The organism is Campylobacter sp. MIT 12-5580 (genome assembly GCF_005406235.1).
GTDB lineage: Bacteria > Campylobacterota > Campylobacteria > Campylobacterales > Campylobacteraceae > Campylobacter_D.
Genome location: NZ_NXLK01000009.1, coordinates 1 through 57,671 on the forward strand (window position 1 = coordinate 1; position 57,671 = coordinate 57,671).

The 57,671-nt window shown below is 34.8% G+C and carries 52 protein-coding genes (1 of these 52 running past the window's edge); 30 read left to right on the plus strand and 22 right to left on the minus strand.

Features of this window, described 5'->3' with window-relative positions; translation table 11 throughout:
* Positions 1-102: 102 nt before the first annotated feature.
* Positions 103-1,293, minus strand: coding sequence for a M20 family metallopeptidase (locus CQA38_RS08010; RefSeq protein WP_137633483.1), 1,191 nt, complete (start codon positions 1,291-1,293; stop codon positions 103-105).
* A 9-nt stretch (positions 1,294-1,302) separates the two neighbouring features.
* Positions 1,303-2,160 carry a polyphosphate kinase 2 gene (ppk2, locus tag CQA38_RS08015; protein ID WP_137633536.1) on the minus strand — a complete coding sequence of 286 codons (858 nt, stop codon included), beginning with the start codon at positions 2,158-2,160 and terminating at the stop codon, positions 1,303-1,305.
* 166 nt (positions 2,161-2,326) lie between these two features.
* On the opposite strand from ppk2, the gene CQA38_RS08020 reads away from it, so the two are divergent.
* Positions 2,327-4,006 (plus strand): protein-disulfide reductase DsbD, encoded by a 1,680-nt coding sequence (locus tag CQA38_RS08020; RefSeq protein WP_137633484.1) that lies wholly within the window; start codon positions 2,327-2,329, stop codon positions 4,004-4,006.
* A gap of 130 nt (positions 4,007-4,136) precedes the next feature.
* Positions 4,137-5,519: a sodium-dependent transporter gene (locus CQA38_RS08025; RefSeq protein ID WP_137633485.1), complete on the plus strand. Its 1,383-nt coding sequence runs from the start codon at positions 4,137-4,139 to the stop codon at positions 5,517-5,519.
* On the opposite strand, the gene CQA38_RS08030 is transcribed toward CQA38_RS08025, so the two are convergent.
* The 7 genes from CQA38_RS08030 to CQA38_RS08060 all read right to left on the minus strand — a co-directional run bounded on the left by CQA38_RS08030 (position 5,516) and on the right by CQA38_RS08060 (position 12,745).
* On the minus strand, positions 5,516-6,031 hold the full coding sequence (locus tag CQA38_RS08030) for a DNA-deoxyinosine glycosylase (protein ID WP_137633486.1): 516 nt from the start codon (positions 6,029-6,031) through the stop codon (positions 5,516-5,518). The two genes, CQA38_RS08025 and CQA38_RS08030, sit on opposite strands and share 4 nt — an antisense overlap.
* Before the next feature lie 51 nt (positions 6,032-6,082).
* Positions 6,083-7,951 (minus strand): molecular chaperone DnaK, encoded by a 1,869-nt coding sequence (gene dnaK, locus CQA38_RS08035; protein ID WP_137633487.1) that lies wholly within the window; start codon positions 7,949-7,951, stop codon positions 6,083-6,085.
* Positions 7,952-8,006: 55 nt separating this feature from the next.
* Positions 8,007-8,531, minus strand: a complete 525-nt coding sequence (gene grpE, locus CQA38_RS08040) for a nucleotide exchange factor GrpE (RefSeq protein ID WP_137633488.1) — start codon at positions 8,529-8,531, stop codon at positions 8,007-8,009.
* Between the two features lie 393 nt (positions 8,532-8,924).
* A complete protein-coding gene (locus tag CQA38_RS08045) occupies positions 8,925-9,143 on the minus strand; it encodes a hypothetical protein (protein ID WP_137633489.1) in 219 nt (72 codons plus the stop codon).
* A gap of 9 nt (positions 9,144-9,152) precedes the next feature.
* On the minus strand, positions 9,153-10,184 hold the full coding sequence (locus CQA38_RS08050; RefSeq protein WP_137633490.1) for a 3'-to-5' oligoribonuclease B: 1,032 nt from the start codon (positions 10,182-10,184) through the stop codon (positions 9,153-9,155).
* A gap of 8 nt (positions 10,185-10,192) precedes the next feature.
* A complete protein-coding gene (flhA, locus tag CQA38_RS08055) occupies positions 10,193-12,343 on the minus strand; it encodes a flagellar biosynthesis protein FlhA (protein ID WP_137633491.1) in 2,151 nt (716 codons plus the stop codon).
* Positions 12,344-12,745, minus strand: coding sequence for an Rrf2 family transcriptional regulator (locus CQA38_RS08060; RefSeq protein WP_137633492.1), 402 nt, complete (start codon positions 12,743-12,745; stop codon positions 12,344-12,346).
* A gap of 245 nt (positions 12,746-12,990) precedes the next feature.
* Here CQA38_RS08060 and CQA38_RS08065 point away from each other — a divergent pair, with 245 nt between their 5' ends.
* The 15 genes from CQA38_RS08065 to mscL all read left to right on the plus strand — a co-directional run bounded on the left by CQA38_RS08065 (position 12,991) and on the right by mscL (position 27,850).
* Entirely contained in the window at positions 12,991-13,584 is a 594-nt protein-coding gene (locus CQA38_RS08065) for a sel1 repeat family protein (protein ID WP_137633493.1), read from the plus strand.
* Positions 13,584-14,123, plus strand: coding sequence for a tetratricopeptide repeat protein (locus CQA38_RS08070; protein WP_212741823.1), 540 nt, complete (start codon positions 13,584-13,586; stop codon positions 14,121-14,123). The genes CQA38_RS08065 and CQA38_RS08070 overlap by 1 nt, the downstream gene beginning before the upstream one ends.
* A gap of 17 nt (positions 14,124-14,140) precedes the next feature.
* Positions 14,141-14,791 carry a tetratricopeptide repeat protein gene (locus tag CQA38_RS08075; RefSeq protein ID WP_137633494.1) on the plus strand — a complete coding sequence of 217 codons (651 nt, stop codon included), beginning with the start codon at positions 14,141-14,143 and terminating at the stop codon, positions 14,789-14,791.
* A 127-nt stretch (positions 14,792-14,918) separates the two neighbouring features.
* Complete coding sequence (gene rpsO / locus CQA38_RS08080) at positions 14,919-15,191, plus strand: 30S ribosomal protein S15 (RefSeq protein WP_137633495.1); 273 nt, start codon at positions 14,919-14,921, stop codon at positions 15,189-15,191.
* 377 nt (positions 15,192-15,568) lie between these two features.
* Complete coding sequence (locus CQA38_RS08085; RefSeq protein WP_137633496.1) at positions 15,569-16,684, plus strand: ABC transporter substrate-binding protein; 1,116 nt, start codon at positions 15,569-15,571, stop codon at positions 16,682-16,684.
* A gap of 15 nt (positions 16,685-16,699) precedes the next feature.
* Positions 16,700-17,809, plus strand: coding sequence for an ABC transporter substrate-binding protein (locus CQA38_RS08090; RefSeq protein WP_137633497.1), 1,110 nt, complete (start codon positions 16,700-16,702; stop codon positions 17,807-17,809).
* Positions 17,810-17,888: 79 nt separating this feature from the next.
* A complete protein-coding gene (locus tag CQA38_RS08095; RefSeq protein ID WP_137633498.1) occupies positions 17,889-18,785 on the plus strand; it encodes a branched-chain amino acid ABC transporter permease in 897 nt (298 codons plus the stop codon).
* A 3-nt stretch (positions 18,786-18,788) separates the two neighbouring features.
* A complete protein-coding gene (locus tag CQA38_RS08100; protein ID WP_137633499.1) occupies positions 18,789-19,820 on the plus strand; it encodes a branched-chain amino acid ABC transporter permease in 1,032 nt (343 codons plus the stop codon).
* On the plus strand, positions 19,817-20,590 hold the full coding sequence (locus tag CQA38_RS08105; RefSeq protein WP_137633500.1) for an ABC transporter ATP-binding protein: 774 nt from the start codon (positions 19,817-19,819) through the stop codon (positions 20,588-20,590). Before CQA38_RS08100 ends, CQA38_RS08105 begins: the two co-directional genes overlap by 4 nt.
* A 1-nt stretch (position 20,591) precedes the next feature.
* A complete protein-coding gene (locus tag CQA38_RS08110; RefSeq protein WP_137633501.1) occupies positions 20,592-21,287 on the plus strand; it encodes an ABC transporter ATP-binding protein in 696 nt (231 codons plus the stop codon).
* A 35-nt stretch (positions 21,288-21,322) separates the two neighbouring features.
* Positions 21,323-24,568 (plus strand): cytochrome c biogenesis protein CcsA, encoded by a 3,246-nt coding sequence (gene ccsA / locus CQA38_RS08115; protein ID WP_137633502.1) that lies wholly within the window; start codon positions 21,323-21,325, stop codon positions 24,566-24,568.
* A 16-nt stretch (positions 24,569-24,584) separates the two neighbouring features.
* The gene (locus tag CQA38_RS08120; protein ID WP_137633503.1) at positions 24,585-25,028 is read left to right on the plus strand and encodes a hypothetical protein; all 444 of its coding nucleotides are present in this window, start codon (positions 24,585-24,587) and stop codon (positions 25,026-25,028) included.
* Positions 25,029-25,043: 15 nt separating this feature from the next.
* Positions 25,044-26,336, plus strand: a complete 1,293-nt coding sequence (locus CQA38_RS08125) for a sigma-54 dependent transcriptional regulator (protein ID WP_137633504.1) — start codon at positions 25,044-25,046, stop codon at positions 26,334-26,336.
* Positions 26,337-27,371 carry an aspartate-semialdehyde dehydrogenase gene (locus CQA38_RS08130; RefSeq protein WP_137633505.1) on the plus strand — a complete coding sequence of 345 codons (1,035 nt, stop codon included), beginning with the start codon at positions 26,337-26,339 and terminating at the stop codon, positions 27,369-27,371.
* A 23-nt stretch (positions 27,372-27,394) separates the two neighbouring features.
* Positions 27,395-27,850, plus strand: coding sequence for a large conductance mechanosensitive channel protein MscL (mscL, locus tag CQA38_RS08135; protein ID WP_137633506.1), 456 nt, complete (start codon positions 27,395-27,397; stop codon positions 27,848-27,850).
* Here mscL and CQA38_RS08140 read toward each other — a convergent pair.
* Positions 27,847-28,728 (minus strand): lipid A biosynthesis lauroyl acyltransferase, encoded by an 882-nt coding sequence (locus CQA38_RS08140; protein WP_137633507.1) that lies wholly within the window; start codon positions 28,726-28,728, stop codon positions 27,847-27,849. The genes mscL and CQA38_RS08140 overlap by 4 nt on opposite strands.
* Complete coding sequence (gene waaC / locus CQA38_RS08145; RefSeq protein ID WP_137633508.1) at positions 28,725-29,741, minus strand: lipopolysaccharide heptosyltransferase I; 1,017 nt, start codon at positions 29,739-29,741, stop codon at positions 28,725-28,727. The genes CQA38_RS08140 and waaC overlap by 4 nt, the downstream gene beginning before the upstream one ends.
* A gap of 64 nt (positions 29,742-29,805) precedes the next feature.
* On the opposite strand from waaC, the gene CQA38_RS08150 reads away from it, so the two are divergent.
* The 5 genes from CQA38_RS08150 (at position 29,806) to lpxB (ending at position 37,737) form a co-directional block, all read left to right on the plus strand.
* Positions 29,806-30,597, plus strand: a complete 792-nt coding sequence (locus tag CQA38_RS08150) for a 3'-5' exonuclease (protein WP_137633509.1) — start codon at positions 29,806-29,808, stop codon at positions 30,595-30,597.
* A gap of 89 nt (positions 30,598-30,686) precedes the next feature.
* Positions 30,687-33,053: an N-6 DNA methylase gene (locus tag CQA38_RS09335; RefSeq protein ID WP_212741824.1), complete on the plus strand. Its 2,367-nt coding sequence runs from the start codon at positions 30,687-30,689 to the stop codon at positions 33,051-33,053.
* The gene (locus CQA38_RS08165) at positions 33,053-35,122 is read left to right on the plus strand and encodes a restriction endonuclease subunit S (protein ID WP_137633510.1); all 2,070 of its coding nucleotides are present in this window, start codon (positions 33,053-33,055) and stop codon (positions 35,120-35,122) included. The genes CQA38_RS09335 and CQA38_RS08165 overlap by 1 nt, the downstream gene beginning before the upstream one ends.
* A complete protein-coding gene (locus tag CQA38_RS08170) occupies positions 35,123-36,628 on the plus strand; it encodes a hypothetical protein (RefSeq protein WP_137633511.1) in 1,506 nt (501 codons plus the stop codon).
* On the plus strand, positions 36,628-37,737 hold the full coding sequence (gene lpxB / locus CQA38_RS08175) for a lipid-A-disaccharide synthase (protein ID WP_137633512.1): 1,110 nt from the start codon (positions 36,628-36,630) through the stop codon (positions 37,735-37,737). Before CQA38_RS08170 ends, lpxB begins: the two co-directional genes overlap by 1 nt.
* A gap of 148 nt (positions 37,738-37,885) precedes the next feature.
* On the opposite strand, the gene CQA38_RS08180 is transcribed toward lpxB, so the two are convergent.
* The 9 genes from CQA38_RS08180 to CQA38_RS08215 all read right to left on the minus strand — a co-directional run bounded on the left by CQA38_RS08180 (position 37,886) and on the right by CQA38_RS08215 (position 47,493).
* The gene (locus CQA38_RS08180) at positions 37,886-38,920 is read right to left on the minus strand and encodes a hypothetical protein (protein WP_137633513.1); all 1,035 of its coding nucleotides are present in this window, start codon (positions 38,918-38,920) and stop codon (positions 37,886-37,888) included.
* A 69-nt stretch (positions 38,921-38,989) separates the two neighbouring features.
* Positions 38,990-39,874 (minus strand): WYL domain-containing protein, encoded by an 885-nt coding sequence (locus CQA38_RS08185; RefSeq protein ID WP_137633514.1) that lies wholly within the window; start codon positions 39,872-39,874, stop codon positions 38,990-38,992.
* A 76-nt stretch (positions 39,875-39,950) separates the two neighbouring features.
* Entirely contained in the window at positions 39,951-41,867 is a 1,917-nt protein-coding gene (locus CQA38_RS08190) for a dynamin family protein (RefSeq protein WP_137633515.1), read from the minus strand.
* Entirely contained in the window at positions 41,860-44,109 is a 2,250-nt protein-coding gene (locus CQA38_RS08195; protein WP_137633516.1) for a dynamin family protein, read from the minus strand. Before CQA38_RS08195 ends, CQA38_RS08190 begins: the two co-directional genes overlap by 8 nt.
* Positions 44,110-44,120: 11 nt before the next feature.
* Positions 44,121-45,740: a dynamin family protein gene (locus CQA38_RS08200; protein ID WP_170999494.1), complete on the minus strand. Its 1,620-nt coding sequence runs from the start codon at positions 45,738-45,740 to the stop codon at positions 44,121-44,123.
* A 241-nt stretch (positions 45,741-45,981) separates the two neighbouring features.
* A complete protein-coding gene (locus CQA38_RS09240; protein ID WP_170999495.1) occupies positions 45,982-46,143 on the minus strand; it encodes a hypothetical protein in 162 nt (53 codons plus the stop codon).
* Positions 46,137-46,679 carry a hypothetical protein gene (locus CQA38_RS08205; protein ID WP_137633518.1) on the minus strand — a complete coding sequence of 181 codons (543 nt, stop codon included), beginning with the start codon at positions 46,677-46,679 and terminating at the stop codon, positions 46,137-46,139. Before CQA38_RS08205 ends, CQA38_RS09240 begins: the two co-directional genes overlap by 7 nt.
* Before the next feature lie 3 nt (positions 46,680-46,682).
* Positions 46,683-47,168: a hypothetical protein gene (locus CQA38_RS08210; RefSeq protein ID WP_137633519.1), complete on the minus strand. Its 486-nt coding sequence runs from the start codon at positions 47,166-47,168 to the stop codon at positions 46,683-46,685.
* Positions 47,161-47,493, minus strand: coding sequence for a hypothetical protein (locus tag CQA38_RS08215; protein ID WP_137633520.1), 333 nt, complete (start codon positions 47,491-47,493; stop codon positions 47,161-47,163). The genes CQA38_RS08210 and CQA38_RS08215 overlap by 8 nt, the downstream gene beginning before the upstream one ends.
* Positions 47,494-47,652: 159 nt before the next feature.
* Between CQA38_RS08215 and greA the strand changes: the two genes are divergently transcribed.
* From greA to CQA38_RS08250, 7 genes are read left to right on the plus strand one after another with little or no spacing between them, the layout of a single operon-like run.
* Positions 47,653-48,138, plus strand: coding sequence for a transcription elongation factor GreA (gene greA, locus CQA38_RS08220; protein WP_137633521.1), 486 nt, complete (start codon positions 47,653-47,655; stop codon positions 48,136-48,138).
* Between the two features lie 4 nt (positions 48,139-48,142).
* Positions 48,143-48,964 (plus strand): metallophosphoesterase, encoded by an 822-nt coding sequence (locus CQA38_RS08225; RefSeq protein WP_349290127.1) that lies wholly within the window; start codon positions 48,143-48,145, stop codon positions 48,962-48,964.
* A 2-nt stretch (positions 48,965-48,966) separates the two neighbouring features.
* Entirely contained in the window at positions 48,967-49,923 is a 957-nt protein-coding gene (locus CQA38_RS08230; RefSeq protein WP_137633522.1) for a chemotaxis protein, read from the plus strand.
* Positions 49,924-49,926: 3 nt separating this feature from the next.
* Positions 49,927-52,215, plus strand: a complete 2,289-nt coding sequence (locus CQA38_RS08235) for a chemotaxis protein CheW (RefSeq protein ID WP_137633523.1) — start codon at positions 49,927-49,929, stop codon at positions 52,213-52,215.
* 3 nt (positions 52,216-52,218) lie between these two features.
* On the plus strand, positions 52,219-52,737 hold the full coding sequence (locus CQA38_RS08240) for a chemotaxis protein CheW (RefSeq protein ID WP_034903305.1): 519 nt from the start codon (positions 52,219-52,221) through the stop codon (positions 52,735-52,737).
* A complete protein-coding gene (gene serB / locus CQA38_RS08245; RefSeq protein ID WP_137633524.1) occupies positions 52,737-53,363 on the plus strand; it encodes a phosphoserine phosphatase SerB in 627 nt (208 codons plus the stop codon). The genes CQA38_RS08240 and serB overlap by 1 nt, the downstream gene beginning before the upstream one ends.
* 12 nt (positions 53,364-53,375) lie before the next feature.
* Positions 53,376-54,356 (plus strand): transaldolase, encoded by a 981-nt coding sequence (locus CQA38_RS08250; RefSeq protein ID WP_137633525.1) that lies wholly within the window; start codon positions 53,376-53,378, stop codon positions 54,354-54,356.
* A gap of 140 nt (positions 54,357-54,496) precedes the next feature.
* Here CQA38_RS08250 and metA read toward each other — a convergent pair whose 3' ends face one another.
* Complete coding sequence (gene metA, locus CQA38_RS08255; protein WP_137633526.1) at positions 54,497-55,393, minus strand: homoserine O-succinyltransferase; 897 nt, start codon at positions 55,391-55,393, stop codon at positions 54,497-54,499.
* A 1-nt stretch (position 55,394) separates the two neighbouring features.
* On the minus strand, positions 55,395-56,690 hold the full coding sequence (locus CQA38_RS08260; RefSeq protein ID WP_137633527.1) for an O-acetylhomoserine aminocarboxypropyltransferase/cysteine synthase family protein: 1,296 nt from the start codon (positions 56,688-56,690) through the stop codon (positions 55,395-55,397).
* Between the two features lie 312 nt (positions 56,691-57,002).
* On the opposite strand from CQA38_RS08260, the gene CQA38_RS08265 reads away from it, so the two are divergent.
* Positions 57,003-57,671 carry the 5' portion of a hypothetical protein gene (locus CQA38_RS08265; RefSeq protein ID WP_137633528.1) on the plus strand. The gene runs 486 nt beyond the window's last position, so 669 of the gene's 1,155 nt are visible here — the first part of the coding sequence; its start codon is at positions 57,003-57,005; its stop codon lies off the right edge, out of view.

Sequence of the window (57,671 nt, forward strand, 5' to 3'; positions counted from 1 at the left end):
TCCTTACCTTGTTTAAGCTTTGTGTTTTAAGGCTTTATTTAACTTAACTTTTACTCTTTCACGCAAGCCTTGTTTGATTGTTTATGATGATGGGGCTTGAATTTATGAATTTAAAAACTCCAAAGCCATCATCGCCTCACCTTGCATAAGCACCTTTAAATTTTCACTTTCCCAAGCAAAATTTGGGCTGTGGTGCAATACAGGTTTGTTTTTATCCTTAGCTATGCCTACAAAAACATAAGCTCCTTTTCTAGCACGCGTTAAAAAAGCAAAGTCCTCAGCTCCCATATCAGCTTCAGCCTTTGTGATGATATTTTTTTCGCCTAAGACTTGCAAGAAAGCTTTTTGAGCGATTTTTGCACCAAATTCATCATTAATCAAAGGCGGATATTCTCTGTGATAATCAAGCTCATACTCCCCACCAAATTCCAAAGCCACAGCCTTAGCCACATCTTCAATGCCTTTTTGCAAGATCGCTTGACTTTCATCATCTAAAAAACGCACCGTGCCTTTTAAAAAGGCTTCTTGAGCGATGATATTATAAGAACTTCCAGCTTGCACGCTTCCAACGCTAATCACTCCAGCACTTACCGGCTTTAAACGCCTTGAAACAATGCTTTGAATATTAGTAACAAAACGAGCCGCCATTAAAACCGCGTCTATAGTCGTATGCGGATGAGCTCCATGCCCGCCTCTGCCTATAAATTTAAGATCAAAGCTATCTACCCCAGCCATCATCGCCCCAGTGATGATTTGGGCTGTGTTTTCTTGCATTAAACCCCACAAATGACAACCAAACACAGCATCAACATATGGATTTTCAAGCACGCCCTCTTCTATCATAGGCTTTGCACCACCATAATTTTCCTCAGCTGGCTGAAACATAAATTTCACACAACCGCTAAATTCATCTTTAAGCTCATTTAAGATAAGTGCTGTGCCTAAAAGTCCAGCAGTATGCCCATCATGTCCGCAAGCGTGCATCTTACCAGCTATCTTTGAAGCAAAGCTTACCCCACTTTCTTCATGCACTGGCAAAGCGTCCATATCACCTCTTAAAAGCACGCATTTTGGTTTTTCATCGCTTTTTTTTGTGCCATAAATTTCAGCCAAAACTCCAGTTTTTGCTATGCCTTTTTTATATGATATACCCGCATTTTCAAGCACTTCACAGACTTTTTGCGAGGTTTGAAACTCCTCAAAGCTAAGCTCTGGGAATTGATGAAAATGTTCTCTTAAATTTGCGATTTGTGGGTAGTATTTTTCGCTGAGTTTTTGCACTTTTAAAAGCATATATTTTCCTTATTTTTGATCAAGTTTTTCAAATTTTTCATCACTTCTGTTAAGATTAGCTTCCATTTTGCGAATTTCATCTTCTCCGCTTCGCACCAAGTCTTGATCTACAGGCTTTATATCCTTGCTTTTGCCGGTATAATCAACTTTATTGAGTATGGTTCTAAAGACATTTAACCTTGCTTTTTTCTTATTGTCTGAACCTATGATAGTCCAAGGGCTTTTTGGTGTGTTTGAAGCAAGAAGCATTGAGTATTTTGCGACGGTGTATTTATCCCAAAGTTGCTGGGATTTTTCATCTACTGAAGAGAGTTTATACTGCTTTAAAGGGTCTTTTCTGCGACTATCAAAACGTTTTTTTTGCTCTTCTTTAGACACTGAAAAATAAAATTTAAACATAATAATACCACTATTAACAAGCATTTCCTCAAATAAAGGCACTTCTCTTAAAAAATGCTTATGCTCAGCTGGGGTGCAAAAACCCATTACCGGCTCAACTCCAGCTCTATTATACCAGCTTCTATCAAAAATCACGATCTCTCCAGCTGCTGGCAAATGTGAAACATAACGTTGAAAATACCACTGCGTCCTTTCTACATCACTTGGCTTTTCAAGAGCAACGACTCTACAACCTCTTGGATTTAAATGTTCTGTAAGACGCTTGATCGAGCCTCCTTTACCTGCTGCGTCGCGTCCTTCTGTGAGAATTAAAACCTTTAAGCCTTTATCTTTAACGAAATTTTGAAATTTCAAAAGCTCAATTTGCAAGGCTTTAAGCTCCTTTTCGTATTTAAGGGTGCTTTTTTTAACCTTTATGCTTACATACTCATCTTTTGTATCATCTTGAACTTTTTGATCTTTTGGCATATCAAGTTTTTTTGAGGACTTTAGCTCATCTTTTTGTGCCAAGTGTTTAGCATTTTTTGACTGGGGTTTTGGTGATGTCATAGGCAAATCTCCTTGAAAAATATTCTTTTAAATTTACCATAACAAACTATAATTAAAAATAAAACAAGATATAAATGAGAACTTAATGCGTATTTTTCTGATATTTTTCCTTTTTTTAAATCTAAGCTGGGCTGAATTTTTACAACCAAATGAAGCATTTAAACTCCGTTCTTATGCTGATGAGGTAGGGGTTTATTTTGATTTTGATATCGCTGATACGATTTATTTGTATCAAAAAGAACTTAAAATCAAACTTGATGATAAAGACATCACTGCTTTGCTTAACCTGCCTGCAAGTGTTGAAAAAAACAACGAACAAAGATATTATGCGAATGTAGAGCTTTTTATCCCACAAATTTTACTCAAAAAAGAGCTTACTAACAAAAATGAGGCTTTACTAGAACTTTCATACCAAGGCTGTTCTGAAGCTGGCTTTTGCTACCGCCCTTTAAAAAAAAGTTTTACACTAAAGCAAGATCAAGGCAGCTATAAGCTTAGCGAACTTACAGATACAAAAAAGATGAAAAAGCACAATGAATTTAACAAAGATGGCTTTTTTCTTACTTTGTTAAGCTTTTTTGGATATGGACTTTTACTTTCTCTTACTCCTTGCACCCTGCCCATGATCCCTATACTTTCATCGCTCATACTTGCAAAAAGCACGCAAGCACCAAGTAAAAAACGAGCCTTTTGGCTTTCTTTTATCTTTGTGCTTTTTATGTCTTTAGCTTATGCTTTAGCTGGCATTGTTACGGCTTTAGTTGGCGCAAGCGTGCAAGGCTTTTTACAACATCCTTTAGTGCTTAGCTTTTTTGCCTTTATTTTTGTGCTTTTAGCCCTTGCTTGTTTTGGGGTATTTCATCTTCAAATGCCAAACAAGATACAAAATTTCATCATCAAAAGACAAAGCTCAAAAACAAAAGGTGTGCTTAGCCTTGCAACCATGGGCTTTTTATCAGCTCTTATCATAGGACCTTGCGTGGCTGCACCTTTGGCTGCTGCTTTGCTTTATATAGCAAAAAGTGCTGATATAGTGCTTGGCGGGGCTTCTCTTTTTGTTTTGAGTTTTGGTATGGGTGTTCCGCTTTTATTTGTAGGGGTTGGACTTGGGTTTTTAAAGGCTGGAGCATGGATGCAAAGGGTAAATATCTTTTTTGGCTTTTTAATGCTTGCAATGGCGATTTGGATCTGCTCTCGCTTTTTAGCTATGCCTTATATACTCATCGCTTTTGGGGTGCTTGGGGTGTTTTTTGTAAGTTTTATGGGATTTTTTGATGGGCTTAACTCAAGCTATGCAAAGGCTAAAAAGGCTCTTTTAACACTTGTTTTAGCCTATAGTTTAAGCTTATTTTTAGGAGGATTATTTGGCGGAAAAAGCCTTTTAAATCCTTTTCATCTCAACTCAAATGCCTCAAATTCACAAAATTTAAACTCACTTGAGTTTAAAAACATTAACAATCTTAAGGAGCTTGAAGCAAAACTACAGCAAAGTAAAAAGCCTATTTTGCTGTATTTTACAGCTTCTTGGTGTGAAAACTGCAAGCTTTTAGATGCTTTTACTTTTTCAGATAAAAAAGTGCAAGAACTTTTACAAAACTACAGCTTGCTTAAAATCGACATTAGCAAGGGTGATGATGAAGAACTTAAAATGATGAAAAAATTTGAAGTTTTTGCCCCACCTGTTATGTTTATCTTTAAAGATGGTGTAAAAAAAGAACAAATCATCGGCTTTGTGGGAGCTGATGAGTTTTTAAATTCGCTTTGAAATTTAAACTGAGCCTATCAAAAAGCGTAAAAATAAAAGAAATTGCAAATTTTCTTTTATTTTCAAGCAAAATACTGCTATAATGATATTTTTTCAAAATTTACGCAAGCCTCGTTTTTAAGGATGAATTATGCAAAGACAAACTTGGAGCAACACGCTTACTTATATACTTACCGTTGCTGGAGCGACGATTGGCTTTGGGGCAACTTGGCGTTTTCCTTATCTTGTGGGTGAAAATGGCGGAGCGGCTTTTGTGCTGGTTTTTTGCCTTGCGATGATTTTTATAGGCATTCCTGTGATTTTAGTTGAAAATGTTATAGGACGAAAAGCCCATACGAATAGCGTTGATGCTTTTGGCGGTAAAATCACAAAAGATAAAAGTGTGAGTAAGACTTGGCAGGGCGTTGGGTATATGGGGCTTTTGGGAAGCTTTGGGATCATGGCGTATTATATGGTGCTTGGGGGCTTTGTGCTGGTGTATATTTTCCATCTTTTATTTGGGAATTTTGATCTTTCAAGCCCTATCACCAAAGAATACGCCGCTTCATTTTATGAACAAAATATAGAGTATAATCCACTTTTTATCGGCATTTTTACGAGCATTTTTGTTTTGATAAATTTTTTCATTTTACGTAAAGGTATTATCGATGGCATAGAAAAATCAGTCAAGCTTCTTATGCCTTTGCTTTTCATCTGCTTGCTTGTTGTTATCATTAGAAATTTAAGCTTAGATGGCGCATTTAAGGGCGTTGAGTATTATTTAAAGCCTGACTTTAGTAAAATTTTAGCCTTTGATAAGGCTTCAGCAAAACTTTTCATCGATGTTTTAGGACAAGTATTTTTTGCGCTTTCTCTTGGTTTTGGCGTAATGATCACGCTTTCATCTCATCTTAAAAAAGATGAAAATCTCATCAAAACAGCCACTTACACCGGTATTTTAAACACGCTTATTGCTGTTTTAGCTGGTTTTATGATCTTTCCGGTGCTTTTTAGCGTAGGGCTTAGCCCAGATAAAGGTCCTTCACTTGTGTTTGAAACTCTTCCCATAGCCTTTTCTTATGTAAAATTTGGCACCTTTATATGCGCTTTGTTTTTTATCCTACTTTTAATCGCTGCACTCACGACTTCTTTGCCTATATATCAAGTTATCATTAGTGTTTTAGAGGAAAAATTTAAGTTCAGTAAAAAAACAGCCATTAATCTTACTTTGGGTGGAATTTTCGTGCTTGGAAATATCCCTTGCATACTGACTTATGGACCTTGGCGCGATGTAGTGCTGATAAAAGGCAAAAATATCTTTGATAGCTTTGATTTTGTAAGTGGCAATATCTTATTTGTTTTAACAGCTTTTTTATGTTGTATTTATGTGGGCTGGGTGATGAAAGATGAGGCGATTAAGGAGCTTCAAAGTGGTTCAAGAGCAAAGACTTTTATTAGAATTTGGTATTATTATGTCAAATTCATCGTCCCTTGTATCATCGCTTTGATTTTTTATTTTGGTATAGTAGGCTAAAGATAGGCTTTGATAAGTTTATACTCATCAACGAGTTTTTCTAAGCTAAAACGAGCATTTGCACTTGAGCTTGAAGGCAAAGTATGATAAAACACGCTAGGATAATTTTGCTTGAAATTTACATAAAAATGACAAAAGGCATGATGAGCTTTTTTACCTGTAGTAAAAACTGCTTTTATAGGGGCTTTTTCAAGCACAAAGCTTAAATCGTTTGCTTTGGTATTTATATCTTTTAAATTTATACTCTCATCTTTTGACTTTGTTATATCACAGCTTTTAAAAATATCCCAAAGAGCTATTTTATAAGCTTTTAAAAAAGCTTTTTGACTTTCTTGCTTAGTTAAGCTTTTAGGGGCTAAGTTAAAAAGAAGCTCTAAAATTTGATAAAAGCGATTGTTTTTATTTTGATAGTAAAAGCCTAATTCTCTTGATTTAAGTGAAGGAAAACTACCAAGCATTAAAATCCTTGAGTTTTCATCAAAAAAGGGTTTAAAGGGGTGGTATAAAAGCATTTTATTTTTCTTGCAATTAAAGAGCAAGGCTTAAAGCCTCACTCTTTAAAATCATTCTACTTCAGCATCGATGACATCATCATCTTTTTTCTTTTTATCATTGCCTGCAGTATCATCTTTTTTATACATACTTTCAGCAAGTTTATGAGAAACAGCACTTAAGTTTTTAACCTTTTCTTCTATTTCTTCTTTGCTTGCATTTTCATTTTTAAGCAGTTCTTTAAGCTCATCTAAAGCCTTAGTGATATTTGTTTTATCTTCTTCACTTATCTTTTCGCCAAGTTCGCTTAGGGATTTTTCGACTTGATGCACTAAAGCTTCAGCTTGATTTCTAGCCTCAACTGCTTCTTTGCGTTTTTTATCCTCTTCTTTGTGAAGCTCAGCATCTTTTACCATTTTTTCGATCTCTTCTTCACTTAAACCGCTTGAGCCTGTGATTTTGATCTCTTGAGCCTTGCCTGTAGCCTTATCTTTTGCTGAAACAGTTAAAATGCCGTTTGCGTCTATATCAAAGCTTACTTCGATTTGCGGCATACCTCTTGGAGCTGGTGGAATGCCCTCAAGATTGAAATTTCCTAAAGACTTGTTATCGCGGCTAAATTCTCTCTCACCTTGCAAGACATTGATAGTAACTGCACTTTGATTGTCCTCAGCTGTTGAGAAGGTTTGTTCTTTTTTAGTTGGTATGGTTGTGCCTTTTTCTATGATCTTAGTCATCACTCCACCCAAGGTTTCAATCCCCAAAGAAAGCGGGGTAACATCAAGTAAAAGCACATCTTTAACATCACCTTTTATCACAGCGCCTTGAATAGCTGCGCCAATGGCTACAACCTCATCTGGATTTACGCTTTTATTCAGCTCTTTATTAAAGGCTTTTTTAACCTCTTCTTGTACCAAAGGCACACGAGTTGAGCCACCTACCATAACGATTTCTTTGACTTCATCTTTGTTTAAGCCAGCGTCTTTTACCACTTCGTTAATCTTTGAAATAGTCTCGCCCACAAGGCTTTCTATCATACTTTCAAATTTAGCACGAGTGATTTTTTTCACAAGGTGTTTTGGACCTGAAGCATCAGCTGTTATGAAAGGTAAATTCACCTCTGTTTCAGTAGCTGAGCTAAGCTCTTTTTTAGCTGTTTCAGCTGCTTCTTTAAGTCTTTGCAAAGCCATAACATCATTTTTTAAGTCTATGCCTTGTTCGTTTTTAAACTCGCTTGCTAAAAAATCAATAAGCTTATTATCAAAATCATCGCCCCCTAAGAAAGCGTCCCCTCCGGTTGAAAGCACTTCTACGACATTATCGCCTGTTTCAAGCACGGTAACATCAAAGGTTCCCCCACCTAGATCATAAACGACTATCTTTTCGCTTTCTTTTTTATCAAGCCCATAAGCAAGCGCAGCTGAGGTTGGCTCGTTGATGATTCTTAAGACATTAAGTCCAGCTATGGTTCCAGCTTCTTTTGTCGCCTTTCTTTGAGCGTCGTTAAAATACGCTGGCACGGTAATTACCGCATCAACAACTTGTTCGCCCAAAAAGGCTTCAGCATCTTCTTTAAGCTTCATTAAAACCTTAGCTGAAATTTCTTGAGGAGTATAAACCTTACCAGCGATTTCAACAGCGCAAGCTCCGTTTCTATCTACTATATGATAAGGCAGGCGTTTTTCAGCTTCCTTAGCCTTGTCCTCATTAAACATAAGCCCCATAATCCTTTTTATAGAATAAATAGTCTTTTCAGGGTTTGTTACGGCTTGACGTTTTGCGCTATCACCTACTAAAACCTCGCCTTTATCAGTAAAAGCTACTACTGAAGGGGTTGTGTTTTTACCTTCTTTATTTGGGATCACCTTGCTTTCGCCTCTTTCAAAGACAGCTACACAAGAATTTGTTGTTCCTAAGTCTATTCCTATAACTTTTGCCATTGTTTATCCTTTTTTTAAATTTTGTTTTTTTAAACTCGTATCTTACAGATACACCTTATTTTGCCACACTTACTTTAGCTGGGCGAATGATTCTTTCGCCCATTTGATAGCCTTTTTGAAGCACTTGTGTGATGGCTCCACTTTCATGCTCGCTACTTTCTTGATGAAACATAGCTTCGTGCAAATTTGGATCAAAAAAGTTTGTAGCCTCAATTTGCTTTATACCGTGCTTTTCAAGCTTTTTAAGAAATAAATCTAAAGTATTTTTCACTCCTTCTTTAATTTTCTCACTCACTTCATCTTTAGCCTCAACGCTACTTGCTGCTTCTAAGGCATCGATCACATCAAGTAAATCCTTTGCAAAGCCTTCATTTGCATAAGCTAGAGCTGAAGCTTTTTCTTTTTCCATTCTTTTTTTGATATTTTCAAATTCAGCATTAGCTCTTAAATACCTATCTTTTAACTCAGCATTTTCAGCCTTTAAACTTTCAAGCTCGTTTTGCTCATCGCTAGCTAAATTCTCAGCCTCGTTTGAAGTTTCAAGATTTTGTTCTTGATCTAAGTGTTCTTGTTCTTTCACTACGCCTCCTTTTTACCGCTTGTTTAGGCGATATTTATTTTTAAATTTAAAGGTATTATACAACATTGAGTGTATCAATGTCAAGTATTTTTTACAAAAAATTAAAAAAAATTATTTAATAAACTTTAGTCTATATAACTAAATATATATTAGCAATATAGACTAATATATAATAGCAAGTAAGATTTATCATTATTTTTGGATACAAATAAAAAGTTTTATGATATAATTTCGCCTATGCAATATATTTTGAAAAGGTTTGGATATGAAAAATTTAAGTGTTCAAGAAAAAAAAGACCTTGACTCTTGTGTTTTTAGCTCTTTGGGACAGGTAAAAAAGCTAAGTTTGACAGAGCTTTGGCTTAAAATAAAAAAATTTTTCTTTAAAAAATCTTAGTTAAAAAGCTCTTGGTGATGAGTTTTGAGGTATTCTATCGCTTCTAAAACTTCATCAACCCCTTCTTTATCATCTTCTTCGATTTTGTCAATGCATTCTATGTAATTTTGCACAGCTTCATCAAGCTTGTTTCTTTTTACTCCAGCTGTTATAAGCAAAGCTTCTAAGACTATATTAAGCTCATATTGCAATGCTTCAATTTCTTCTTGTTTCATTATTTTTCCTTAAATTTGAGTTTTTGAGATGATTAAATCTTGAATTTGAGCCTTAATCAACGCATAATTTACACTCTCTTTAAAAGCTGCAAAAAGCCCGCCACTTGCGTTTTTATGTCCTCCTCCGCCAACAAGTTTTTTTGCCATTATGCTTACATCAACCTTGCCATTTGCCCTAAAACTCAAAGTTTTTTTAGAACTTACATCGATGAAAAAGTCAAAATCTGGATTTTTTACCAAAAAATCATTGCCTATAACTGAGGTATTGCCTATGTTTGAAGTAAGTATGCCCTTGTGATTTTCATAATAAATGCAAAACTCTTCCTTTTTCTTGCTTAAAAGTTCGACAACAAAAGCACAAATGAGATTGATTAAAGTATCGTTTTTATCTTTTCTAAAATACTCTTTTTTAAGAAAGTGAAGAGCGTCTTCAAGGGCGATATGAGCTTGATCTTTGTCGATAAAAGTTTTGGCTTTACTCAGCAAAAAAAACATATATTCGGTGTTTTGCTCCCTAAACATAACGCGGTTTAGCTCCTTAGCTGTAGCAATCATACTTAAAAACACCTTGCCAAGCTCAAAGTCTTTTTCATCTTTAAGCCAAATATCTATGGCATTAACTACGCTCACAAAACGTTTTAAAGACTCATTTGGCGTGCAAATTCGGGTAAAAAAATCATACACAATCTGACTTGCACTTCTCTTTTCATCCATCACATACCAAGCAAATTCCTTCATACACTCAAGTCCGCTTTGATGATGATCAAGCAAAATAAGCTTTGCATTTTTGTCTTTCAAGGCGTCTTGAAATTCTTCACATTGTGCTAAAGTTAAATTCAAATCACTGATTAAAACCATACTTTTTGCGTTGCTATCTTGCTCTAAGCTTGCATTAATCTCACTTAAAATCGCATAAAAATTATCACTGATCTCCTTGCCATAATTTGAATTATAAAACACACAATCCTTAAAATAAAAATGAGTAACAAACTGGCATGCATAGCCGTCTAAATCCGTATGTGAAAGATGGTATAATCTCATTATTTCTCCTATAATTCTACCTTGATAACGCCTTCGGTTTCAAAATTTGTATTTTCAGCAATCTCGCCAAAGCTTAAGACAACGACATTAATATTCATATCCTTACAAAGCTTAGCTATATCTTTTCTTAGTTGAGGCTCAACACAAAGCACAAAAGGCTTAACCCTTGTTTTTGCACTTTGCTCGATTTCTTTTCTTAACGCGTCGATTAATGCTCCAGTTTGGGCAACATTGATCATCAAATGATAAGTGCCATCTTTAAACTGCAGGCTTTCTATAAGCTTTGCTGAACTTGCAGAATCAAGCATATAAATGCTTAAAACGCCTTTTTCATCTAAATACATATTTGTAATTACCCTTGCTAAAGAAGCGCGTACATGCTCGATGATAAGATCAAAGCTTTTGCTTACCTCAGCAATATCAGTTAAAGCCTCAAAAATAGTCAGCAAGTCTTTGATAGGAATTTGATAACGCAACAAGTCTTTAAGCACTTTTTGTATCATACCCACGCTTGCGACTTTCAAACAATCCTCAACGATGACAGGATAATCTTTTTGCATTTTATCAATAAGTCCTTGCACCTCTTGACGCGTAAGCAGTTCGCTTGCATGTGCTTTGATAAGCTCACTCATATGCGTTGAAATCACGCTTGCTGGATCGATAACGATATAGCCATTTAACGTTGCTTCATCTTTTAAACTCGCATCAATCCAAAGGGCATCTGAGTTAAAAGCTGGCTCTTTAGTCGCAATTCCTTCAACCTCTTCAGTGATAAAGCCACTATCCATAGCCAAATACTTATCAGGATATACCTCAGCACTAGCAATCACCACGCCTTTAAGCTTAAAATTATATTCATTTGGCTTTAAAGCAAGATTATCACGAATGCGAATTTTTGGCATTAAAAAGCCCAAAGTTTGAGCGATTGAGCGACGCATAGAGCGAATTCGTTCAGTAAGCTCGCTTTCTGCAAGGCGGATAAGCCCATATCCAAGCTCAAGCTCTAAAATTTCAAGCTTAAGTATATCGCCTATGCGATGTTCTTCTTCTTTGACGATCTCTTCCTCGCTTTTTTTCACAGGAGCAGCAGCTTTTGCTTTCTCTTCAGCTTTAACTTTTTTCGTATCTACGACTTGAATTTTTCCTTCTTTGACTTGCTTTGTCAAATAGCCAAGCGCTAAAAATACCAAAGCCATAAAGCCCAAAGATAAAGTTGGCAAACCCGGCACCAAAGCAAAGATAAAAAGGATAAAGCCTACTATCAAAAGCGTTCTGTATTCGCTTAAGAGCTGATTTAAAGAGCCCTCTGCAAAATTATCTTCATCTTTACTTGCACGTGTAATGATGATAGCTGTAGCTGTTGAAGTGATGAGTCCAGGAATTTGAGAGACTAGCCCATCACCTATAGTAAGTATAGTATAAGTCGCCGCACAATCAGCCAAAGGCATATCGTGTTGAAAATAGCCGATTAAAAAGCCGCCTATGAGATTGACTATAGTGATGATGATCCCAGCAACTGCATCGCCTTTGATGAATTTGCTCGAACCATCCATAGCTCCGTAAAAATTCGCTTCTGAAATGATCTCTTGTCTTCTTGTTCTTGCGGTTTGCTCATCAATGAGTCCTGCATTTAAATCCGCATCAATTGCCATTTGCTTTCCAGGCATCGCATCAAGCGTAAAACGCGCTTGCACCTCAGAAACTCTCGTGCTACCTTTAGTAACAACCATAAAATTAATCAAAACTAAGATAGTAAAAACGATAATACCGATAACATAATTTCCCCCAACCACAAATTCACCAAAAGACGCGATGATCTCACTTACTTGGGCTGGTCCATTTTGCCCCTCACTTAAAATCATACGCGTTGTGGCGATATTTAAAGCCAAACGAAAAAGCGTGATGATGAGGATAAGGGTTGGAAAAGTCGTTAAATCAGTGGGCTTTGCTATATAAATAGAAATGAGTATGATTAAAACTGAAATAGCAATGCTAAGTGCCAAAAAAAAATCCAGCACAGGAGCTGGCAAAGGCACAATGATAATGGCTAAGATACAAACGATAAAACCAACTATCGTCAAAGACTTTGCTTTGACAACAGGTGTTATTAAAGGTCCTAAGTAAGGGACAACAAGATCGATGATTTTTCTTTTTGCCATTTATGACTTTTTGATGATATCAGCTAGGCTTACTGAATTTAAATGCTCATTCATCTTCTCTTGCAAGTCTTTTAAAACCGGAAGCATATAGCATTTATCGCCTTTTTGGGTAGGGCATACGCCTTGAGAGCATTCAAAAACGCTGACTTGTTTTTTCTCTGCACTATCAACTATCTCTTTAAGCGTGTATTCCTCAGGCTTTTTTACCAAAGTAAAACCGCCCTTTGCGCCCTTATAAGAGTGAAGCAAGCCGTCTTTTGCAAGTCCTTGTAAAATCTTAGCCAAAAAGCTTCTTGAAATATCAAGCTCAAAAGCCATAGTCTCAACATCTTGGGGTTTATCTTTATCACAGATATAAATCAAAGCAAGTAAAGCATACTCACTAGCCCTAGTAAAAAGCATAAGTTTCCTTTAAAAATAAAATAAAATGGCTCTATTATAGCAATTTTTTCTTAATTTTCGCCCTTTTTGACAAAATTTAATCCTGCGTGGGATTATAGAGCGCAAGATATAAAGTAGTCAAAATTTTGCTTTTATTTTATTTTTAAAATGAATTTCAAAAAAGACAAAAAATTTAAGCATTTCTTAAGGGGGGGGGGGCTACAATTTTGCGAATATTTGAATTTTATACAAATTAAAGAGGAAAAATGGATCATATCAACAATACATTGCTTGATTTTCTCAAGCAAGAAGCAAAACAAGGTAGCATTGTTATGTGTAAAGCCTTAGCTATCATCTACAGCAAGGGTATATGTTATGATAACTATACAATTGCCGCCGATCAAAAAGAGGCACAAAAATATACTCAACGAGCTGAGGAGCTTGAAAAAGCACACGAGCTTTATTTGAAAGCTGAAGAAATGTTTAAACAAGAGCAAGAAAAGCAAGATAACGGCGAGGAGGCAGATTTTAATCAGGCTTTAGAATCAATGGGAAAGGTTGCTAATCTTAACAATTATGGCGAGGCTTGGTATTTTTTGGGAAAGGTTTATTTTAATAACTACGATGGCTGGTATTTTTCTGGCATAGAGCAAGATTATCCTTTGGCTGTGAAGCATTTTGAAAAAGCAGGAGAACAAGATCATATCCTAGCTTTAAAGCAATTAATGACTATTTATGAAAAAGGTCTTTTTCATGCAACACAAGGCATAGATTCAAATGAAGCAAAAGCAGAAGAATATCGCCAAAAAATAGCCCGAATATTAGGCAAAAAAAATTGGCAAGATGAGGAGCAAGAATAATGAAAAAAATTGTGTTTATTTTATTTTTACTTTGTGGGGTAAATTTGCTTTGGGCAAATGATAGTAGGGATAAATTCATGCAAGATTATAATGCTTGCATAAATAAAGATGAGCAAGCTTGCAAAAGATTGATATCGCTTGCGGAGCCAAAGTGTAATGATAAGAGTTTAAGCAAAGAGGCTAGAGGCCTCGCTTGCTCGGTTGTGGCAGTTGGGTACTCTAATAATAAAGAATATCACGAGGCAGCTTCTTTTCATCAAAAAGCATGCGATTTGGGAGATAAAAGTGGTTGTGCCAAACTTGGATATTTTTATCATAACGGATTAGGTGTAAGGCAAAGTTTTCAAAAGGCAGCTTCTTTTTCGCAAAAAGGATGCGATTTGAATGACGCTGTCGGTTGTGCCATGCTAGGGGGTCTTTATGAAATTGGAAAAGGTGTCAAACAAAACAAGGCAAAAGCGAAAGAGTATTATGGCAAATCTTGTGATTTGGGTCATCAACCAGGATGTGATAACTACAAAAGACTAAATTCAAAATAATTTAAGAAAGGTTTGTAATGAAAAAAATTGTGTTTATTTTATTTTTACTTTGTGGAGTAAATTTGCTTTGGGCAAATGATAGTAGGGATGAATTCATGCAAGATTACAATGCTTGCAAAAATAAAGATGAGCAATCTTGCAAAAAGCTCATATCACTTTTTGAACCAAGGTGCAATGATGAGAGTTTAAGTCAAGAGGATAGAGGCTTCGCTTGCTCGGTTGTGGCAGTTGCATACGATTTCAATGAAAAATATCACGAGGCAGCTTCTTTTTTTCAAAAAGGATGTAACTTTGGACATGGAGCTGGTTGTGCTGAACTAGGAATTTTATATTATGAAGGATGGGGTGTAAGGCAGAGTTTTGAAAAGGCAGCTTCTTTTACTCAAAAAGCATGCGATTTGGGACATGGTTTTGGTTGTGGACAAATTGCAAGATTGTATGCTTTAGGGGAAGGTGTAAAACAGGACTTTAAAAAATCATTTTCTTTTGCTCAAAAAGGATGTGATTTGAATGACGCTCTCGGTTGTGGCATACTAGGGATTCTTTATGAAGGTGGATGGGGTGGTGTCAAACAAAACAAGGCAAAAGCTAAAGAGTATTTTGGTAAAGCTTGTGATTTGGGTGAGCAAGTAGGATGTGATGGCTACAAAAGACTGAATTCGAAATAAAATGAAACCACAGAGCGTTTTACACGCTCCATTTTTAACTTAGGCTTTGAAATTTTAAAATTTCAGCTTTATTTAGGTTTTTTAGGCTATAATTACACTTTTTTAAAATACCAATCAGGAGGTCAAAATGGCTTTGGATTCGGCTCAAAAAGCTCAAATTGTTGCGAAATTCGCTAGAAAAGAAGGAGATACAGGCTCCACTGAAGTTCAAGTTGCGCTTTTAAGTGCGAGGATAACTCAGCTTACAGAACACCTTAAAGTTTTCAAAAAAGACTTTTCTTCAAGATTAGGACTTTTAAAGCTTGTAGGACAAAGAAAAAGACTTTTAGCTTATCTTAAAAGAAAAGACTATCAAAGCTACAGCAAGCTTATCACTGAGCTTAACTTAAGAGACAAATAAATTTCAAGCTCATCGACTTGATGAGCTTTTAAACTCTTGTAAACTCAAGCTAAAACATTCAAAAACCAGCTTTATTTTTGTTTGAAATTTATGTTTGATAACACTTTACCTAAAAACACCAAAACACACATAGCCTCTTGCTCTTTTTAAGCAAGCAAAGATGATTTTAAAGCTTTTTTGATTTATTTTCTTTGAATTTATGCTATAATGTGCTTTCGTTTTTATAGAATTTAAGGGGCTTGCAATGTGCGAGCTTTTCATAAATCATATTTTATGATAAAAAAGTCTTAAGTAGCACCCTGCTTCGCTAATCGTTATTTTTCTAAAAAACTTTAAATTTATTGACACAAAAGCTCATTCTTAAAGGAGGATTGCTTATGAAAAAAATTCATTTTATTTTAGGTGCTTTGGCTTTAGCTAGCTCACTTTTTGCTAAAGAGGTTCAAATCGGCGTTGTCTTACCACTTACAGGCTCACTTTCAGCCTATGGACAAGATGTGCTTGCTGGTATTTCACTAGCAAATAAACTCTATCCAAAAATGCAAAATAACGATGAGGTAAAACTTGTCATCATTGATAGCAAAGGCGATAAGATCGAAAGTTCAAACGCTGCAACAAGGCTAGTTTCTCAAGATAAAGTCATCGCACTCATAGGTGAAGCCATCACTACAAATACTATGCAAGTGATCTCAGTAGCTGAAAGTAAAAAAGTGCCGATGATCGCACCGGTTGCTTCTGGAGATAAACTTTTAAACAAAAAATCCTACTCAAGCAGAGTGTGTTTTATGGATAGCTTTCAGGGCGAAAAATTCGCAGATTATGCAAGCAAAGAGCTTGGCTTAAAAACAGCAGTTTTAATCGTTGATCAAGCTAATGTGTATTCTTTGGGCTTGGCAAAGGTTTTTGAGGGCAAATTTACTCAAAATGGCGGTAAAATCGTTAAAAAGCTTACCATTTCAAGCGGAGACAAGGACTTTAAAGCCATAGCTTCTCAGCTTAAAAGCTTAAATGCTGATTTTGTGTATATGCCTATTTATCATCCAGAAGCTGCATTAATCGCTAAACAAGCAAGAAGCATAGGCTTTGATAAGCTTATGAGTGCAGGCGATGGGGTGAATAATCAAACCTTCATCGAGCTTGGAGGTTCAGCTGTAAATGGCGTAATCTTTACAGATAGCTTTGACTCACACAATCCAAGCACACAAACAGGCAAGGAATTTGTTGCTGCTTATGAAAAAGAAAAAGGCAGTAAAGAAGTGCCAGCCTTTAGCGCTATGGGAGCTGATGCGTATCTTGTGATGTTAAGAGCCTTAAATGCTTGCTCAAGCAATCTTAACAGCGAATGTGTAAATAAAGAAATTCATTCAACCAAAGACTTTCAAAGCGTAGGCGGTGTGATTAACATAGATTCAAGCGGTAATGCGTCTCGTTCTGTGGTGATTAAAGAGATAGTTAATGGCAAACAAGTGTTTAAAAGCACTATTATGCCTTAATTGAAAGGAAAAAATATGAAAAAAGTATTAAACTTCTTGCTCCTTTCTAGCCTTGCTCTTTGTGCAAAAGAGCTTAATATAGGCGTGATTATGCCTTTAAGTGGAGCTACTGCAGCCTATGGACAAAGTGCCTTAGAAGGCATTAAACTTGCAAATTCAATGAAAAATAAGCTTAGCAATGGCGATGAGATCAAGCTTGTAGTCGTTGATACTAAAGGCGACAAACTAGAAAGCGCAAATGCTGCAAATCGCCTTATCTCAAAAGATAAAGCTCTAGGACTTATCGGCGAAATGGTAACAGCAAACACCTTGCAAGCCATATCAGTAGCAGAAAACAAAAAAGTGCCTCTCATCGCACCAGCTGCGACAGCTGACAAGCTTTTAAACAACAAGCACTACGCAAGTAGAGTATGTTTTATGGATAGTTTTCAAGGTTCAGCTTTAGCAAGTTATGCTTATACAAAGCTAAACTACAAAAATGCTGTGATAGTAAGCGATCAAAGCACAGATTATTCTTTAGGTTTAAGCAAGGCTTTTGAAAAAGAATTTCAAGCTAAAGGTGGTAAAATCCTAGCAAAGCTTCGAATAAGCTCGAAAGAAAAGGACTTTAAAGCTCTTATCGCTCAAATTCAAAACCTAAAACCGGATTTTGTGTATCTGCCTTTGTATTACAGCGAGGCTTCACTTTTTGTGCGTCAAGCTGCTGCAGCTGGGCTTAAAGTGCCCTTTGCTTCAGCTGATGGTGTGGCCGATGAGACTTTTATCCAACTTGCAGGAGAAGCAAGCGAGGGACATCTTTTTACAGATAGCTTTGATGCAGCCAATCCTCCAACTCAAGTAAGCAAAGATTTTATCAAGCTGTATGAAAGCAAGCACTCAAGCAAAGAAGTGCCAAACTTCACAGCTATGGGAGCTGATGCGTATCTTGTGATGTTTGAAGCTATGCAACAATGCGTGCCAAATTTAACAAGTGAATGTATCAATGAAAAAATTCATACAACAAATGATTTTCAAGGCGTTTCAGGCGTCATTAGCATAGATAAAAGCGGAAATGCCAAACGCTCTTTAGTGCTTAAAGAGATTAAAAATCAAAAACAAGTCTATAAAGACTTAATCAATCCTTGATTGTATAAATACCAAGCTGTAAAAGATCAAATTTTTTACAGCTTTTCAAAACCAAATAAAAACAAATAGGAATAAAGCAATGCAAACAAGCTTTTTTTTGCAACAGCTCATTAATGGACTTAGCTTAGGCAGTATGTATGCACTCATTGCCATTGGTTATACTATGGTGTATGGGGTTTTGCGTTTGATTAACTTTGCTCATGGTGAGATTATGATGATAGGTGCTTATACGGCTCTTTTTTGTATCACAGCTTTAAATTTACCTTTTTTAGCAGCCCTAGCTTTAGCGATGATCTTTGCAGCTTGTATAGGCATAGCTATGGATAAAATCGCTTATAAGCCTTTACGAAAAGCGCCTAAAATTTCACTTCTTATCACTGCTATAGGTATGAGTTATTTTATACAAAATCTTTTTAATATACTTTTTGGAGCAAGACCTCGTTTATTTGAAGCACCTCAGTATTTGCAACAAGTCTTTATTTTTGGGGATTTAAGCATTAGCATAGTGAGTATTTTTGTGCCTGTGCTGACTTTTTTCATCTTGCTTTTTGTGCTTTATGTGCTGTATAAAAGCAAATACGGCATTGCTATACGCGCTTTAGCTTTTGATGTAAGCACGGTAAATTTAATGGGCATAGATGCAAATAAAATCATCTCTATAGTCTTTGCTCTTGGTTCAGCCCTAGCAGCTATTGGTGGGGTATTTTGGGCTTTAAATTACCCTTCAGTTGATCCTTATATGGGCGTTTTAATAGGCTTAAAAGCCTTTGCAGCAGCGGTTTTAGGCGGTATAGGAAGTGTGGTTGGCGCGGTTTTAGGTGGGCTTATCATAGGTTTTAGCGAAGTAGTTGCTGTTGCTTTTTTCCCAGAGCTAGGTGGTTTCAAAGACGCTTTTGCTTTTATCTTTTTGGTTTTTGTTTTGCTTTTTAAGCCAAGTGGAATTTTAGGTATAAACTATGAAAGAAGCAGGTTTTAAGCGATGAGAGTTCAAACAAATACTTTTTCACATCTTAGTTTTATCATCCTTGCTCTTGCCTTTATCGCTGTGTCGCCTTATTATTTTAGTGATTATGGTATGGATATCATCAATCAAATCGCCATTTTCATTATCCTTGCGGTAAGTTACAACCTCATCAATGGTGTTACCGGGCAGTTTTCACTTGAGCCAAATGGCTTTGTTGCTATAGGTGCTTATGTTGCAGCTTTGATTCTTTTAAGTCCTGAAGCAAAAGTTGATCAGTTTTCCTTAGAAGATCCAAGCTCTTTTATTTTAGCTATACACTCAACAAGTTTTATTTTTGCTTTGTTTATGGGTGGGCTTTGTGCTTTGATACTTTCTTTTATCCTTTCTTTTGCGGTGTTTAGGGTAAGGGGGGATTATCTTGCTATCGTAACTTTGGGCTTTGGTATTATCATTAAACTTTTAGCGATTAATTTTCCTTCTATTACTAATGGTTCTTTGGGCTTAAATGACTTGCCACGATATACGAATTTATGGTGGAGTGGAGGCGTAGCAATCGTCGTTGTGCTTTTGATTTTGAATTTAGTGTATTCAAAATACGGACGTGCGATGAAAGCTGTAAGAGATGATGAGGACGCAGCAAGTGCTATGGGGATTAATACTTTTTGGATTAAAAGCCTTGCTTTTGGCACTTCTGCATTTTGCGAAGGCGTAGGTGGGGCTTTATTAGCGTGTTTTTATGCTTCAGTTTCTCCTGAACAATTTGACTTTTTGCTGACTTTTCAGCTTCTTATTATCATCGTTTTAGGCGGACTTGGATCAACTACAGGAGCGATTATAGGAGCGATTTTGGTTATCGGTGGGGCTGAATGGTTGAGATTTTTAGATGAGCCTATGAATTTCTTTGGTTATGAAACTGAGGCTTTACCTGGGCTTAGAATGCTTGTATATTCACTCATACTTATACTCATCATGCTTTTTGCAAGAAAAGGCATAATGGGCGATAAAGAGCTACTTGAACTTTTTAAATTCAAAAGGAAAAGCAAATGATACTTGAACTTAAAGGAATTTCAAAAAGTTTTGGTGGCGTTGAGGCGATTAAAGATGTGAATTTTAGCATTAAAAAGGGCGAAATTTTTGCCTTAATTGGTCCAAATGGAGCTGGAAAAACTACACTTTTTAACATCATCACCGGAAATTATAAGCCAAGCAAAGGACAAGTGTTTTTTAAAAATCAGCTTTTAAATCCTTTAAAACCGCACCAAATCGTGCATCTTGGTATAGCAAGAACCTTTCAAAATATCAGGCTTTTTTCTTCAATGAGTGTGCTTGAAAATGTGCTTATAGGCTTTGATAAAAGCATACGATATAGTGTTTTTGAAGCCTTTTTGCACCTTGGACGTTTTAAAAAAGCTGAAAAAGAAAGTAAAGAAAAAGCCTTTGCACTTTTAAGAGAGCTGAATTTAGAACATTTTGCCCATGAAAAAGCGACAAGCCTAAGCTATGGACAGCAAAGAAAGGTAGAAATTGCTAGAGCTATGGCGACAAATCCAAGCCTGCTTTTACTTGATGAGCCAGCTGCTGGTATGAACTCAGCTGAAGGCGAAGAGCTTGCAGAGCTTATCTTTCATCTAAGAGATACTTATAAACTTAGCATTTTACTCATAGAACATGATATGAAATTTGTCAATAAGCTTTGTGATAGGGTTTTAGTGCTTGATTATGGTAAAACTATCTTTGAAGGCGATATTAAAGAAGCTGTTTTAAATAAAGAAGTCATAGCTGCTTATCTTGGTGATATAGAAGTTTTGGAGGCTTGAAGTGTTAAGTGTAAAGAATTTAAGCGTGTATTATGGTTTAATTCAAGCTGTAAAAAATATCAGCTTTGAGGTAAAAACCGGACAAATCATCAGTTTGATTGGCTCAAATGGAGCTGGTAAAACCTCAACTTTAAACGCTATGCTTAATCTTGTCAAAAGAAAAGGCGAGATTAATTTTCTAGGCTATGATACCAAAAGACACTTACCGCACACTTTGGTGCAAAAAGGTATAGCCTTAGTGCCTGAAGGAAGACGCGTTTTTATCAACTTAAGTGTTGAGGAAAATTTAAAAATCGGTGCTTTTAACAATGATGAAAATTATGAGCATTTAAAAGAGCAAATGTATAAGCTTTTTCCAAGACTAAAAAGCAAAAAAAATAGCCTAGCTGGAAATTTAAGCGGAGGCGAAGCTCAAATGCTAGCTATTTCAAGAGCTTTGATGAGTGAACCTAAGCTTTTAATGCTTGATGAACCAAGCTTGGGACTTGCTCCAAAGATAGTCAGCGAGGTGTTTGAGATCATTATCAAGCTTAAGGAAGAGGGTATTACCATACTTTTAGTCGAGCAAAATGCCTTTTCAGCCCTAAAAATCAGTGATTATGCTTATGTTTTAGAAAATGGCGAAATTTCTATGCAAGGTGTGGCTAAAGAGCTTATTGGCGATGATAGGGTTCGTAAAAAATATTTAGGATTATAAACGCAAATTAACTTCAAATTGCTATAATCCTTACTATGAAAAATCTAGTTAAAGCCTGTGGCAATTTAAAACTCTCCATCATTTTGTTTTTGCTTTTTGCATTCAGCTGCGCTATGGCAACTTTTATTGAAAGCAGTTATGGCACTCCAACGGCTTGGGTGATGATCTATGGCACACTTTGGTTTGGCTTGATCCAGCTCTTGCTTGGTATCAATTTAATCTTTGCGATTTTTGCTTACAAGATGATCGAGCTTAAAAAACTACCTGTGCTTATCTTTCATCTTTCTTTTTTGTTTATCCTTGCTGGTTCTATTTTTACGCGTTATTTTGGCTTGGAAGGGCTTATGCATATCAGAGAAAGCGAAAAAAGCTCGACTTTTGAAAGCTCGAAATCTTTCATCAAATTTTATACTCTTGAAAATGGACAAGTCAAAGGCTTAGCAACACCTCAAGATATAGCCATTTTACCTTTTGCAAACCATTTCAAACTTGATCTTAAGCTTGAAGACTCAACAGCAAGCTTAAGATATAAAAATTTACTCCTTGATGCGAAAGAAAAATTCATCGAGGACAAAGAAGGCAAGCCTTTACTTTCTTTAGTCATTAACCTTAAAGATGAAGGCGTAAAAGAACTTATCCTTCAAGAAAATGAGGTGCAAAATATCGCTGGCATTAACTTTGCGTTTTTAAATGATGAAGTAAAAGCTCCTTTTATCAAGGTGGATAAAAATTTAGAACTTAGCTCAAGTCAAAACTTAAATTTCTTAAGTATGAGTAGCGGAGAAAACGCTGTTTTAAAGGCAAGTGAAAAAGCAAATTCAAGTGAAAAGAGATTATATGATCTAAAAGACTTTAATTTCGTGATTAAAGATGTGTCTTTAAGTGCTAAGCAAAGCATAGTTGGAGCAAATAGGGCTCAAGATGAAAGCTTTTGGTTGTGGTTTAAAGGAATTTGGGCTGAATTTGGGCGAACGCTTTTAATCAGCTTTTTTGGCGAGCCACAAAACTGGAAAGCTTCAAGCTTGCTCGCATTTAAGGATTTTGCGATGAGTAAAGAATATCAGCCTTTAGAACTAGGAGCAAACGCTGTAAATGCCCTTGAACTTGAGCTTGAATACAAAGGCGAAAAAACCAGCTTTTTTGTCTTTGAAAACGACAAGCCTGTGCGTGTTGATCTTGGCTCAAAAGCCTTTTTTGTAGGCTTTAGCCCTTATACTGAGGATTTGGGCTTTTCACTTTTGCTAAAAGATTTTAAACTTGATCGCTATGCTGGCTCTATGTCGCCAAAGTCTTATGAAAGCCTTGTTGAGATTGATGATGAGGACAATAAATTCGAGTTTAATATCTTTATGAATAATGTTTTAGACTATAAAGGCTACCGCTTTTATCAAAGCTCTTACGATCAAGATGAAAAAGGCACTATACTTTCGATCAATCAAGACCCGGGCAAGCTTACAACTTATGTTGGCTACACCCTACTTTTCATCGGTATGTTTTTAAATATCTTTAATCCAAAATCACGTTTTAGAACCCTAGCGCGCCTTATCAATCAAGATGCTTTGAAAAACTCAGCCTTGATTTTACTGCTTAGCCTGTGCTTTTTAAGCCCAAATTTAAAGGCTGAAGAATTAGGAAATTTAAGCAAGATAAGCCCGGAACACAGCCAAAAATTTGGTGCTTTAATCGTGCAAAAATTTAGTGGCAGAATGGTGCCTTTAAACACACTTTCAAGTGAAATTTTAGAAAAAGTATATAAAGACACTAGCTATAAAGGCTTAAGTAGCGATGCGGTGGTTTTATCTATGTTTTTAGATAAACAAGAAATTTGGGGCAAAGAAAAACTCATCATCATGCCAAAAAACAAAGCTATACGCGATGAAATCGCTCGAATTTTAGGCGTTAAAAGCGAACCTTACCTTGCCTTTGAAGACTTTTTCAATCAAGAAAGACAATACATACTCACAAAATATGTAGAAAATGCAAATCGTAAAAATCCTAACGCAAGAGGGGTTTTTGATAAAGAGATTATCAAGCTTGATGAAAGAGTAAATATAGTCTTTTTAGCCCTTACAGGCGAACTTTTTAGGATTATCCCTAAGCAAAATGATGAAAATCACACTTGGCTGACTATCTTTGAGCTTTTAAATTTACAAGATGAAAAAGAAAGACAAGAAGGTATAGTGCCTTTGTATTATTATTTTGCAAGTTTGGGTGAGGCTGTGAAAAGTGGTGATTATAGCGAGGCAGATAAGGCACTTGAAGGCATTAAAAATTACCAATACAAATACGCTAGCGAAGTTATGCCAAGTGAGGGCAAGATCAAAGCAGAGCTTTTCATGAATAAAAATCAAATTTTTGTCAAGCTTACGCCTGTATATCTACTTGCTGGTATCTTTTTACTGGTGCTGATTTTAGCTAAGATGATAAAGCCAAACCTTAGAATTTCACTCATCTTTAAGCTTGTATATACGCTTAATATCATAGCCTTTTTAATCCACACCGCAGGGCTTTGCTTAAGAGCGTATCTAGCCGATCATGCTCCTTGGAGTAATGCTTATGAAAGTATGGTTTATATCGCTTGGGCTTTAGCTTTAAGTGGAATTTTCTTTTCAAGAAAAAGCCCTATTGCTCTTGCTTTAACTTCTATTTTAGCTGGGCTTGTGCTGTGGGTAGCTCATCTTAGCGAAATGGATCCACAAATCACTAACTTAGTCCCTGTTTTAGATAGCTATTGGCTGACTATACATGTTTCTGTGATTACAGCTAGCTATGGATTTTTAGGGCTTTGTTGCTTGCTTGGAATTTTTGTGCTCGCTTTAATGTTGTTCTTAAAAAAAGATGGCAAGTATAATGCCAATATACAAAGAAATATCACAGAAGCTACGCGTATCAATGAAATGGCGATGATTTTGGGACTTTGTTTGCTAACAGCTGGGAATTTCTTAGGAGCCATTTGGGCAAATGAAAGCTGGGGCAGGTATTGGAGCTGGGATAGTAAAGAAACTTGGGCTTTAATTAGTATTTTAGTGTATGCAAGCGTGCTTCATATAAGACTTATACCAAGCCTTTGTAATCAGTTTAATTTTGCTCTTAGCTCAATGTTTGCGTATTGGAGCATTATTATGACTTATTTTGGGGTGAATTATTTTTTAGTAGGCTTGCACTCTTACGCAGCAGGTGAAGCAGCAAAAATTCCAAATTATGTATATTTTTCTTTCTTATTTATGGTAATTTTAGCTATAATAGCCTATCCAAAAAGAAAAATGACAAAAAAACTATAAATTTAGAAAGAAAAATATGAGTTCAGGACTACTTGGTTTTATCATCGTTTTTGTTATACTTATCATAGTATTTGTAATCGTCGTGCTTGTGATGATGAATAAAAAAAATCCAAAAACAAGTACCACGACAAGCAAAGCAAGCCCTAAGGCTTTAAGCCTTGAGCAAATGCTTTCGCGTCTTTCTAATCCAAATTTAAGCTCTAGCGAACTTCACGAACTGATCTTAATCTTTATCAATACTCAAAAACTCCCTTTTAAAAGTGGTAAAAATTTAAGCTCTGATGCGAAAAAAAAACTAGATTTTGTAACTGCTATAGCCATGCATGAAAGCTCTACAGCAAAAAATATTTCTTTTTTAAACAGAGAGCTTTCAAAACGTTATTCAAGCTATAAAAAAGAAATCGATGCTTATGAACAAATGGGACTAGCAAAAAGAAAGATGCGTGAAAATAAAGGCTAGTTTTAAGGAAAAAAGATGAACTTAGTCATAGTTGAAGATGATATAAATATGAGAAAATCCCTTGAAATCGCTTTAGGCGAGTTTGAGGAATTTCATATTAAAACCTACAAATCAGCCACAGAAGCCCTTAAAAAACTTGACTCAAACACAGACTTAATCATCACTGATATTAACATGCCAGGCATTGATGGACTTGAGTTTATCAAGGCTTGTGAAAATAAATATGATTTCATCATCATCACAGGCAATGCAACCTTAAGCAAAGCCATAGAAGCTGTCAGGCTTGGCGTGAAAGACTTTTTAACCAAGCCTTTTGATGTAAGCACTCTCATCACAGCCATTAAAAGGGCAAAAATCGTGCGTGAAAAAACCAAAACAAACGAGAAAAAAAGCAAAGACAAAGAAGAAAAACAAGGCTTTTTTGCAAGCTCCCAAGCCCTTGAAAAAACTTTAAATTTAAGCTTAAAAGCTGCTAAAACAGATGCTAGTGTCTTACTTGCTGGTGAAAGTGGAGTTGGCAAAGAATTGTTTGCAAATTTCATTCATCAAAACTCAAAACGAGCCTCAAAGCCTTTTGTGGCTATTAACATGGCAGCCATTCCAAGCAATCTCATCGAAAGTGAGCTTTTTGGCTTTGAAAAAGGCGCTTTTACAGACGCAAATGCTACTAAAATAGGACTTTTTGAGCTTGCTAATGAAGGCACGCTTTTTTTAGATGAGATAGGCGAAATGCCTTTTGAAATTCAAGCCAAGCTTTTAAGAGCCTTGCAAGAAAAAGAAATCACCAGACTAGGAAGCACCAAAAGCCTTAAAATCAATGTCAGGATAGTATCAGCCACAAATGCAAACATAGAAGAAAAGATCAAAAATAACGAATTTAGAGCTGATTTATACTACCGCTTAAACACTATCCCAATCTACATACCACCCTTAAGAGAGCGAAAAGATGAAATTCTAGGCATAGCCAAACAAGTCATACAAGACACTTGCAGCGAATATGAGCTTGAAAGCAAAAGCTTGAGCCAAGAAGCCCAAAATGCCTTGCTAGAATATGATTTTCCAGGCAATATAAGAGAGCTTATCTCCATAGTGCAAAGAGCGTGCATTTTAAGCGAGAATGAACAAATTTCAGCTGAAGATTTATTTTTAGAAAGCAGAAGTAAAAAAGAGCTTAAGAATTTAGAAAAAGAACTCATCAAAGAAGTTTTACTGGCTGAAAATTTTGATATAAGTAAGGCTGCCTTAAGCCTTGATATGAGTGAAAAAAGCCTCAAAGAAAAGATGAAAAAATACGACTTAAAAGGATAGATGATGAAAGCAAAAATAGCTATAGTAGGAGCTACTGGAGCAGTTGGCGAAGAGCTTTTAAATGTGCTTGATGAGCTTGATTTTCCAGTTGAGAGCATTTTACCTTTAGCTAGTGCAAAAAGTGCTGGCAGTGAAGTTGAATTTCAAGGTAAAAGCTATAAAGTCTTAGAGCTTAACGAAAAAGTTTTTGAGCAAAATCCCGTAGATATAGCCTTTTTTAGCGCCGGAGGAAGTGTGAGTGAAAAATACGCTCAATTTGCTGTAAAAGCTGGTGCTGTAGTCATTGATAATACAAGTCATTTTAGAATGAATGAAGATGTGCCTTTGGTGGTGCCTGAAGTAAATCCTGAAGATATAAAGCTATATAAAAAAACCGGAATTATCGCTAATCCAAACTGCTCGACCATACAAATGATGCATGTGCTTAAGCCCTTAGATGAGGCTTTTGATTTGCAAAGAGTTGATGTGGCGACTTATCAAGCTGCAAGTGGGGCTGGCAAAGAAGGTATGGAAGAGCTTGTGCGTGGTATGCAAAGCTTTTTTGAATTTAAGCTTGATGAGTTTAAGGCTGAGACTTTTCCTTATACTTTGGCTTTAAATTTAATCCCACAAATTGATGTGTTTAACGAAGAAAATGGCTATACCAAAGAAGAACTTAAGATGATTAATGAAAGCCAAAAGATTTTACACAAGAAATTTGAACTTTCAGCCACTTGCGTGCGTGTGCCAGTGCTTAGAAGTCATAGTGAGGCTTTAACACTGCACTTTAAAAAGGCTGTAGATGTCAAAAAGGCGATAAAAATCCTTGAAAAAGCCCCAAGTATCAAACTTATCGATGATATCAAAAAGAAAAAATACCCTATGCCACTTTTCACCAGCGATACAAATGAAACCTATGTGGGACGCATTCGTAAGGATTTAAGTCGTGAAAATGTCTTACACCTTTGGTGTGTAGCCGATCAAATCCGCGTTGGAGCAGCTACAAATGCCGTGCGTATAGCTTTGAAATGGCTTGAGCTTCATAACAAATCTTAATTTCACAAAGATAAGGAGAAAAAATGTTTCAAGAATTTAAAAACTTTATCGCTAGAGGAAATGCTCTTGATATGGCGATTGGTATCATTATAGGAGCAGCATTTGGGAAGATTGTTGATTCTTTAGTAAAAGATATCATTATGCCACCACTTGGGCTTTTGCTTAATGGAGTAGATTTTTCAAACCTTTTCTTTATACTCAAAGAAGGAGCGACAAAAGCCCCTTATGCCTCACTTGAAGCGGCTAAAGCAGCTGGAGCTGTAACGATTAATATCGGCTTTTTTATCAATACACTCATCAGCTTTATCATCATCACTTTTAGCATTTTTTTACTGCTTAAAATCATCTCAAAGCTCAAACATTTAGCTCATTTAGAAGAAGAAAAACAAGCTAGTACAGACAAAAAATGCCCATATTGTTGCTCAAGTATAAATTTAGAAGCAACGCGATGTCCGCACTGCACCTCAACTCTTGATTAAGACTCATAAGCTGTGTTATAAAAGCGTTTGAAGCGTTTGTGAAAGAAAAAATACTCATCTGGCTTAAGCTTAATCATCTCTTCACAACACTTCGCTTGATAGCGCGTAAGCTCCTCACTTGAATGCTCTTTAGCGTCCATTGCTTTAAATGCTTTGATGATATAAGAGTCATTTGAAGCTTTGTAAATAAAAGCTGGTATAAGCAAGGCTTCACTTTTTTTAGCGATCACGCTTGCTCCCACAAGCCAATTGACTTTTTTTCCAAAAAACTCAAGCACCATGCTTTCATTATCACTTGCATCTTGATCGGTTAGAACTCCTAAAGCCCTTTTATTTCTAAGAGCCAAAAGCATTTTTCTTAGCCCACCTTTTTTATCGATAAGCTCGACATCAAGTTGAGTTCTATTTTTTACCAAAAATTTATCCATAAGCTCGCTATCAAGCCTTCTTCCAACTATAGAAATGGCTTTGTATTTATTCGCAAAAGCTAGAGGCAAAAGCTCCCAATTCCCAAAATGAGCCGTTACAAAAACAATAGCTCTATCACTTTTTACAAATTTCAAAAACTCTTCTTCATTCTCAAAACTCACTTTTTTTTCTAAATCTTTTGGGCTAATATTTTGATTTCTAAAAAAATCTATACCAAAATGAGCAAAATTTATGTAAATTTTCAAAGCTAACTCAGCTCTTTGAACTTGATTAAGCTCTGGAAAACAAAATTTTAAGTTTGTATCAATGATTTTTCTATGCTTGTGATTGAGCTTAAAAACGATCCTAGCTACCCCATTTGCAAGGGCATTTAAAGCAAAATTTGGTAGCACAAACACCAAAAAACGCAAAAGATAAAAAGCTGCTAAATACACATAATCAATCTTCATTGTAAAAGCTCGACTGCAAGTTCAAAAATCTTTTCTTCATCGATATATTTGATACAAAAATCACTCTTATCTATGTGCCTTGCATCTGTGATTTTTTTACCACTATCAATGACTTTATTTATCGGTGTTTGATACGCATTTCTTTGACTTGGGGTTGCTCCAAAGATGGTGATAGAAGGCTTATTCATCGCAAAAGCTAGGTGTGTAGGACCGCTATCATTGCCGATGATGAGATCACTTAGTTTTGTCATAGCGATAAGCTCTTGCAAATGAAGCTTTCTTAAAAGTCTAACTTGAGCTGAGTTTGTGTGAGCGATGATATCTTGGGCGAATTCTCTTTCTTTGGCATTTCCCCAGCACAAAAAAATCTTTGCCTTTTCAAAACGTAGAGTAAGCATATTGCAAAGCAAAGCAAAACGTTCTTTTGGATAAATTTTATTTTCTATGCTTGAGCCTACATGAATGAGTATGTTTTTTTCATTTTCATCAAGCCTAAACTCCTCTTTAAGCTTTTCTTTTAGCTCTATTTTTGGGCTAAAGCAATCTTTCTTATGCAAGATATCATCAAGCTCAAAGCTTTCATTAAAGACAAAAGAAACAAGAGCGAGATTGCGAATGATGATGTTTTCATTATAAGAGATGAAAAATTTTTGATTGTAAAAATTTGCTGCTATACTTTCTTTAATGCTGTCTTTATCATAACCAAAGACATTTGGCGAAAGTATGCGTGATAAAATGGCTGATTTTAAAAGCCCTTGTAAGTCGATGACTAGATCATATTTTTTCTTTCTTAAACGAAAAAGCATTTTAAGAATCTTAAGAATTTTCCTATCTTTTAAAGGCAGGGCATAGACTTTATCGATTAAGGGATGATCTTGCAAGATATGAAAAAACCTCGCATCAACAAACCAATCAAGCTCTATATCGGGGCGAATTTTTCTGATAAATTGTAAAACTATGCTTGAATGGATAATGTCTCCAAGTGCTGAAAGTTTAACTATGGCTATTTTCATTTCTTTTCTTTAGAATTTTTAGCTAAGATTGTAACAAATTTTTTTTTACAAAGGGTTTAAAACGATGAAAAATCAAAATTATATCTGCGTGTTTGATTGTGAAAGTGTGCCTGATACTGAACTTTTGCGTAAAATTTATGGCTTTGAGGGCGATGATTTAAGTGTGTGCAAACAAGGACTTGCAAAGAGTCTTGAAACAAGTGGAAGTGAGTTTTTAACCCTGCCATTTCATAAGATAGTCAGCATTTGTGCGGTGATTGCTAATGAGTTTGGCAGCTTTATAAAAGTCAATAAAATCGAAGGTGAAAATGAAAAAGAAATGATAGCTAATTTTTTTAGCTTTATCGACAAATGTGAGCCTCGCTTAGTCAGCTTTAATGGCAAGAACTTTGACATGCCCTTACTCGTCTTGCGTGCCCTAAAATACAATATCAAAGCCAGCACCTACCTTGACACGCTTAGCAACAAATGGGATAATTATAAAAGCAGATATAGCGAAAGCAAGCATTGTGATCTTTTTGAAAGCTTAGGCGGCTTTAACGCAAGGGGTTTAAAGCTTGACACATTATGCGTAATGGCAAATTTACCCGGCAAATACGATGTAAGCGGGGATCAAGTCTATGAGCTTTACCACGAAAACAAACTCGAACAAATCCACGAATACTGCGAAAGCGACACTTTAAACACTTACATGCTTTTCCTAAAATACGAACTTATAAAAGGAAATTTAAGCGATGAAGACTATAAAAGCTATCTTTTAACCATGAAAGAATACTTACAAAATGAAAAAGCTCATAGAAACTATGTAGAAATTTTTGCTAAATCTTGCGATGAGGAAGTGGAGCGGATGGGGTGAGTTAGCTTTACAATATAAAATGTTTATTTTTATATTTGTTTTATAAGTTGATTTTGGTTAGAATATGGCTTTTATAAAAAGAGGTATTTATGGATAATTTAATAGAACGAGGTTTGCAAGAAAAGCTCATTTGCTTTGATGAAAAACAAGAAACTATCACTTATATATATCAAAATAAAAAAAGAGCCTACACAAATCCAGAGGAAAAAATTCAAGCAAACACCTTTTTAAAGCTCGTCTTAGAGCTTAAATATCCAGTAGAACATATACAACAATTTGTATCCATTCAAATGGGAAGTAGCGTAAAAGAAGCAGATATTGTTGTTTATAATGATACCGCACATAAAAGTCCCTACATAGTGGTGGAATGTAAAAAAGATGATATTAGCGATTTAATGTTTAAAAGTGCCGTAGATCAAGCCTTTAGCTATGCTGTAGCAGAGGGAGCAAGTTATGTATGGGTAAGCTCTGGATTAAAAGATGAGTTTTACAAGGTTCCAAAAGAAAAACCAAAAGATAGAATTTCTATTCCAGATATTCCAAAATACGGCTCAACTACGATTAAAGAATATAAATTTGCTTTCAATGATCAACAATTTTCAAGCTTAGAAAAAGTCTCAGAAAGCGAATTAGTTCAAATTTTTAAACAAGCTCACAATGCCCTTTGGGGCGGTGGCGAGCTTAATCCAAGCGAAGCTTTTGATGAACTTGATAAGCTTATATTTTGCAAAATTTGGGATGAAAAACAAATGGAGGAAAAACCCAAACAAAATAAAGGCAAACCTTATCATTTTCAAATCATTGCACGCGAAGAAAATGGAGTGCAAATTTCTAATAAAATCATCAATCAAGAACTTAAAGATCGTATTTTAAAGCTTTATGAAAATGGGCGCGAAAAAGACCCTGAAATTTTTAAAGATGATATTAAGCTTTCAGCTGAAAAAATTCGTTCTGTAGTAGGGTATTTACAAAAAGTCAATCTAAGTAAAACGGATTTAGATTCTAAAGGAAGGGCTTTTGAATCTTTTTTAGGCTCATTTTTCCGTGGAAATTTTGGGCAGTATTTTACTCCAAGAGCCATTGTAAAATTTATCGTTGATGTTTTGCCTATAGATGAAAAATCAAAAGTGCTTGATAGTAGTTGCGGAAGTGGTGGATTTTTGCTTTATGCACTTGATAAAGTGCGTAAAGAAGCAGATAAAGAATTTGGGGAATTTGACGAGGAAACAGGCTCTTATATAGTGCCAGAAAATCATCAAAAACACCACAATTATTGGCATAATTTTGCACAAAACTGCCTTTATGGCATAGAAATTAATAAGCAAATTTCAAGAGTGGCTAAGATGAATATGATCATCCACGATGATGGGCATACTAATGTTATAGAATGTGATGGCTTAAACCCCATAACTCCTAAACCACAGGAATGGCTTAATCAAAAATATAATGAAATTGATAAGCAAAAGAACAAAGAAAAAGAAGATACTAAAAAATTACTTCAAAATAAAAAAGAAGAATTGCAAATTAAACTTAAAGAAATTGAAGAAGAAAGAAATAAAGAAAAAGATAGTGCAAAAGAAGAATTTGAACAATACAATGCTTCTACTATCCAAGTTAAAAGTGGTAATTTTAAATTTGAGGAAAACTCTTTTGACTTCATCATCACAAATCCTCCTTTTGGTTCTATTATAAAACAAGCTGAGAAAGCCTATTTACATCAATACAGTCTTGCCCATAAAGAAATAAATTGGCTTGATATAAGTGATAAACAAGAAAGACAAAAAAGGGAAAATCAAAGCACAGAGGTGTTATTTATAGAGCAAGGATATAAATTTTTAAAAGAAGATGGCTTTTTAGCTATAGTTATCCCTGATGGAATCTTGACAAATTCAAGCTTGCAATATGTTAGAGATAGTGTTGAGGAAATGTTTAGAATAATAGCTGTTGTGTCTATGCCTCAAACTGCCTTTAGTGCCAATGGTGCTGGAGTAAAAAGCTCGGTGCTATTTCTTAGAAAATATAGGGGCGAGCAAAGCGAAAAGATTAAAAATCTTAAAATAAATTTGCAAAGGGATTCGCTTGAGGATCCAGCTCATGATTATAAAAGAAAAGCAAACGAGCTCTTAGCTAATAAAAAACAAGAACTAAAAGAATTAAATAAGCTTTTCCCAAGCAAAAAAGACAAGCAAACAGATGAATACAAAAGTAAAAAAGCAGACATCGATCAAAGACATAAAAAGGAATTAGAGCTTTTGCAAAGTCGCTTATTAGAATCTTATAGTGATAAAAAAACAAGGCTTTTTAAGGAACAAGGACTTGATTATGAGATTTTTATGGCTATTGCTGAAAATATAGGCTATGATGCCACAGGCAAAGAAACAGGGATAAATGAGCTTGATTATATAGGCAAGAAATTAAGAGAATTTATTAACAATATCACAAAGGTAGAATCCTAATGTGTGAAATTTTTATACGAAAATGGAGCGAATTAAGTGGGGGAAGGTGGGATTGTCAGTATTATAATTTGCAATTATTTCAATCAGTAAAAACATATTCGCTTAATAAAATTGCAGATATAAAAGGTGGCAAGAGAATACCAAAAGGAAAAAGTTATTCCAATACAACAACAAGTTTCAAATATTTAAGAGTTGATGATATTAACTCTGATGAAAATGAATTAAATATAGATATTCTAAGGTCTATTGATTATGAAGTATTTGAAATTTTAAAACGATATGAAATTTTCCCAAATGAAATTGTGCTTTCAAATGCTGGAACAATAGGAAAAATCTTACTTTTTAAAAACAACACAAGTAATAAAGTTGTTCTTACAGAAAATTGTGTAAAAATACAATGTTGCGAAAAAGTATTACCAAATTTTTTAGCTATTGTATTAAAAACAACTTTTATTCAAGAGCAATTAAAACAAAATTATATTCAAACCACTATACCAAAATTAGCTATAGAACGAATAAAAGAGTTGAAAATTCCAGAAATTCCATCAAAACAAACCCAACAAAAAATTATTGATATAATGGATAATGCCTACAAACAAAAAAAGCAAAAAGAACAAGAGGCACAAGGGCTTTTAGATTCTATTGATGAATATTTGCTTAACGAGCTTGGCATAAGCTTACCAAGCAAAGATACAAAAGAGCTAGAAGATAGAATTTATTTGACTAAATTTAGTCAAATAAGTGAAAAAAGGCTTGATTGTGAGTATCACCAAAGTTATTATAAAAGCCTAGAAAGAGCTATAAGCTATACACCTTATCCTTTAGTGAATATTGTGAGTTTAATTAAAAATCTTAAAAAAGGCATAGAAGTAGGAAGCAATCAATACTCGCAAAACAAAGAAATTCCTTTCATAAGAGTAAGTGATATTAATAATGAAGGCATTGATTTTGAGGCTGTAGATAAGTTTATCTCTTATTCTTTATATGAAAATCTTAAAGATTTTCAGCCTAAAGACAATGAACTGCTTTACTCAAAAGATGGCACTATAGGAATTTGTTTGCAAGCTGATACAAGTAGGGATTATATTATAAGTGGAGCTATTTTAAGACTTGAGCTTAAAGATGATATTAATCTTAACTTTTTACAAGCCTTGCTTGCATCGCATTTAATGAATATATTAGCCAATAGAGAAAGTATAGGAGCAGTAATCAAGCACCTAAATATAGATAAATTTTTAAATCTTAAAATCCCACTTCCAGATTTAAAAATACAAGAACAAATCGCTCATAAAATTCTAGAATCAAAAAATAAAGCCTTTGATTTAAATCAAAAAGCAAAAGAAATATTACAATGTGCCAAAATAGAAGTAGAGAACTTGATAATAACAAATGGGGGGGGGGCATTAAATAATGTATATAATTTTGAGCTTAATTTTGACGAGTTTAACCAGTATTTTAACTCTATTTTTGCTTTGGAATTTTTTAAAAATATGCGAAGTATTTGGGGTGGGAGGTATCCGCTTAAAATGATTAGAAACATTTTTACAGAAATAACAGAGTTTAAGTATTTACATGGTGATTATGTATCGTATATAGAAATAGGAGATATTGACATTAATCAAGCAGATATAAAATATAAAAATATTGCACAAAAATTTTTACCTAAAAATACAAAAATTACTATAAGTCAAGGGGATTTGTTAATTTCAACAGTAAGACCAACAAGGGGAGCTATAGCAATTTACACTAAAGAAAATGAAGCTTATTGCAGCGGTGCTTTTTGCGTGTTACGACAACAGCAATATAGTGTGATGCTTTTACAGTTTCTTTTAAGAACCAAACTATTCAAGGATTTATTTGCTAAATTTTCTACTGGCTCTACATATCCAACAATAAAAAATGAAAATATCCTAAATCTTAAAATCCCAATTCCACCAATGCAAGTTCAAGAAAGAATTACCAAAGAAATCAATATAAGAAAAACAAAAGCTTTAAATTTGCAAAATGAAGCAAAAGAACTTTTAGAAAGTGCTAAAAAAGAAGTAGAAAATATAATTCTAGGAGGGTAAATGAAAATAAAGGGTATTATGGAATATTCATTAGGAAATTTTTTGACTTTTAGGGGTTTTGCTAAACTTGGAGACATAGCAAGATTTTCAAAGCCAGATGAAGCTTATCAGAGAGGTATCATTGAGAAGCATCAAAAGGACTTAGAAAAGTTTTTTACAGATGGAAAAAACAGGTTTTTCTCTGAATTAATTTTAGGTTGTTATCTGCCAGAAAATGATGAAGAGATAGAAAGATTAGAAAAATTTATTACAGCATTTAAAAACAATGGGAAAGGAAATTTTGGTTTTAGAAAATGCAATATAGGCATTCAACAACCAAAACCTTATGGAGATAGTACTTTTAAGGTAGTTACCATCAGCACTTTAAAAGAAAAAAGTGATGAAAATCTATTTTTTCGTATAGATGGTAATCATAGAATTAGCGCGGCAGAAAATTGTGATGATGATATTAAAAATCTTATTGCACCTATTGTTGTAGTATTTTTTAGAACGGAAAATGAATATAAAACACAAAGCAAAATGCTTTTTCATAATACAAATTTTAAGCATATACCTTTAAGTAAAGAACAATATCTTGAATTAATTTTTAAAGATGAAAAAATTCTTACAACATTAAAAGATAACTTAGGAGAAGAATATTTTTTTGCAAAGCAAATGTATGGTAATCTTAATTTGGATTGCTTTAAGCATTTATCAAATATTTTTGAGGATAATAATAAAAGAACTACTTTATTAGAATTTTGCAAGTTTATTAAAGAAGATAAAAAAATAACTTTAGATGATTCAATTATAGATAGAGTCAAATACAGCTTTTCAGACATCGATCAACTATACAAAGATACTGAACTTGAAAAACAAGAAAATAGTGTGATTTTTACAGCTTTTTTATATTATTCTTTAAATTACGATAAAGAATATGGAAGCAAAAAGATTGAATTATTTAAAAAATGGATACTCAAGAATCATATTTATAATACTAAAAACATTAAATTAAAAAGTTTAATTGGAATATTTGATGAAATCTATAAATCACGAATTAAAAAAATCTTTGTTGCTATGCCTTTTAGTGATGATTTTAATAATATTTGGGATAGTATAGTTGATGTTTATGATGATCTAATTAAGGATGGGTATGATTTAAGTAGGGAATTTCAAGATAACAAAGGAAAATATATGCCATATAGAGTAGACAAACCAAATCAAGATTCAAAGGATATTATTAAAGAAATTAAAACAAATATTAACGAAGCTGATTTAATGATAGCTGATTTAACAAGTGCAAGACCAAATGTATATTATGAACTAGGGTTATTTGAAGGGAAAAATAAACCATTTATACTTTTGCATGATAAAACGAAAGAAGAAAATGATGCAAAATCTGTTCATTTTGATTTATTCACTATGGAGAGGATAAATTACAATCCAAATAGCTTGAAAGAATTAAAAGAAAAGCTTAAAGAAAGGCTTAAAAACATCCTGAAAAAACAAATAAGTGAGCCATTTTAATGAAAACCTTCCTCGTCTCAGCACTTGAGCCTTCTGCTAATTTGCATTTGAAAGAAGTTTTAAAAAGTTTTAGGCAAGAATTTGGGGATTTTGAGCTTGTAGGTATTTTTGATGAGGCTTTGTGTGAGGAGTTTGGGCTTAAATCTAAGCCTCTTTATAGCTCGCATGAGTTTTCTGCTATGGGTTTTGTTGAGGTTTTGCCTCTTATTTTTAAGGCTAAGAGGGCTATTAAAGAGCTTGTGAGTTTGAGTTTTGAGCTTGAAAATTTGGGTAAGCTTGATGGCGTGCTTTGTATAGACTCTCCAGCTTTTAATATCCCTCTTGCTAAGGCTTTAAAAAAGGCTGGTTCAAAGACTAGGCGGATTTATTATATATTGCCTCAGGTTTGGGCTTGGAAGAAGGGGCGGATTCCTATTATAGAGGCAAATTTTGATATTTTAGCTTCAATCTTGCCTTTTGATGATCAGTTTTTTAGCAAAAGTATATTTGTGGGGCATCCTTTGCTTGATGAGATCAAGGAGTATAAGAGTTTAGAGGAGCAAAATGAGATACTTAGCAAAAAAGAAAATGAAAAGCTTATCGCCTTTTTGCCCGGTTCAAGAAAGAGTGAGATCAAGCGTTTAATGCCTATTTTTAAGGAGCTTGCAAGCAAATTTGAGGCTAAAAAAGTGCTGTGCGTGCCTAGCTTTAATCTTGATAAAATCCCTGAACTTTACGGCGATATAAGTGGCTTTGAAGTGCAAAGCAATACTCCTTTTTTGCTTAAAAAGGCTGATTTTGCCTTTATTTGCTCTGGCACAGCTACTTTGGAGGCTGCCCTTGTTGGAACGCCTTTTGTGCTTGCTTATAAGGCAAAGGAAATTGATTTTTTCATCGCTAAACTCTTTGTGAAGCTCAAATACATAGGGCTTGCAAACTTAATCTGTGATTTTGCTAGCCAAAGTGCCTTAAATCCTGAGTTCTTACAAGATGAAGTGAATGTATCTAATCTTTTAAAAGCTTATGAAAGCTTTGATTATGGGAATTTTTTTAACAAAGTAGCCTTTGTAAGATCGTATTTAAAATTTGGCTCGGCTTTGAATGTAGCAAAAATTCTTAATGAAGCTTAAGATATATAATTGATTTTGCGGATTGCTTTACTAAGCTGGCTATGAAAAATTTATCATTATGAAAACTCTACCTTGTCATTACAAAGCTATAAAACTGAAGCAATCCATCAAATTCTTTTATAATTTATACATTGGTGCTAAGAAATTCTTAGTTTTTATTATCCGGATCATCTGGATCATAAATTTTATTTGGCGTAATGATCTCTATTTGTGCGTCTTTACCAAGCTCTTTTGGATCAGGTAAAACCCCATCACTTAGCCTTGTTAAAATGCTTCTTTTAAACTCAAGTATAGAATCAACCCTTGTATATATCCCACCGCTATCCTCGCACATAAATTTTAAAAAATCAAGATCAGTTCCCAAAGCAAAGCCATGCACTTTAACTTGATTTTCCTTTTTTTCTGGAGTGTTTTTGACTATATTTCTATTTAAATTTTTCATCATTTCCACCATGCTTTCCCAGCGGAATTTATCAAGCAAAGGTGTGGTTGAGATGACATAAAGTTCTTTTAGCAAGCCATTGTTTTTAGTAAATTGACTCATAATTTCTATCATGGCTACATTAAGCAAATATAGACTTTGAGGATTAAAGCTTATTTTATCTATAGCTTCTTCAAAATCTTCAGGCGTATAAAAAGGCCCCAAAACTCCATCTCTCATACTTTTATAATTATTCACAAAAAGCTTAGAAAGTGTATCTTTGTCCTTAAACACTCTTTTTGAGATAAAAGGAGCTAGCTCTTTAAAAGCCTTTATATAAGCATGCACATCAAAGCTATTGCAGTAGATAAAGCCAAGCTCTTTACCAGCTTTTTTACGAAGTCTTATGCCAAAATTTTCATGCTCTTGAAAGAAATTATTGATAGTAATACTAGTATTTTTACATACAGAAGTTACGATAAGACGCAAATTTTCATCAAAATGAAAGCTAAATTTCATATCATCGCTGATATATTTATCCCCTCTTAAAATCCCACCTCTTAAGATAGTTTCTTCAAAAACTATGCGTGTCTCAGGTGCATAAGAAGTCGTTTCTACAATCTCTTTATCATTAACATAGACAAAATTATCCTCAGTTATAAGAGCAGCTGAGGTGCTTTTGGTGCAATCTAAGCCATTTATAAGACTATCAAGGCTTTCAAAAGCCTTAGCTTGATCTATAGTTTCTGGTATATCATTCATCTTAGCTCCTTTTTGCTTCATATTATGATCGATCAAGGTATATACAAGCTTAATGCAAAAGGATAAAATTTACACAAGCTCTTTTAAATACTGCCTCAAAGTCTCTTTTAGCTTGCTTTGTAAGGATTTTGGCTCTATGATTTTTATAAAAGGTAGATAAAGTTTTACCACATTTAAAAGTTCATCATCATAAGAAAATTTTACCCTAAAGATAAGATGAAATTCATCTTCATCTATGAGCTCAAGCTGGTTTAAAACAGGCTTTCTTAAAAAATACTCCTTTGCCTTTTTATCCACTTGCAAAATAGCAGTTTTAAGCTCGCCAAACCATTTACTTTGTGAAGCCTTGATAAGCTCAAGCACCGCAGGATCAGGCTTAAAGCTCTTTTTTAGGTTTTTAAATTCACTCATTTTAGCTAAAGCAAAATTCTTTAAAAGCCCATCTTTACTGCCCTGCTCTACGCCCAAGATATACCAAATGCCATTATTGCTTACGAGTTTATAAGGCTTTATGCTGCGGAGCTTGTTTTTGTAAGTAAAGCTAATGAGTTCATTTTTGATTATAGCTGAGCTTAAATTCTCAAACAAGGCTTTATCTACACCCTTTTCAAAGCCTTCATTTCGCACCAAATAAGCTCTTGAAATTTTTTCATTAAGCAAATCAGCGATAAAGTTTTGATCCAAACTTGGATAAAGCCCACAAATTCCACTTAAAAAGGCAAAATTTTGCAAATCCTTAAAACCCAAACTCCCCAAAACATAAGGCTGTAAAAAATACTTCCCATTTTCTTTGCCTATAGGCATAAAAGCAAGTCTATCTTGTATATCTCTTGCAATAGTTCTTGCACTCACATTAAACTCGCTTGCCAATTCTTCAAGGCTAAAGCGTTCGCCATTGTTAAATTTCTGCAAGATACTAGCCAAACGCCAAGCAAGTTTATCGTGAGATTTCATCAAGCACCTTTTTACTTTTTTTAAAAGCCTTATTATAGCTAGTTTTTAAGCATATTTTCAAGGGCTTTTTTAAGCTTTATTCCTCATCTTCTTGCATAGCTTCTTCTATACCCTTTTTGAATTCTTCCAAAGCAATGCGATCATTAAGTTGTGTAAAGAGTTCTTGATCACCATCATTTAATATTTCAAGTATAAGTTGTAGCCAATGTGTATTGCCGTATTCTTCCAAAAGCTCTTTTAAATCTATGATAAAATCAAGTGCTGGAGAGAGTTTTTCGTAAGTTTCTAGCTCATATTCTTCTATAAAAAATTCCTTACCCTCTTCAAGTGTTTCTACCATATCTTTAAGCAAAGAAGGAAAATTACTTACATTAAGCTCTTTTAAAAAGCCTAAGCTTTGACTGAGTAAAACTTTTTGAGCCTTTTTAGTCTTTTTGTTTTCTTTAGCCTCCTCTTGCTCTTCAATTTCCTCTAAGTCCTTGATGACAACAGGTTCAAAGCCTTTTAAATCTTTAATATCATCTTCAGTATAAATAACCCTTTGTAAATCAAGCCTCTTACCAAAGGCTAGATCAATGGCTGCTTTGAAATTTTCTATTTGTTCCCCAAGTTTTTCAAGCTTTTCACATAAAGCCTTAGAATCTTGCTCTTTTTTAAGATTATTTAAACGCAAGTTGTAAGGACTGCCAAAGTCATCTATACCTAACTTAAGTAGATCAAGCCCTATATTTGATAACTCCCTATTTTTAAGCTTTTTATCCCTGATAGCTAGCAATAAATCCTTTTGCACTTTCTCATCTACAGCAAAAAGTTCTTCAACTAAGCTTTTGTGTATATTATGACTTTGAGCTTCAAGATTATGTAAGAAATCCATTAAAGAGCTTTTTTTAAAGGTATATTCTTTGTTTCTTCTTGCACTATAAGCGCTTATGCCTTTGAATTCTATGTCATTATCTATCAAAGTTTCTTCAACCACTTCTAAAACATCCTCTAAGTCCTCTTGTGATTTTAAATCCGCCTTGTTTAAGATTACAAAGAGTTCTTTATTTTTCTCTTTTAAATCTAAATCCCTTAAAAAATCAAGATCGCTTTGCCCTATAGTGCCATTTGAATCAAGCCCTATAAGCCAAAATAAAACACTAGCTTTGTTTAGATACTCTCTTGCTGTATTAGCATCTTCTTTGGTGTGTCCGCTACCTGAGGGATTGTATCCGGGAGTATCGATAAAGCATAAGCCTTGTTCTTTCATCTTTAGCCCCAAAACCATAAAAGGCACTATGTCTTTGAGATTAAAGCCAAAGGTAGAGATGAAATTATGAGAAAATTTTGCATGAACATTATCGCCTAGTTTTTGCAAGTCAAAAGAAGCTCCATTGTTTGTGATAGCTAAGGCTCTTGTTTTTTCATCGTGAAAAACATAGGTAGGTATGGCTGTAGTTGGAGCTATATCTGTAGCAAGCTTAAAGTTTTTATCCTGCATAAAAGAGCTGATAAACTCAGATTTTCCAGAGCTAAAGCCCCCGCCTACTGCGACTATGGTATTTTTAAAAAGCTTAGGATAGGCACAAAGCAGTTCTAGCTCTTTTTCTATGTTTTCAAGTGCCTTAAAGGCTTCTAACTCATCGTTTAAATCCACACCCTCAGTGCTAAACTCACGCCAAGCCTTAAGGCAGTTTTGAAAGGCGGTTAAAGCCTCGCTTTGAGGCTTAGCAGCCAGTATGCTTGAGGTGAAGTTAAATTTAAAGTTTATTTCTTTAAGTTCATCTTGGCTTTGTTTTAAATTTTCTTTCATAGCTTCTAAATCCTTTTGGGTTGATCTTAGTTTTTTGTCTGTAAGCTCAAAGCTTAAAATTGCATCTTGCTTTTGTTTTTCAAGTTCTGCCTTTTGGCTTTCAAAGTCTTGTTTAAGACTTTGAATTTGATCCTCGCTTTGCTCTTGTGCTAAGGCTTTTATATCCTTAGCAAAAAGCTTTAAAACTAAGTTTTTAAACATTATTAAGCTCCTTAAGTTCAGCTAGCATTTTTGAGTATTTTTCTATATTTAGTTCTTTATTTTCTAGTTCGCTTTGAAGTCTTTGAAGCTCTTCTTCATAAGAAGCAAAGAGTTTTTCTACTATATTGCTTGACTCTAAGCTTTTTTCTAAATCCTTAATGAAGTTGTTTATATCTAAGCTTACTTCTTTTGAAAACTCACTAAGAAAGGAATTTACTTCCTCCATAAATTCTTCTGCCTCCCATTTTATTAGCTTTCCACTTTGCTTAAGCTTGTCTGGCAATTTATCACTATAATCAAGCTCTTTTACTGGTATAGAAGCTATTATGCTTTTAAGTATGCCAGCTATTTTTGGCAGATCAATTTCCTCAGCATTGAAATTTTTTTGTATTACCCCAATAAGCTTTTCATAAAGCTTTCTTCTAAATTTTTCTTTTTGCTTATTTATTTCAATATTAAATAAGTCTTGAAGTTTTTCAAGCATTTCATCTAAGGCATTACGCACATCAGCCGCATTAATAGTTTGAAATTCCCTTGTTTTTGTCTTTGTGCTACCCCAGCTAAAAGGATTATACCAGCTACTGTTGCTTACCTCGTAAGTTTCACTTTCGATCTTTTGGCTATCTTTAGTCTCTTTTTTAGCTTCCTTAAAATAATGTGCCTTTTGCTCTTTTAGTTTGTCATCAAGCCCATATTTAAAATCAAAGCATGATTGTTCGTAAGCTTCCCCTAACTCAAAACTAGCATTAGCTTTTTGCTTACTTAACTCGCTAATTTGCTTTGCTATACTAGCTTTATCCTTAGAATTTAGCTCATCAATTCTAGCTTGTAAAAGCTTTGCTATGCCCTCACTATAACTTTTAAAGGTGTTTTTCTTTGCTTCTACATAGCTTTTTTGCTTATTTTCTATGATGATATCTTTATTGCTGCGGATTTGGGCTAAATTATCTTGAATAAGCTCAATATTAGCTATGCTTTTAAGATTTTCTTTAGCTGTGCTTTCATCACTAAAAAAGTCTTTATACTCATCATTAAGATTTTCCCAAACTCTTTGTAAATTTGAATCCCAAGAAGCCTTGTTATCAAAATTTTTAAACATAGCATAGCAAGCTGAGGAGCTAAGAAGTAAATTATCAGTTCCACTTTTTATAAGCTTATCTATGGTTTTTTTGATTTCAGCCGAGTTTCTTTCTTCTTTAAAGGCAGAAAGGGTTTTTTCAAAATTTGAACTTAGGCTTGTTTTTATGCTCTCTAAGGCTCCATTAAGAGTGCCGCCTCCCTTTTCTCTAGCGTCTGTAAAGAGCTGATTATCAGCTTGTGAAGCAAGTATCCTAAACTCACAAATGCCCTCTTTATCGCTTATCCTATCAAGCAAATTTAAATCCTCAGCATTTAAAAACTGCCCGGCAGGAGAGATCAAAAATACCGCATCACAATCCTTTAAAAGCTTTTTAGTTCTTTCCTCTCTTGAAACTATAGGATCGTTTATCCCCGGACTATCAATGATCTTCATATCTTTTAAGCCTTCTAAATTAAGCCTTAGGGTAACTGATTTTGTAAAGGGCATGTATTTGCCCTCAGCCCCCACATAATCTTGCAAAATATCCTTTAGCTCCTCTATGCTTGAAGCCTTAAGATTTGTCTCTAGCTCATGAGGCTTAATCCCGCTTTTTTCGATCTTTTCATATTGTTCATAAGAAGCATAAAGCACCGTGCTTTTAAGCTCTTTTTCTATAGTTTTTCGTGCTTTTTCTCTTTCTTTTGCAAGATCAAAGTTAAGCTCTTTTTGTTCTTGCCTTGCTTTTTTCTCAGCTCTTGCTTTTTCCTCTTCTAATCTTTCATCTACTCTTTGCTTGAGTTCTTTTTCATATCTAGCATGTTCAGCTTCAATCTTTTTTAAATCCTCATTTGAAAAAAACTCAACACTAGCTGATAAGCTCTCATCATATTCAAGTATGGTTAAAGCCGCTGTCATAGGTGTAGCTGCCTTTGGCAGTATATCCTTTCCCTCAAAAAACAAAGCATTTAAAAGAGAACTTTTGCCAGCCTTAACCCTGCCTACTATGCCAAGCTTGAGCTCTTTTCCCTCTTTTTTATGCTCCTCAAGCCAAGCTTTTAAATCCTCACTTGAAGCGATAGCTTCTTTTTCTTGCAAATTTTGTAAGTCTTTAAGGGCTGAGCTAAGCTCATTTTTAGCGACAAATTCTTCTAGTTTTTCAAATTGCTCTATCAGCTTTTGCATGGTTTTTCCTTTTAAAAAATTTCATTAGCGTAGTTAGCGATTTGCTTTTTAGCCTCGCTAAGCATATCAAGTTCTTTTTGAATATCATCTACCTTAAGTTCTTGTTCTTTAGCACTTTTTGCCACTTCATTTTCTTTAGCCTTAATCTGCTCTTCAAATTTTGAGCCTATAGCTTCAGTAGCCTTGCTTATATGCTCGTTAAATACAGCTGGTAAGGTGCTTCTTAACTTGGTTTTAACAGAGGGGATAATTTCATTTATAAATTTAGCTTCCAGTCTTTCGTGCAATCTTTGTTGTTTGAGCAATTTAAGCAAGGGATCAAGGATTTGAAGTATAGTATAAACTATTTTTGTGTATGGGTCTTTGGTGGTTAGTAACATTGAATCAAGCCCTGTGCTTTTAACTGCTGAAACTGTGCCCTCTAGTATATCAATAAACTCAGTTCCTAGCTCAGTATGGCTTAAATTAGCACTTACTTTATCTAGGCTTTGCTTGAAATACTGGGCTATTTCTTCGTTAAAGTCTTTAAGCTTAGCTGAAATTTGATCCAAAGCTACATTTTTGATTATTGAATTTACTTCTTCATTAAAGCCTGCTTGATTGTTTTGCATTAAGCTTACTAGGCTTGTTTTTTGGCTCATCAAAGCAGAAGCAACAGCATTTACTATATCTTCAAGATTTTTGCCAGCATATCTATCCTCAGCATTAGCTAGGGCTTTTTCTTTAGCCTTTTTAAGCTCATGAACGCCCTCAGCCAAGCTTTCTAAAATCTTTGCTATGTCAGCTTTGGAAGATTTTAGAGTAGAAATTTGAGTATTTATGCTTGATTCCGTCTCAAAATAATGATTTTTAAGCTCGTCTTTATATAGCTTTTCAAAAAGTTCTTCAGGATTTATACTTGTGAGTATATTTTGAAATTCTTTAGCAGAATCTTTGGCAGTTAAAACAAGTTCTTTTTGATACTCAAATTGTTCTAAAAGCTGTTCTTGCATAGCAGTTTGAACTTCTTTTACTTGCTCACTAGAGCGTAAATTTGTCTTACTTAAGCAAAAAGTAAAATCCTTGCCTATAGTCATGATATTATCAATTTCTCTTAGCATGCTTTTAGATATAGTGCCATCTTCAATGCTAGTTAAAACGATGAAATACACACCCTTTGAAAGATAGTTTAATATGGCTTTATTATGATCTTTTAAAGGCGCTTCAAAACCGGGCATATCAACTAAGATTAAAGGCTCAATTTGCTTTAGTTTTTCCTCTTTTAGAAAAAGCCTTAAAAACTCAAAATTTGCTGCTTGCTCCTTAATCTTTTCTGTCTCATCAAGCTCAAAACGAGCGCTAGTGCCATCACTTCTTACAGCTTCATAATAACTCTCATCTGCATAGATAAGCTCTGTTGCCATAGCTGTTTCAGGTGTGATACTTGTAGATAAAATATCCTTGCCTAAAAATTGATTGATAAGAGAACTTTTTCCAGCACTAAAACCGCCAACTACAGGCACAATGAGCCTTTTATTTTCAATAGCCTTTATAAGCTCATCTTGTTTGCCTTGATCAACGGCAACTATGTTTTTAGTTTTATCCTTGATAAAAGAGATAAAATCAAGATATTTTTGCTGAGTGTTTAACATCGTGTTTTCCTTTCGTGTTTGAACTGTGTTGTGTATTTTTAGCTTTAAAACCATGATAAAAAGAGCTTTTACTCTCTCATCAATAATGTTTTAAAACACAAAATTTAAAAAATTTATTATACATTACCCCCCCCCCCCCATGTCAAGAGAAAAGGAGCTAAAAGTATGTAAATTTTAATAAGCGTTATAAAGTTAAGGCTTGTAAATTTAGCCTTAACTTTAGCTTACACAAAATGGGCTTTTAAGCTTTATCTTTTGGCTTGGTAGCTTTTTGCCTGCAAGCTTTGCAAAGTGGCAAAATATCAAAGCCCAAAGCATCGCTTTTTGGGCGATGAAAAAAGGGCTTTTTGCATTGCATACAAAGTCTAAGTCTTGCTGGGGGTGCTATGATTGATCTTAACATTGATATACTCCTTGTTCTTTGCTTTTTATCCATAATTCTACTGGGCTATTAGGCGTGAGTTTGTTTAGCTCAAACCAAGACATGCCGATCATATCTTCTATGGCTTTGAAAAAATTTGGATTTTTAAGCCTATATACTTCTTTATAAAAATACCGAAAGTCCGCTTCTGTAAGCTTCCATCCTTCTTTGATAAACTCTATAAGATGAATGATAAGACAATTAAAAGCAAAAATATCCAGATATTGTCTCCTTTGCATATCTGTAAATTTTTTCCAATCACTTTCTCTTGCCACCAACTCATCAAAGCCTTTAAAAATCACATTTGCATACTCATAAAACAAAGCACACAAGCTTTGAAAATACTCATCTTCAAAAGCAAAATCGCTTTTATGAAAATCATATTTCATCTTAAGCACTTCCTCATGAGGTTCTACAACTTCAAGTAAAGCACTATTCATGCGCTGAAATTTAGAGCCAAGCTCTTCTTTATCAAGGCTTTGAAATTGTTCTTTATAGTTTTGCATAAGTTCTTGCATTACTCAGCCTTGATCCTCAAGTTCTGCAAGTTTGCGTGAAAACTCTCTAAGTCTTGATCGCTCAAGCTCACTTTCATCAAAACTGCCAAGCTCACAAAGCAAATCATTTGCCTTGTTTAAACACATAAAAAGCTTTTTTTCTTCTTCATCAAAACTTTGAAAATCTACCTTTGTCATCAAAAGCTCATCAAGTTCTTCATAATCTTGCTCTACAAACTCATATAAATCCTGCACCATTTCACTTAATTTTTCATCTTCAAAGTCAAAATCAAGCTCATCAAAATCTTTTTCCACCACAGCAAAGGGTGCATTTTTAACCTCAGCCAAAGCTTTGTTTAGCTCCTTAAAAAGCTCGTTTTCATCTTGACGATCTTCTTCTTTGCTTGTATAAGTGGTGCTATCATCTTCATTTAAAGCCTCATAAATTTTTTTGATCCCATACCCAGTTGCAGCAGCTGCAACGCTTCCTAAGATAAGTTTTTTAAACATTGTTTTCTCCTTTTAAATTTAATTTTGGTTCATCAAGAACTTTGTTTAAAATTTCAGCATATTGTGGGTTTGAAGCTATAATATCTCTTAAATCAGGCTTTTTACCATCATTAAGCAGGCTATCTATTTTTTCAAAAAGCTTTTCAGCCTTAGCTTCAACACTATCAAGTGTATCTAAAGCCTTAAAACTTAGCTCGCTGATAGTTTGACCAAGAATATCACTTGAGTTTTCAAGATAAGGATTTTCCGCCTTTACTCTTTTGTATTCTTTGAGGAATTTATAGCCTACAAAGCCAGCAATGCCGGCTAAACCTAGTCTTAACATAGTTTCTCCTTTAAGTTAAAATATGAGCAAATTATAAAGAAGTGTTTTGACAGGTTGTGTCAAAAAATTTGAATTGTTAAAAAATTTTGCTAAATTTTGCTTTGTGTTTTGAAATTTAGCTAAAATTCGCTTGCACGAAAGATTTATAAAAGGATAAGTATGCAAAAAGAACCGATGAGCAAATTAGGCTATGAAAAACTTGCTCTTGAACTTGAGGACTTAAAAAATAAGCAACGCCCAGCTGTTGTAATAGAAATCGATACAGCCCGCTCACATGGAGATTTAAAGGAAAATGCCGAGTATCACGCTGCTCGTGAAAAACAAGCCTTTATAGAAGGTAGGATAGCTGAGCTTAGCGACTTGCTCTCACGCGCACAAATCATCGATCCAAGCTCTTATGAACATGAAAGCGTAAAATTTGGCTCAAGTGTTGTTATCATGGATATGGATACAGAAAAAGAGATCAAATACACCATAGTAGGCATAGCAGAAGCTGATCTTGACAAGGGCTATATCTCTATAAATTCGCCACTTGCAAGGGCAATGCTAGGCAAAAAAGAAGGCGATGATTTTCGTGTAAAACTCCCAAAGGGCGAGAGCGAATTTGAGATAATAAGCATTGCTTATGAGGCTTTAAAGCTTTAAACTTATGCAAGCAGGCATTGAAATTCAAAATCACGCTATATTTTTAGCTGATGCTCATGAAAACGAGCAAAGAAAGGGCTTTTGGGACTTTTTACAAGCCTTAAAACAAGGCGAGATTCAAAGCCCCCAGCTGATCTTAATGGGTGATATTTTTGATCTTTTAATCGGCGAGATAAAAGCCACGCATAACTTTGCAAAGCCTTATATAGCCTTACTTGAAGAACTTTGTGAAACAATGCAAATTATTTATATAGAGGGCAATCATGATTTTAATCTTAAAAAACTCTTTAAAAAAGTAAGGGTTTTTACACTTCAAGATCAGCCCTTAAAGGCTGTTTTTTCAAAGGCTCAAAATAAAAATTTTAATGAAAGCAAGCTAAATTTAAAACAAAATCAAAGGCTTGAGGATATAAAAAATATGGAGTTTGATAAAACTGAATATATCTATCTTACCCATGGAGATATTTTTTTACCGCCCTTACTTAGTTTTGCTCTAAAAAGCCTAAGAAATAAAATTTTACTTTACTTTTTAAATGCTTTAGATATACTCTTTTGTAATGCGATCTATAAAAAAATTCTTAGCAATCAAAATAAAAAAAATCTTTTTTTTACTATCAAAGACTTTAAAAATTTAGCTCAAAAAAGAGTTTTAAACTATCCAAAAGATGGGAGTTTGATTATAGAAGGGCATTATCATCAAAACTTTACCTTAAATGAAAAAACAATAAAATATATAAATTTAGCGAGTTTTGCATATGAGAGAAGTTTTTTTGTAGTAGAATGCTCCTTGAAAGTCAAATTTCAAGAAAAGAAATTAAAGGGATAAGAATGTTTGACGAAAATATCGTAAAAACGGGTTCAAACGAAATGGAGCTTGTTGATTTTCGTATTTTCAAGCAAGGTCAAGATAAGGTGTATGAGGGAATTTATGGTGTAAATGTCTCTAAAGTAAGAGAAATCATCAAAATCCCAACCCTTACCGAGCTTCCGGGCGTGCCTGATTACATAGAGGGGATTTTTGATCTTCGCGGTGTAGTCATTCCGGTAGTCAATCTTGCAAAATGGATGCAAATCACCGAGCCAAAAGACTCTATGCTAAAACCAAGAGTTATTATCACTGAGTTTAGCAATATACTTATCGGCTTTATCGTGCATGAAGCCAAAAGAATTCGCCGAATTAACTGGAAAGATATAGAACCAGCCACTTTTTCAACGGGTTCAGGCGCACTTGATAAAGGTAAGATAACCGGCGTAACGCGTATAGAAAATGATGAAGTTTTACTCATCTTGGACTTAGAAAGCGTGGTTGAGGATCTTGGAATTTATACGCCAAAAACTGAAGTGGATTATTCAAGTATAGAAAAATTCAGTGGTATAGCTCTTACTTTAGATGATAGTTTAACTGCACGAAAAAGAGTAAAAGATATGCTTCAAAAAATGGGATTTCAAGTCGTTGAAGCAAAAGATGGAGTTGAGGGCTTGCAAAAACTTAATGAACTCTATCAAGTGTATGGAAATGACATTAAAACTCAACTCAAAATCATCGTTTCAGATGTGGAAATGCCACAAATGGACGGCTTTCACTTTGCTGCACTCATTAAAGAAGATGAACGTTTTAAAACTATACCTATAGTCTTTAATTCATCACTTTCTAATGAATTTATGAGCGAAAAAGGCATACAAGAATCAGGAGGAGATGGATATTTGGTTAAATTTAACGCCAACAACTTCTTCTCAGAAATCACCCGTGTTATCAAAGAACACGAAGCACAATATCAGGAGTAAATTATGGACGATATGCAAGAAATACTTGAAGACTTTTTAGTCGAAGCTTTTGAGCTTGTCGATCAAATCGATCATGATTTAGTCGAACTTGAGGCTAATCCGGGTGATTTAGAACTTCTTAATAGTATATTTCGTGTTGCACACACAGTTAAAGGCTCATCAAGCTTTTTAAATTTTGATGTTTTAACCAAGCTTACACACCACATGGAAGATGTGCTTAACAAAGCAAGACATGGCGATCTTAAAATCACTCCAGATATCATGGATGTGGTTCTTGAGTCAATTGATAAAATGAAAACCTTGCTTAACTGCATACGAGATAATGGCAACGATACTGCTATAGGTATGGATATAGCACCAATTTGTGCTAAACTCACAGCCATATCTGAGGGTAATGGCACATCAGCAGAAGCCACACAACAAGAAAGTGCAAGCGAAGTAAAAAAAGAAGAACCAGCACCTGAGCCAGAAAAAGAAGTCAATGTCAATGAATTAAGCGACGCTGAAGTAGAAGCTGAAATCGAACGCTTACTTAAAGCAAGAAAAGCTGAAGATCAAGCGCGTCGTCAAGAAAAACAAAAAAACAATCCAGCTCCTGCAAAACCAGCTCCTGCTGCAAACGCACCAGCTGCAAAGAAGGTGCCAGCTCAAGGTGGATCAAGTGGCGCGGCTATGGATCAAACTATACGCGTTGAAGTGAAAAGACTTGATCATTTGATGAATTTAGTAGGTGAGCTTGTTTTGGGTAAAAATCGCTTGCTTAAAATTTATGATGATGTTGAAGAACGTTATGAGGGCGAAAAATTCCTAGAAGAGCTCAACCAAGTCGTTTCTCAACTTAGCGTTATCACAACAGATGTGCAACTTGCTGTGATGAAAACAAGAATGCAACCTATCGCAAAGGTATTTAATAAATTCCCACGCGTTGTAAGAGACTTAAGTCGTGAGCTTGGCAAGCAAATAGAACTTGAAATTTCAGGTGAAGAAACCGAGCTTGATAAGTCAATAGTTGAAGAAATCGGCGATCCTATCATGCATATGATACGCAATTCTTGCGATCATGGGGTTGAAGAACCTTCAGCTAGAATCGCTGCTGGAAAACCAGAAAAAGGCATAGTGCAACTTAGAGCCTATAATGAGGGTAATCATATAGTTATAGAAATTGCTGATGATGGTAAGGGACTTGATGCAAATATGCTAAGACAGAAAGCAATAGAAAAAGGCTTGATGAGTGAAAAAGAAGCCAATCAAATGACAGACAAAGAAGCCTTTAATATCATCTTTAAACCGGGCTTTTCAACAGCAGCTAAGGTTACAAATGTCTCAGGACGCGGCGTAGGTATGGATGTGGTAAAAACTAATATCGAAAAACTCAATGGCGTGATTGAAATCGATAGCGAATTTGGAAAAGGCTCTGTGTTTAAGCTTAAAATTCCACTCACTCTAGCCATTATCCAATCTCTACTTGTAGGCACACAAGAAGAATACTACGCTATACCACTTGCAAGCGTGCTTGAAACCGTGCGCGTGCCAATAGATAGCATTTACACTATAGAAGGCAAAAATGTGCTTCGCTTAAGAGATGAAGTGCTTTCACTCGTTCGTCTAAGTGATGTGTTTGGAGTTAAGCAAATCTTAGAAAGTGAAAGTCAAACTTATGTGGTAGTTATCGGCGTAGCTGAAAGCAAACTTGGTATCATCGTAGATACGCTTGTAGGACAAGAAGAAATTGTTATTAAGTCTATGGGTGATTATTTACAAAATATACAAGGTATAGCAGGAGCAACCATAAGAGGCGATGGACGCGTAACCTTGATTATCGATGTTGGCGTGATGATGAATTTAGCCAAAGAAATCAAAGTCGATATAAAAGCTCAAATTGAGTCAAATGTCAAAAAGCCTAAAGAACAGCCAAGTGATTATAATGTCTTAATCGTTGATGATAGCAAAATGGATAGAACCCTTATGCAAAAAGCTCTTGAACCACTTGGTGTAAGCATTATCGAAGCGACAAATGGGGTTGAAGCTCTTGAAGTTGTCAAGTCAAACGATAGAGAAATAGACGCTATGCTTATTGATATAGAAATGCCAAGAATGGACGGCTACACCTTAGCTGGCGAGATTAGAAAATACTCTAAATACCGCCAACTTCCACTCATTGCTGTTACTTCAAGGACAAGCAAAACAGATCGTTTAAGAGGTGTTGAAGTAGGTATGACAGAATACATTACCAAGCCATATTCTCCAGAATATCTTGAAAATGTTGTGAAGAAAAATTTAAAACTAGGATAGAAAATGAGTGATAAATTAAATCAAGTTTTCCAAAAACAGCAAGTGCAAATTTCTCAGCCCTATGAGAACAACAAAGAAGATGAAATTATACAACTTGTAGGGCTTGTTGTAGGCGATGAGGAGTATGCTATACCTATCCTTAATATCCAAGAGATCATTAAGCCCATAGAATACACCCGTGTGCCTAATGTGCCTGAATATGTTTTAGGCGTATTTAATATGCGGGGCAATGTAATGCCTCTTATTGATCTAGCTCAGCGCTTTAATCTAGGTGTTTCAAAAATGACACCACAAACACGTTATATCGTGCTTAAGGGCGAGGAAGCAAGCAGTGGTATAGGTGGAAGTGCTGGCTTTGTCATTGATAGACTTACAGAGGCTATTAAAATTCATCGTAACCGCATTGATCCGCCACCTGAAACTTTATTAAAAGAAAAGGGTATGATCTATGGTATAGGCAAAAGAGATGATAATATCTTTACTATACTTAAAGTCGAATCTCTACTCAAACGCGAATTTTAATGCTAAAACTTTGCGTCTTTGACTTTGACTCCACTTTAATGGACGGCGAGACTATAGATGAGCTTGCAAAGGCTTATAAAGTAGGAGATCAAGTCGCTTTGATCACTCATAAGGCTATGAATGGCGAGCTTGATTTTTTTGAAAGCTTGCAAGCAAGGGTGGCTTTGCTTAAGGGTATGCCTTATGAGCTTGTGCTTAAAACTTGTGCAAATTTACCTTTGATAAAAGGTAGTTTAGAACTTATCACTGAGCTAAAAAGTAAAAATATCAAAATCGCTGTTTTTAGCGGTGGCTTTCACGAGGCTTTAAGCGAAGCTCAAAAAACACTCAAATTTGACATAGCCTTTGCAAATTTCTTACACCATAAAAACGAACTTTTAAGCGGACTTGTGGGCGGAGAGATGATGTTTTCAAATTCAAAAGGACTTATGCTTGCAAGACTTAAAAAATTTTTAAATTTAAGGCAAGATGAAGTGCTATGCGTAGGGGACGGGGCAAATGATATTTCTATGTTTAAAGAAAGTGGGCTTAAAATCGCTTTTTGTGCCAAAGAAGCTTTAAAAGCTCATGCTGATATTTGCGTCGAAAATAAAGACTTAAAAGAAATCATTAAATTTATAAACTAAAAAAGGAAAAAGATGAAAAATTTCTCATTATGGTGCGATTTTGTTGAAGATAGTTTTTTAGATACTGAATTTGTAGAGCTTTTGCAAAGTGGTAAAATCAACGGAGCGACTTCAAATCCAGCCATTTTTAAAAATGCTATCCTTAATCACCCAAGTTATAAAGCAAAAATCACCAAACTCAAAGGCAAAAACGCAAAAGAAATTTATGAAAACCTAGCCATAGCTGATATAGCAAAGGCTGCTGATAAGCTTGCTTTAAACTTTTTTAAAAAAGATGATGGCTTTATCAGCCTTGAGATCGATCCACGCTTAGAAAGCAATACAGCCTTAAGCATAGGCGAGGCAAAAAGACTTTACTCAGCCATAGGCAAACAAAATGTCATGATGAAAGTGCCAGCCACAAGGCAAAGTTATGAGGTGATGAGTGTTTTAATGAGCGAGGGTATCAGCGTCAATGCAACTTTGATCTTTTCGCTTGATCAAACAAAACAATGCTTTGAGGCTCTTAATGAAGGCTTAAAAGCCTTTCGCAAGAAAAATGCAGCCCTTAAAGGACAGCTTCAAAGCCCACAAGCTGTTATCAGTGTCTTTGTAAGTCGTTTTGATAGGCTTTTAAACAATGAAGTATTAGATAAAAATCAAATCGGCATACTCAACGCCAGCCTTGCTTACACCCACATAAAAGAGCAAAATGAGCCAAATATACGCACCCTTTTTGCAAGCACAGGCGTAAAAGGCGATGATTTAGACAAGGATTATTATATCAAAGCTTTAAAATTCAAACACAGCATAAACACAGCCCCACTCGATGCAATCAAAGCTTATAAAAACTCGCCTTTGCTTGAGTGTGAAAGCAAGAGTGATCTTGAAAAAAAATTGTATAAAAATATCTCTCAAGACAAGCTTGAAAAAGCTAGCAAAAACTTACTTGATGATGGCTTAAAACAATTTTGCATAGCTTATGAAGAAATTTTGCAAGCTATTCAAAGCTAAAACATACCATTCAAACAAGTTTTGTTTGTAAAATAAAACTTGTTTGAAGTTAAAATAATCTTATTAAATTCATATTCAAACAAAGCTCATTTTCTTCTTTCAATCCCTAAAATTTTGCTAAAGCTAACCGCTCTTGTTACTTAAATCGAGGTAAAAGATAATTGATAAGGCGTAACTTGATAGACAAAATTAAGCCAATTATGAAAAATCACGCTTGCGTTTGATCGCCAGCAAAAACTTATTTTGCCATTTTCATCATAGTAATGCAGGGGTTTTTCTATGCTCTCACCTTTGTCTAAATCCCTTTTATACTCAGCATCAAGAGTAAATTTAGCGTATTCTGGATGAGCGAGTATAAACACATCTTTAAAATCCCTTATCATACTTATGCCACTTTGTTTGCCCTCAAGTAAAATTTTTAAGCTTTCATTTGCCCTAATTTGCGCTTCATTAATGCCAGAATGCCTAGAATGAGGCATTTTTACACTCTCATCAAGCCCACTTAAAAGCAAATCTTCACTTACAAATTCATGCTCAAACACCCCAAAAAGCTTCTTTTTCAAAGAAATCTTTTGAATTTGATGAAAATGATATAAAGCTGCCATTGCACCCCAGCACAGGTATAATGTGCTTGTGGTGTGTGTTCTAAGATAGTTTAAAATCTCAGCAAACTCTTGCCAATACGCCACCTCTTCAAAATCCAAATGCTCAATAGGCGCACCTGTAACGATAGCGCCGTCAAATTTTTGCCCTCTTATCTCATCAAGGCTCACATAAAAGCGATCAAGGTGGTTTTTATCTGTGTTTTTACTCTCATAACTTTTTGTCTTAAGCAAAGTAATCTCAACTTGCAAAGGCGAGTTTCCAAGCAAGGATAAGAGCTGATTTTCTGTTTCTATCTTTGTTGGCATAAGGTTAAAAATCAGCACTTTTAAAGGGCGTATATCTTGAGTGATCGCCCTTGTTTCATCGATGATAAAGGTAAAATCTTTCAAAAGATTAAAGGCTGGAATTTCTTTAGGGATAATCAAAGGCATATTAACCCTCCTTTTCTATGGCTTGCTTTAAATCAGCGATAAGATCATCTGCATCCTCAAGTCCTATGCTTAAACGAAGCGTGCTTGGTGTAATGCCGGCTGCTTTTAACTCCTCTTTGCTAAGCTGAGAATGTGTCGTTGAAAAAGGATGTATAATCAAACTCTTGCTATCTCCGATATTTACAACCAAAGAAAAAAGTTTAAGCTCATTACAAATTCTTTGAGCTGCCTCAAAACTCTTTGCTTCAAAGCTTAAAAGCCCACTTGCTTGATTGTTTTTAAAATATTTTTGCAAAAGTTGATGATAAGGGCTTGTTTTTAAGGCTGGGTAATTCACTTCCTCAACCAAAGGATGAGCCTCTAAAAACTGGGCTATTTTAAGGGCATTTTGGCTGTGTTTTTGTATGCGAAGATCAAGGGTTTCAAGTCCTTGTAAAAGCTGCCAAGCATTAAAAGGACTTAAACTTGCTCCTGTATTTCTAAGCCATTCAAGCAATACACGAGAACAAAAAAGCGGTAAATTTAAATCCGCATAAATTAGGCCATGATAAGCTTCATCTGGGGTGTTAAACTGGGGATAGCGAGGATTATTTATAAGCACTTGATTTAAGCCCTTTCTTTCAATGATTGCCCCACCTAAAGTGCTTCCTTGTCCGTTGGTGTATTTGGTAAGACTATACACGCTTACATCAACACCAAATTCAAAGGGCTTGTGAAGAAAAGGTGTCCCAACAGTGTTATCACAAATACTGATAATATTATGCTTTTTAGCAATTTGTGTGATTTTTTCAGTATCAGCAATCGCAATTTGAGGATTTGAAAGACTTTCAAAGAAAATGAGCTTAGTTCTTTCATCGATCGCCTCTTCAAGCGTGCTTAAATCATCAAGATCAAAACTTTTACACGATATACCAAGCCTTTTTAGCGTATGCACAAATAAAGTTTGTGTTCCTCCATAAATTTTGTTTGCATAAAGTATGTTATCCCCGCACTCAGCAAGATTAAGCACAGCATAAAAAATCGCCGCACTTCCACTTGCCACTACAGCACTCATAGCCCCGCCTTCAATAGCAGCAAGCCTTTTAGCAAGCACATCTATGGTTGGATTTGCCATTCTTGAGTAAGTAAAGCCTATCTCTTTAAGGCTAAAGCGGTTTGCAGCTTGTTCTAGGCTTTCAAAACTATAAGCTGAGCTTTGATAAAGTGGCACACTTGTGGTTCGTTTGCCTTCATATTCATAGCCTGCGTGTAGGGCTAAAGTCGCACTTGCATAATCATTGTGTTTTAAATTTGGCATTTTATTTTCCTTTTTATCATTTTATTTAAAAATTTTTAAAAGCTCTTTGCTTTCAACTTAATTTTTCGGATATTTAAAGATAGATTAAAAAAGTTTTTAGCGCGCAAAAGCACGCATATTTACCATAGAAGAAAAAAGGACAAGTGTTTGAATGAAAGCATATGTATTCATTTTGGCTTCTCCTTTTAAGTTTTTTGAATTTTTAAATTTTCATTTTAGCTTTTTTCATTGTAAAAGTCAAGTTTTTTAAAAAAATAAAATTGGAATACTTTTTGCTTTTATATGGACGCAATATGATGAAAAGAAGGTTTTATGGACATTAATACAAGTTTTTCGAGTTCTAATACTCTTTTAACCCAAGCATTAAATGTAAATAATGAGAAAAAAAATATCCAAAATACTCAAGAAATTCACACTCCAGAAGTGCAAAATCCTGATTTAAAAGTTGAGTTTGAAACTCAAAGTTTTACAAGTGAATTTGGCTTTAGAACTGATGAAAAAGGCATTTTTCAAAAGGATTTAAACCATGCTGCAAATTTACCTTTAAGTTATGAGATTAACATAAAAAGCGTGCAAAGTATAGCCAAAGAGCTTATGAAGCAAGATGAAAATTTAAGCTTTAGTAAAATCGACTTGCCCCAACTTTTAAATACTTATTACTCGGCTTTAAAAGCTGTTGAACCTGAATTTGCAAAAAATGATAATGTTTATTTAAATCGAGGCGAGGTTGCTGGACTTTATCAAGGCTTTTCTACAAAAAGTGGAGATTTTTCAAGTGAAATTACACGTCTTTATAAAGGAGAAAACGAGCTAAATTCAGCCCTAACGCACAATCAAAACCTTATACCTTTAAACCTTGAAAATAAAATTATCAATTTTCACTTTGACTCAGCTATAAATAATACAAGCCAAAACGATCTTATTAAGCCTTATTTAAACAAAGAAAGTGAAGTTTCAAAAAGCGGACTTTTGATGAATTTT

Bases quoted from the DNA above. Each gene is read 5' to 3' on its own strand.
- CQA38_RS08010 (WP_137633483.1), bottom strand. From the start codon at position 1,293: ATGCTTTTAAAAGTGCAAAAACTCAGCGAAAAATACTACCCACAAATC.
- ppk2 (WP_137633536.1), bottom strand. From the start codon at position 2,160: ATGCCAAAAGATCAAAAAGTTCAAGATGATACAAAAGATGAGTATGTA.
- CQA38_RS08020 (WP_137633484.1), top strand. From the start codon at position 2,327: ATGCGTATTTTTCTGATATTTTTCCTTTTTTTAAATCTAAGCTGGGCT.
- CQA38_RS08025 (WP_137633485.1), top strand. From the start codon at position 4,137: ATGCAAAGACAAACTTGGAGCAACACGCTTACTTATATACTTACCGTT.
- CQA38_RS08030 (WP_137633486.1), bottom strand. From the start codon at position 6,031: ATGCTTTTATACCACCCCTTTAAACCCTTTTTTGATGAAAACTCAAGG.
- dnaK (WP_137633487.1), bottom strand. From the start codon at position 7,951: ATGGCAAAAGTTATAGGAATAGACTTAGGAACAACAAATTCTTGTGTA.
- CQA38_RS08045 (WP_137633489.1), bottom strand. From the start codon at position 9,143: ATGAAACAAGAAGAAATTGAAGCATTGCAATATGAGCTTAATATAGTC.
- CQA38_RS08050 (WP_137633490.1), bottom strand. From the start codon at position 10,184: ATGAGATTATACCATCTTTCACATACGGATTTAGACGGCTATGCATGC.
- flhA (WP_137633491.1), bottom strand. From the start codon at position 12,343: ATGGCAAAAAGAAAAATCATCGATCTTGTTGTCCCTTACTTAGGACCT.
- CQA38_RS08060 (WP_137633492.1), bottom strand. From the start codon at position 12,745: ATGCTTTTTACTAGGGCTAGTGAGTATGCTTTACTTGCTTTGATTTAT.
- CQA38_RS08065 (WP_137633493.1), top strand. From the start codon at position 12,991: ATGGATCATATCAACAATACATTGCTTGATTTTCTCAAGCAAGAAGCA.
- CQA38_RS08070 (WP_212741823.1), top strand. From the start codon at position 13,584: ATGAAAAAAATTGTGTTTATTTTATTTTTACTTTGTGGGGTAAATTTG.
- CQA38_RS08075 (WP_137633494.1), top strand. From the start codon at position 14,141: ATGAAAAAAATTGTGTTTATTTTATTTTTACTTTGTGGAGTAAATTTG.
- rpsO (WP_137633495.1), top strand. From the start codon at position 14,919: ATGGCTTTGGATTCGGCTCAAAAAGCTCAAATTGTTGCGAAATTCGCT.
- CQA38_RS08085 (WP_137633496.1), top strand. From the start codon at position 15,569: ATGAAAAAAATTCATTTTATTTTAGGTGCTTTGGCTTTAGCTAGCTCA.
- CQA38_RS08090 (WP_137633497.1), top strand. From the start codon at position 16,700: ATGAAAAAAGTATTAAACTTCTTGCTCCTTTCTAGCCTTGCTCTTTGT.
- CQA38_RS08095 (WP_137633498.1), top strand. From the start codon at position 17,889: ATGCAAACAAGCTTTTTTTTGCAACAGCTCATTAATGGACTTAGCTTA.
- CQA38_RS08100 (WP_137633499.1), top strand. From the start codon at position 18,789: ATGAGAGTTCAAACAAATACTTTTTCACATCTTAGTTTTATCATCCTT.
- CQA38_RS08105 (WP_137633500.1), top strand. From the start codon at position 19,817: ATGATACTTGAACTTAAAGGAATTTCAAAAAGTTTTGGTGGCGTTGAG.
- ccsA (WP_137633502.1), top strand. From the start codon at position 21,323: ATGAAAAATCTAGTTAAAGCCTGTGGCAATTTAAAACTCTCCATCATT.
- CQA38_RS08120 (WP_137633503.1), top strand. From the start codon at position 24,585: ATGAGTTCAGGACTACTTGGTTTTATCATCGTTTTTGTTATACTTATC.
- CQA38_RS08125 (WP_137633504.1), top strand. From the start codon at position 25,044: ATGAACTTAGTCATAGTTGAAGATGATATAAATATGAGAAAATCCCTT.
- CQA38_RS08130 (WP_137633505.1), top strand. From the start codon at position 26,337: ATGATGAAAGCAAAAATAGCTATAGTAGGAGCTACTGGAGCAGTTGGC.
- mscL (WP_137633506.1), top strand. From the start codon at position 27,395: ATGTTTCAAGAATTTAAAAACTTTATCGCTAGAGGAAATGCTCTTGAT.
- CQA38_RS08140 (WP_137633507.1), bottom strand. From the start codon at position 28,728: ATGAAGATTGATTATGTGTATTTAGCAGCTTTTTATCTTTTGCGTTTT.
- waaC (WP_137633508.1), bottom strand. From the start codon at position 29,741: ATGAAAATAGCCATAGTTAAACTTTCAGCACTTGGAGACATTATCCAT.
- CQA38_RS08150 (WP_137633509.1), top strand. From the start codon at position 29,806: ATGAAAAATCAAAATTATATCTGCGTGTTTGATTGTGAAAGTGTGCCT.
- CQA38_RS09335 (WP_212741824.1), top strand. From the start codon at position 30,687: ATGGATAATTTAATAGAACGAGGTTTGCAAGAAAAGCTCATTTGCTTT.
- CQA38_RS08165 (WP_137633510.1), top strand. From the start codon at position 33,053: ATGTGTGAAATTTTTATACGAAAATGGAGCGAATTAAGTGGGGGAAGG.
- CQA38_RS08170 (WP_137633511.1), top strand. From the start codon at position 35,123: ATGAAAATAAAGGGTATTATGGAATATTCATTAGGAAATTTTTTGACT.
- lpxB (WP_137633512.1), top strand. From the start codon at position 36,628: ATGAAAACCTTCCTCGTCTCAGCACTTGAGCCTTCTGCTAATTTGCAT.
- CQA38_RS08180 (WP_137633513.1), bottom strand. From the start codon at position 38,920: ATGAATGATATACCAGAAACTATAGATCAAGCTAAGGCTTTTGAAAGC.
- CQA38_RS08185 (WP_137633514.1), bottom strand. From the start codon at position 39,874: ATGAAATCTCACGATAAACTTGCTTGGCGTTTGGCTAGTATCTTGCAG.
- CQA38_RS08190 (WP_137633515.1), bottom strand. From the start codon at position 41,867: ATGTTTAAAAACTTAGTTTTAAAGCTTTTTGCTAAGGATATAAAAGCC.
- CQA38_RS08195 (WP_137633516.1), bottom strand. From the start codon at position 44,109: ATGCAAAAGCTGATAGAGCAATTTGAAAAACTAGAAGAATTTGTCGCT.
- CQA38_RS08200 (WP_170999494.1), bottom strand. From the start codon at position 45,740: ATGTTAAACACTCAGCAAAAATATCTTGATTTTATCTCTTTTATCAAG.
- CQA38_RS09240 (WP_170999495.1), bottom strand. From the start codon at position 46,143: ATGTTAAGATCAATCATAGCACCCCCAGCAAGACTTAGACTTTGTATG.
- CQA38_RS08205 (WP_137633518.1), bottom strand. From the start codon at position 46,679: ATGCAAGAACTTATGCAAAACTATAAAGAACAATTTCAAAGCCTTGAT.
- CQA38_RS08210 (WP_137633519.1), bottom strand. From the start codon at position 47,168: ATGTTTAAAAAACTTATCTTAGGAAGCGTTGCAGCTGCTGCAACTGGG.
- CQA38_RS08215 (WP_137633520.1), bottom strand. From the start codon at position 47,493: ATGTTAAGACTAGGTTTAGCCGGCATTGCTGGCTTTGTAGGCTATAAA.
- greA (WP_137633521.1), top strand. From the start codon at position 47,653: ATGCAAAAAGAACCGATGAGCAAATTAGGCTATGAAAAACTTGCTCTT.
- CQA38_RS08225 (WP_349290127.1), top strand. From the start codon at position 48,143: ATGCAAGCAGGCATTGAAATTCAAAATCACGCTATATTTTTAGCTGAT.
- CQA38_RS08230 (WP_137633522.1), top strand. From the start codon at position 48,967: ATGTTTGACGAAAATATCGTAAAAACGGGTTCAAACGAAATGGAGCTT.
- CQA38_RS08235 (WP_137633523.1), top strand. From the start codon at position 49,927: ATGGACGATATGCAAGAAATACTTGAAGACTTTTTAGTCGAAGCTTTT.
- CQA38_RS08240 (WP_034903305.1), top strand. From the start codon at position 52,219: ATGAGTGATAAATTAAATCAAGTTTTCCAAAAACAGCAAGTGCAAATT.
- serB (WP_137633524.1), top strand. From the start codon at position 52,737: ATGCTAAAACTTTGCGTCTTTGACTTTGACTCCACTTTAATGGACGGC.
- CQA38_RS08250 (WP_137633525.1), top strand. From the start codon at position 53,376: ATGAAAAATTTCTCATTATGGTGCGATTTTGTTGAAGATAGTTTTTTA.
- metA (WP_137633526.1), bottom strand. From the start codon at position 55,393: ATGCCTTTGATTATCCCTAAAGAAATTCCAGCCTTTAATCTTTTGAAA.
- CQA38_RS08260 (WP_137633527.1), bottom strand. From the start codon at position 56,690: ATGCCAAATTTAAAACACAATGATTATGCAAGTGCGACTTTAGCCCTA.